This is a genomic window from Planococcus chinensis, assembly GCF_042681545.1.
In the GTDB taxonomy this organism is placed as follows: Bacteria; Bacillota; Bacilli; order Bacillales_A; family Planococcaceae; genus Planococcus; species Planococcus chinensis.
This window is the reverse complement of the sequence record NZ_JBHUFW010000004.1, coordinates 860,052-915,409: the sequence shown is the minus strand read 5'-3', so window position 1 is coordinate 915,409 and position 55,358 is coordinate 860,052. Positions and strand designations below refer to the sequence as shown.

Below are 55,358 nucleotides of genomic sequence, written 5' to 3'. Positions count from 1 at the left end.
TTTTCACCTGTTCAGGTGAAGCGTTCGAAGCGACGTCCATATCATGCGGTGTTTTGCCCAGCAGGTAATCCCGGACTGCCCCGCCGACGATATACGCTTCGTAGCCTGCCTTTTCCAGAACCCGTATCACTTTTGCGGCATTTTTCATTCGATCGCCCCTTTTTCAAGCAGACGGCTATAGATGCCGAGATATTCTCCCAAAATAGCTGTTGAATGGAACCTTTGTTGGACCGTGGCGAGTGCCCCTTGCACCAGCCGTGCGTGCTCTTCCGGGTCTGTGAGCAGCTGGAGCGCTTGGGCGGCTGCCCCTTCCGTATCGCCCAGTTCCACTAGGTAGCCATTGACGCCGTTGTCGATGAGTTCCGGCATACCGCCTACCGCTGTCCCTATGCACGGAACGCCGCAAGCCATCGCTTCAAGCAGCACCAGCCCAAAAGATTCCTTTTCAGACATCAGCAATTTGAGGTCGCTGATATTGTACAGTTCCGATAAATTGTCGCGTTTCCCAAGGAATAAAACATCTTCTTCGATACCCAATTTGTTCACCAGCTGGACAATCCGCCCCATTTCCGGGCCGTCGCCGACCAATAGGAGTTTGGCGTCTACCTTGCCGTGCACTTTATGGAACGTTTCCACGATGTCTTCGACGCGCTTGACATTCCGGAAATTCGATACATGGATCAGGATTTTCTCGTTTTCGCCGATGCCCAGTTCCTGTTTCAAGCGGCCAGCATCTTTTACATGGTATTCCCTTTCATCGACAAAATTATAAACCGTTTCTATTCTTTTGTCCGCTCCGACGAGTTCATACGTCTGGTCGCGCAATGAATTGGAAACAGCCGTCACAACGTCCGATCCTTCGATGCCGTAGCGGATCGCTTCCCGGAGCGACGAATCAGCCCCCAACACCGTGATATCGGTGCCGTGCAGCGTTGTAACAATGCCGATGTCGGACTTGGCCATATCTCGCCCGAGAATCGCACAAACCGCATGCGGAATCGCATAATGGACATGCAGGAGGTCCAGTTTTTCATTCTTGATGACTTCCGCAATTTTTGTCGCCAACGCAATGTCATAAGGCGGATACTGAAAAACGGAATAGGTGTTGACGTCCACTTGATGGCTGAATATATTCGCGTACATCCGGTTCAGTCTGAACGGTGTACTCGAGGTGATAAAATGCACTTCATGCCCTTGTTCCGCTAGCATTTTGCCGAGTTCTGTCGCGATGATGCCCGAGCCGCCGACTGTCGGATAGCATGTGATGCCGATTTTCATTTTTCGCAAAGCTGCCACTCCTATTCTCTCCGTTCGCGGATCAACCGCCAATTTACAAAACCTTCTTCAAGGCCCTTCAATAAAACCTCAGCTGTGCCCATATTCGTTGCAAGCGGCACGTTATAGACGTCGCACAGCCGCATCAAAGCCGAAACGTCAGGTTCATGTGGCTGTGCAGTCAAAGGGTCGCGGAAGAAGATGATCATGTCCATCTCGTCCTGTGCAATCATTGCGCCGATCTGCTGGTCGCCGCCCAGTGGGCCGGAACGGAAGCGCATGACATCCAAGTCCGTTTCATCCATGATGCGCTGGCCGGTGGTCCCGGTCGCGTACAAGGTATGCTGGGCCAAAATCGGCTGATAGGCCGTCACAAATTGGATCAGGTCGTCTTTCTTTTTATCATGAGCGATTAATGCTAACTTCATGCCATCGTCCCCTTCAGTCTATGATATGCTCCAGCCCATAAATCAGTCTTTCCGTTTCCATGACCGTTTTTACGGAAAGCACTACACCGCTCATGAAAGATCCGCGGTTGAACGAATCGTGCCGGATGGTCAGCAGCTGCCCTTCGCCACCGAGCAGCACTTGTTGGTGGGCGACCAGGCCTGGCAGTCGGACGCTGTGGATCCGCATGCCTTCATAATTCGCGCCACGCGCCCCTTCGAGCGTTTCTTTTTCATGGACATGCCCTTGTTCATGGGTCGGGCGGTGCCCGGCAATGAGATGGGCGGTCTTCATCGCCGTGCCTGAAGGCGCATCCAATTTCTGATCATGGTGCATTTCAATGATTTCGATATCGGGCAGGTACTTGGCTGCCTGTTCTGCAAACTTCATCATCAAGACGGCCCCTACCGCAAAATTCGGGGCAATGATGCAGCCGACTTTCGTCTCTTCCGCAAGTCCCGCCAATTCCTTTAATTCATCATCCGAAAATCCGGTCGTCCCGACGACCGGGCGAATATTCAATTGAAGGGCCTGCTTCGTATGTTTATAGACCGCTTCTGGCGAAGTCAGATCGACCAGTACATGCGGCCCAGTTGCCGTGTGCATCTCTTCCATATCCGTAAAGACTGGAACGTCATACGAATCCGGAAAAACATCCAATTCCGCCAGAGTTGCGCCGATGTCTTTATAGTCCAGCACCGCCACCAATTCCATCTCCTGATTTTTCATGACTGTATGTACCGCTTCTTGCCCCATTTTGCCTCTTGGTCCGGCGATTGCTACGCGTATTGTCATTATTCCTCTTCCTTTCTTGTCCAGCGGTCCTTGTCCCGCGTGTTGAATTTGTCCATGACCCGGTCGTGGGCTTTCTGCAGGTCGATATCGAGCGAATTCGCCATGCAGATCAAGACAAACAGCACGTCTCCCATCTCATCGGCAATTGCGCCTTCGCTTTCAGACGCTTTCTTCTTCTTCGGGCCGAATTCATGCATCACTTCCCGGGACAGTTCTCCCAGCTCTTCGGTCAGCCTCGCCATCAGCTCCATCGGCGTAAAATAACCTTCCTTGAATTGGCCGATATATGCATCGACCTCCTTTTGAAGGTCGTTCATTGTCTTTTTGCCGTCCATGCCATCACACTCCTCATTTCATCGTAAAGAAAACAGGGGATGTTGTCAAAATCATTATTATAACCGATAATACAGAAGTTGAGTTTACGCAAGGGAGAGAATCATATATGAAAGAACTGCGTTTGAAAAACATCATTTTCATCCTGCTGGGATCGGCCATCTACAGCTTCGGCTTTGTCCACTTCAATATCCAGAACGAACTCGGAGAAGGCGGATTTGCCGGCATCACGCTGATCCTTTATTTCCTCTTTGAATGGGATCCTGCACTTATGAACCTTTTATTGAATATTCCGCTGTTCTTCATCGGCTGGAAGCTGCTCGGCAAAAAAGTGTTCCTGTATACAATCATCGGGACCGTTGCCGTGTCGGTATTCCTCAAGATCTTCCTGGTGTATGAAATCCAAATTGACCTTCACGAAGATTTGTTCCTCGCAACCCTGTTTGCCGGTGTGTTTGTCGGCATCGGGCTTGGAATCATCTTCCGCTACGGCGGGACGACCGGCGGAGTAGATATTATCGCCCGCCTGGTGCAGAAATACAGCGGCTGGAGCATGGGCAAGACGATGTTCTTGTTCGATGCTGCTGTCATTGGCCTTTCGCGGCTGACGTTCTTGGACAACCGGACCATGATGTATACACTGGTCGCCGTTTTTGTCGGAGCCCGGGTCATCGACTTTGTCCAGGAAGGCGCTTATTCCGGTAGAGGGGCGCTGATCATTTCCGACTCGCAGGAAGAGATCGCCAGCCGGATTGCTGTTGAAATGGACCGTGGCATCACGATTCTCCGTGGCTACGGCCATTTTACGAAAGAAGAGCGCGAAGTGCTTTATTGTGTAGTCGCAAAAAATGAAATCGTCCGCTTGAAGAACATCATCAACAGCGTCGATCCGCATGCATTCGTTTCCTTGATGGAAGTCCATGACGTCATGGGCGAAGGCTTCACGCTCGACGAACAAAAGCAGCCCATCGGGTGAAATGAAAGAAACCGTTCCGGAAAATCCGGAACGGTTTCTTTTTGTTTTATGAACGGTTCATGCCTGTGTAGATCAATAGAAGGCGTGCGAGTTCAAGCACTGCGACAGCAGTAGCTGCGACATAGGTCATCGCTGCTGCGCTCAATACTTTTTTCGCATGGCGCTCCTCTTCATTGCGGATGATGTTGTTTGCCAGCAGCTGGTCCATCGCGCGGCTGGATGCGTTAAACTCCACCGGCAGCGTTATAAGCTGGAAAAGGACGCCTGCAGCAAGCAGGATAATGCCGATCAGCAAAGCGCCGCTCCAAGCGGAGAACAGCCCGATCATGATGAAGATCCAGGACATGTTCGAAGAGATGTTGACGATCGGAACCAAACGATGGCGCAGCCGCAGGAATGAATAAGCTTCCGCATCCTGGATGGCGTGGCCGACTTCGTGTGCGGCGACCGCCGTCCCGGCTACTGACGCTTCATGGAAGTTATGGCTGCTTAGCGCAACGATTTTGGTCATCGGGTTGTAATGGTCGCTCAGCATGCCGCGGCTTTCGACGACTTTGACGTCATGCAGCCCATTCTGGTCCAGAATGATCCGTGCTACCTGGGCGCCGGTATGGCCGGAAGTCGAGCGGATCTTGGAGTATTTGCTATAGGTTCTTTTCAATTTAAATTGCGCCCACATAGGGATGATCAGCAAAAGGATGAAATAGATCAAAAAATCCATCTGTACAACACACCTTTCTCATATGCTTCTATCTCTATTTTACGGGCAAAGGTCAGCTATGGTCAACTAAAACGCCCCTGCGGCCGGTTGAGTTCGGCGACGAACAAAGCGAATGCGATGCAGCCGATCGACAGCCAGAACGTGAAGTAGCCGATTTGGCTGCTGTACATTTCAAGGCTCCGGTAAATCGGCATTTGCCCGAAGACGTAATCAATGACATCGTTATGCAAAGTCCAGACGGCAGTCAGTGCGACCGAGACCCAGCCGAACCGGTAATGGTCGATATAGAGCACGGCCTGAAGTGCCATTGCGAAATGGGAACCGACGAGCATCCAGCCGATCCAGCCGATCGAGCCGGTTTCCCAGAGGGTCAACAGGTTCATCACTACAGCCCACAACCCGTATTTGATCAACGTGACAAAAGCCAGTGCTTCGATGATCCGGCTGCGCTTGCCGATCAGCCAAAGCCCGAGGACGATGGTGAAAAACAGGCTGGCTGTCGGGCTGTCCGGCACGAAAATCAGGAACTTCGGTTCGGTGATTTCCAGCTGCCAACCATACCATATATATCCATAGATCGTCCCGGCCAGATTGACCAGGAACAGAAGAACGAGAAATGGGCGGAACATGAGCCAGGCGGATAATTTATAGACTGTCGAAAGCATGTGCCTCTTCCTTTCGGGTAGCAAAAAAGAGCCGGTTTCCCGGCTCTTTTGTTGGTTTATTCGGATAAGCCATCGATGAATTCAGTCATGACCTTAAGGTCTTCTTCTGAACCGTCCCAAGATGGAGGCATAACTTGCTGACCATCCCGCTCGATGCCGTTTACAGCGATTTCAGCGATTTCTTCTGCGGTAAATTCAGTAGCAGTCAATGCTGGACCGACTGCACCTTCCAAGTTGTCGCCGTGGCAGCTGATACATGCTGATCCAGTATAGATTTCATAGCCTGGGTCGGCCGTATCAATTTCAACTTCCTCGACGATCTGCCCCTGCGCTTCAGCAGCTTCCCAGTCATGGTTCACAACTGATTCCCATGTCAAGAAGATGATTGCAGCAGTTGCAAGAAGCATGAATCCTGTCGGCAGCGGCCGTTTAGACGGGCGGCGTTCAGGGCCCGGATCCAAGAATGGAGCCAGCGCCAAAGCAGTGAATGCCAAACCTGGCATGATGATGGCGCCCACAATATTGAATGGACCAGAAGCAAATTCATATTTTAACAATTGGTATAAGAACAAGAAATACCAGTCTGGCAATGGAATATAGCCCGTGTCTGTCGGATCCGCCTGGCCTTCAAGAGGCGATGGATGCGCGACAGTAAGGAGCAGGTACCCAATCAAGAAGACAGCACCGATCATCCATTCTTTCAAAAGGAAGTTCGGCCAGAAAGCTTCTGTTTTGCCAGGATATTCGGAGTAATCTTTCGGGATATTCGGCTTACGATGCTGCAAGCCTGGTACACGTGAATCCCCGACGAATTTCATCCCTTTTCCGCGATGCATAATGTCCCCTCCTTAAAAAAATCCATTTGGCCGCTCTTCTTATAGCGGGCCGGAAATACCTTGTCTTCTGATCATGATGAAATGCGCGCCGAGCAACCCAAGCAAAGCAGCGGGCAAGAAGAATACATGAATCGCGAAGAAGCGGGTAAGCGTCTGTGCACCCAGGATAGCAGAATCCCCGGCAAGCAAGACTTTGATTGCGCCGCCGATGACCGGAACTGAAGCTGCAATCTCAATACCAACTTTTGTTGCAAACAATGCTTTCATATCCCATGGAAGCAGGTAGCCTGTGAAGCTTAGGCCGAGGATGACGCCGAATAGCATAACGCCGACGATCCAGTTCAATTCACGAGGTTTCTTATAAGAACCTGTAAAGAATACACGTAGAGTATGAAGGAAAATCATTACAACTACTAGAGAAGAACCCCAGTGGTGCATCCCACGCACAATCTCTCCAAAAGCGACTTCGTTTTGAAGATAGTAGACCGACTGCCAAGCATTTTCAATATCCGGCACATAGTACATTGTCAAGAACATACCTGATAGGATCTGGATTACTGTAATGAAGAACGTGAGTCCTCCGAAACAATAAACGAATGCCGAGAAGTGGTGTGCGGGGTTTACGTGCTCCGGTACTTCATGGTCTGCGATATCGCGCCAGATAGGCGTGATGTCCAAACGCTCATCAACCCAATCATATAACTTGTTTAGCACTGGTGTCGTACCCCCTAACTATTAAACTAATGTGTTCGGTTTTACTGCGCCGATAGCTAAGAAGCCATCACGTTCTTCCACTGTAAATTCATCGAGTGGTCCAAGCGGCGGAGTTCCGGGAACGTTCTGGCCGTTCTTCTCATAGCGCCCTGCGTGGCATGGGCAGAAGAATTGGTTCGGGTGTTCCGGATCGGCTGCCCAGTTGACTGTGCATCCTAAATGTTTGCAGACTGGCGATAGGGCAATGATTTTGTCCCCTTCTTTATACACCCAAGCAGAATTTGTCACTTCTGATGTATACCATGCATCCACTTGCTCGTAAGCAAAGTCGACGCGCACTGGCTCTTCTGACAAATCAGCGACCTTTTGGTCGGTCAAAATGAAATCCCCACCAGCTTTTTCCTGCAATAGCGGGTCAACCGCAAAGCGAACCATTGGCATCAGCATGCCTGCTGCCATGAATCCGCCTACACCTGTTAATGTGTAGCCTAAAAATTGACGTCGTGATACACGATTGTTGCTCATCCTTTTCCCCCCTCTAACATTCAAGGTCAGTCCAATGGACATACTCATTTCAAATATAATTACTAGGACAACCTAATGATATATCAATCAAATGTTTAGGTCAATATCGCAATGAATCGATTGGTTCCTTTTGTGAACATTTCATGAAGGCTGTGACCATTCGCTGATAAAAAGCGGCAAGACCTGCCGCAGCTGGTCTTCCATCACCGAAAGCTTGAATGACTGGTCCATGTTTTCGGTCGGAATCGCCGGCAGCCATAAAACATTATTCAATTCCGGCAGCGTCCGCCATTCCGCATCAGTCGTCATATAAAACACATGCTTGAAGCCGGTCTTCCCCATTTCCTCTTTCAGCTCAGCCGCCACCCGGCTCCGGTCAGCGCCTTTAGGATAGGAAACGGGCGGGAACAACAGAATGCGCCCCTTGAATTGCTTTTCCAACAGGTTGGTCAGCGACTGCAGATAATCAGAGCCGCTCGCACTCGGCTTCATGCCGTTTGCCGAGAGGTCAAGCTGGACAAGCGGGATTACCGCCGTGTCCACGTATTCCTGCTGTTGCAAATATTGGTCGATATCTTTTCCGGTAAAATGCATAAACGTCAATCACTCTCCGATTCCTTTAGGGTCTTGATCGATTGAAGCAATGCCGAAAGCTCGAAAAACTTCTCACGGTCGTTTGCATCAAGCGCTTCGTCGATCTGCTTAAGTACCGATTCTTCCTGGAAAGCTGAAAGGCTCGCTTCGAGCATGCCTTCTGCAATTTTCCGGTCTTCTTCCGTTATGGAAGCATTTTTCGGCATATAAGGGTTCTCTTCCAGCACCAATAAGTAAAGCGGCGATGGCGGGCGGTTCGGGAAGTTCAGCTGCACGTACAGGTCTTCGTCCGGATTCAGGCGCAGATCATGGAACGATTTTTCCGCGTCGGCTGTCATAAGATTGCCTTTATAGAAGCGGAACGGAATTTCCTTCGACTCCGTAGACGACATGACCATGGCCCGGGGGCAATAATGCGCTTCTTCCACAAAATGCGTCTTTTCAAGTAGGTCCTCATTGCTGAGCATATAATTGAGAATCCAGATGCACTCCCGCCGTTTCATTTTATGGGACTGCAAGAACCAGCGTACGAACTGCTTTTTTTCTCCTACAGAAACTGAAGCGGTCATCGGAATTCCTCCTTTTACTCGAATGATTGCTGCCAATCAAACCACTCCGGATTTTCCGGCTCTAAAGCTTGAAGCTCTTTAATGATTTCGAGGGCTTCCCCGCGTTTCCCTTCCTCGATCAGGAATCGCGCATACTTTTCAAGAAAATTCGGGTCGTCCCGGAAAGCCGGATGAGCTTTGCCAAAATATTCCCCGGCTTTTGCGAATTGCTCCGTCCGTTCATAGGCTTCCGCAATCATCGGATAAAGTCCTGCCCAATCATCTCCGCTTTCAATGACGCTCTCCGCCAGTTCAAGCGTATATTCATCCAGCTCTTCCGCGTGGAAATAGGAAACCAATGTGTAGATCGCCTCCATATACTCTGGATCTAGCGCTATGGCCTGGCGCAGGTTCTCTACGCCTTCCTGGGCTTTGCCGAGCTTCAATGCGAGCTTCCCGGCGAACAGGTAAAGCTCTTTGTCGTATTCATCCCGCTCAATCCCTTTAAGGATTGCATGATAGGCACCTTCATAGTCTTCCGCCATGTTCAGGCTCTGCGCCCGCAGCAGATAAGCAGAAAAATAATCCGGATCCAATCCGATCAGTTCATCCAGCCGCCTTACAGCCATTTCATATTGCCTTGTCTGGAAAGCGGCAAACGCTGCGCCGAAAAGCACATCCGGTTTTTGCGTCTCTTTCAGCGCTTCTTCGTAAAAAGGCAGCGCCTCTTCATAAGCCGCTCCGGCACTGTAAACTTCCGCGAGCCGCTCCGATAAATCGACGCCTTCAAGCTGGGTGCCTTCCCGCTTCAAATCCTGATAAATCTTTGCAGATTCGAGGTAACGGCCGGAGTCGAGCAGCAATTCGGCTTTCGCCTGCTGCAGCAAAGGTTCCTCCGGAAGAAGCTCGATCGCTTCGTTCAATCGGCTCTCCGCCGCTTCGATCAACCCCTGCAATTGAAACAGGTCGGCGAGCGTCACCAATACCTGCGGATAAAGTTCATCATCTTTGGAGATTTCCATCAAGGCATTCAGCGCCTCGTCTTCCCTGTCCACTTCGATCAGAAGATTTGCGCGGTCGACGGTCAATTGGGATTCTTCCGGGAAAACGAACTGAAGATGTTCGAGGACTTTGATCGCTTCTTCGACGTAGCCGATTTCGGCCAGCCATTCGGAAAGGTCATACTGCTCCTCCGGGTCGCCGCTCAGCAGATACGCTTCGATCGACTCGTTAACCGAACGCGGATCCCCTTGTTCGACTGCATGTTGAATGTCTTTGATACTTGCCATCCTATCACCTATTCTTTTGAATTTCCTAGTTCCATCCTACACGAAAGTGTGTTCGAATCATAATAAAAAACTCCCCTTTCGGAGAGTTCTTAGATCAACGAATTCATCTCTTCGACAAAATTCGGAAATGACACGGAAATGCAGTCGGGATCATCGATGGTGACCGGCCCGTCTGCAATCAAAGCCGCTACAGCAGCCATCATGCCAAGCCGGTGATCGCCATAGGTCATCATATCGGCGCCTCTTAGCGGCGTCGGCCCGTTGATGATCATGCCGTCTTCCGTAGCTGTGATATCCGCACCCATTTTCGATAGTTCTGCAACTACTGCGGCAATGCGGTCCGTCTCTTTTACCCGCAGCTCTTCCGCGTCTTTGATGACCGTCTGCCCTTTTGCCTGAGTCGCGACCAGCGCAATCAAAGGAATTTCATCAATCAGGCGGGGAATCAGGCTTCCTCCGATTTCGGTGGCTGTCAGGCTCGAAGAACGGATGACAAGGTCCGCCGGCATTTCGCCTGTTTCTTCCCGCAAATCGATGCCGACATCTGCACCCATCGCTTTGACGACATCCAATATGCCGGTCCTTGTCGGGTTGCATCCGACATTCGCCAGCTTCACTTCGCTGCCCTTCGTGATCAAAGCCGCACCGATCATGAACGCTGCCGAAGAAATATCACCGGGTACGCTGACATGGGCTGCAGCCAGCTGTTGGCCCCCTTGAAGTTCAATGGTGCCGTCATGCCGTTTGATTGATGCTCCAAAATGCTCCAGCATGATTTCGGTATGGTCGCGCGTCGGAACCGGCTCCTTGATGACCGTTGTCCCTTCCGCTTTCAATGCGGCAAGGAGAATCGCCGATTTCACCTGTGCACTTGCGACAGGGAGCGTATAGTCGATAGCTTGGAGCCGGGTCCCTTGGACCGCTAGCGGCGTAAACTGGCCGTCCTGCCGTCCGCGGATGTCCGCACCCATCAACCGCAGGGGATTGATAATGCGTTTCATCGGGCGTTTGGCGATGGAAGCATCTCCTGCCATCACAGAGTGGAATCCGGTTCCTGCCAGAAGGCCAAGCATGAGACGGGTCGTTGTCCCCGAGTTGCCTGTATCCAGCACTTCTGAAGGTTCTTGCCACTGGGCTTCGCCGCCGCTGACAATGGTCACTTTGTCGCCGTCAAGGTTGATTTCGACGCCAAGTTTGCGGAAACAGCTGATTGTGCTCAGACAATCATCGCCGAGAAGGAATCCTTCGACCGTTGTCGTGCCTTTGGCCACGGAACCAAACATGATTGCCCGGTGGGAAATCGATTTGTCGCCAGGCACTTGAATCGTGCCTTTTAATGAGGGGTTCGAGTATGTCAATGTCAACGTCATCATAGGGCCTCTCTTTCATGAAATATACGTGTCATAAGCTGTTCTGCTGCGGATGCAAGCCCTTGCCCGCTCGCGGTCTTCAGGCGTCTGGAAACTGATCACCAAAATACCGAAGACATCTTCACGGGTCTCCAGAATGCGCAAATTGACGATGGAAATGCTTTCCTCGGCCAAATAGCCGGTCACTTCTGAAATGATGCCCGGCACGTCCGGAATGTCCACATAGAGATCATAGACGCTGAACATGGCACCGTGGCCGGCAATCGGCAACTCATCGCGGACCGATTTAGCATCCTGGAAATATTTTTCGATCGGCTCCGGTTCATTGGCGATAAGCAGTGTACGCAGCTTTTCCATCTCTTCCATCCAATTCGATAATTGCCGCACAATCTTGTCGTTGTTCTGGGTGGTGATGTCGCGCCACATTTCGGGATTTGACGAAGCAATCCGCGTGATATCGCGGAAACCGCCTGCCGCCAACTGGCGGGCAAAGGGCTGCTCTTCTTCTTTTGCCAATTGGTGGACAAGGGAAGCTGCAATAAGATGCGGGAAATGGCTTACAATGGCGGTCATGTGGTCATGATCGTCCGCAGCCAGCACTTCGACTTTCGCTTTTGTCACCGAAAGGAGGTCTTTCAAAAAAGCGACTTGGCTGTCCGCCACTCCTTCTGCAGGCGTCAAAATATAGAAGGCATTTTCAAACAGCATCTCTTTCGCCGCTTCCACGCCGCTCTTGTGGGAGCCGGCCATCGGATGTCCGCCGATAAAGGCGTGGTCCAACCCTTTGGCAGCATCCATGATCAGCGCTTTGGTGCTTCCGGTGTCAGTCAGAATGACATCTTCCTTCAAGTTCCAAAAACGGCTTTGTTCCATCAATTTCAAGGTAGCGCCGACCGGTGTAGCAAAAACGATGACATCTGCATCGGCAGCAGCTTGTTCAAGCGAAGGTGGAGAGCTGTGGGTGATGCCCATTTTATATGCTTTTCTCGCTGTCAGCGGATCGGCATCATAGCCCGCGACCATCACTTGCGGATGGCGCTGCAGGGCTTTGGCCAAGGATCCGCCGATCAATCCGAGCCCGATGATCAAGACGTTCGTTTTCATAGCGAGGACGCCTCTTTGCTGCCTTGAAGGTCTGGGCGCAGCTTAACCGCTTCATTCAAATAGATGTGCTTGATTTCCTGTTGGGAGATTGCCGTATTGACATGCATCATGATGCGGATGCACAGCGGCATGCTGCCGGGCACGTCCATCTCATGCGTGCACATGACCGGCACGTAAGTCCATTGGTCAATCGTCCGTACCGCTTTTGCGGGAAATGCAGAAGAAATGTCCGTCGTTGTTGAAACGATGACCGATGCAACATCTTCAGGTTCAATCCGGTTCTCTTTTGCCATCTCCAGCACCAAACGCCGAGTTTCTGCAAGAATCTCTTCCGGCTTGTCTGCCTTGACCGTAACGGCCCCTCTTACTCCACGTATCATACTAACACCTCTCTTATTTTTAAACGGAATTCCTCATAAACGATTCTTGCCCGCTCTTCTTCAACCATGTCAAAATTCGGAACGCCCGTCTCCTGAAGCAGCACAAAGTTAAGTGTGCCGCCAGAAGATTTCTTGTCTTTCTTCATGAAGCCGAGAACCTGTTCAAACGGAATCTCTTCCAAGTGATGGAGTGGATAGCCGTTGGACTGGCACCAGGACAAGAAGTCCTCGAATTTCGGATGGCCGGACAGCAGCAGTGCATAACCCATACCCAGTGCGACCGCTTCCCCGTGGGTAATTTTCCCGTAGCCGAGATGGGCTTCGATAGCATGGGCAAGCGTGTGGCCGAAGTTGAGGTATTTGCGGACGCCGCCTTCAAATTCATCTTCTTCGACGATCGCGGCCTTGACGGCAATCCCCTTCTCCAAATGGCCCATCAGTTGTTCATCATCCATTTCAGCAAAAGAACGAATGGCCAAAATTTCTTCCAGCCATTGTTCATTAGAGATAAATGCGTGTTTGGCCACTTCCGCCATGCCGGAACGGATTTCATGCGCTGGCAGCGTGTGCAGAAAGTCGAGATCATAAATGACCGCTTCCGGCTGATAGAACGTGCCGATCATGTTTTTTCCGAGTGGATGATTGATGGCCGTTTTCCCGCCGACAGCGCTGTCATGCGCCAGGATTGTTGTCGGAACCTGAATAAAAGGGATCCCCCTCATGAATGTCGACGCGACAAAACCGGCGACATCCCCAGTTGCTCCGCCGCCAAAAGCAAGAAGCAGGCTCTTCCGGGAACAGCCTTGCTCAAGGAGGAAACTATGGCACGACATGAACACTTCGGCCGATTTTGCGGCTTCGCCGGCAGGCACTGTGAAGACACTGGCTTCGTGGGGCTTGAGGCTCGACAGCAGGCGGCGGAGATGGAGCGATGCCACCGTTTCATCCGCAATGACTGCGATCCGGTCCGCAGCATTCAGTAGCTCCTGGTATTCGGCAGAAAATACATCCACCGCCCCGGGTCCGATATGGACGCTATACGGTTTTCCAGCTTCTACCCGAAGTGCTTTCATGTTTAAAACTCCTTTGTGTAATTCAAGTAGTTCTGCAGATTCTCTTTCAGGCGCGGCATCTGGTCGGCATCAAACTGATCCAGCAATGCGTTTGCCGCTTCCCACGCCACCACATGTTCTGCAACGATGGACGCTGCCGGCACCGCACAGCTGTCGGAACGTTCAATGCTTGCCTGGAAAGGCTCTTTCGTATCGATATCAACGCTTTGGAGCGGCTTGTACAACGTCGGAATCGGTTTCATGACCCCACGGACAATGATTGGCATCCCTGTTGTCATGCCGCCTTCAAAGCCGCCAAGGTTATTCGTACGGCGGGTATAGCCATCGGTTTCATTCCATAGGATTTCGTCATGGACTTCGCTGCCCGGGCGTCTTGCCATTTCAAAGCCCAGCCCGAATTCGACGCCTTTGAACGCGTTGATGCTCATCATGGCGGCAGCCATCTTCGCATCCAGTTTCCGGTCGTAATGGACATAGCTGCCGATTCCGGCCGGCATCCCTTCAACGATCACTTCCACCGTGCCGCCGATCGAATCGCCATTCTTCTTGGTCTGGTCGATCAAATCGGTCATCTGGCCGGTGACGGATGGATCCGCACAATAAACGGCATCCGCTTCCACAAGCTCCCGGATTTCAGCCGCCGTCTTGCCTTGATAGCTTGCCGGATTCACTTTGATGCCGCCGATTTCCGTCACATGCGAGACGATTTCGACGCCCAGCTGCGACAGCAATTGCTTTGCGACAGCGCCGACAGCGACGCGGACTGTCGTTTCACGCGCTGATGACCGTTCCAGGACATTGCGCAGATCCCGGTGGCCATATTTCATGCCGCCGTTCAAATCAGCGTGTCCCGGGCGCGGGCGCGTCAATTGGCGCTTCACTTCGTCTTCATCTTCAATGGGTTCGATGCCCATAATATTTGTCCAATGTTTCCAATCGTCATTTTTCACTACCAAAGTCACCGGGGAGCCCAGTGTTTTGCCATGCCGGACGCCGGAGACAATTTCCACCGTATCCTTTTCAATCTGCATTCTTCTGCCGCGGCCATGGCCGCCCTGGCGGCGCTTCAATTCCTTGTTGATCATTTCTGCCGTCAAGGGCAATTGGGCCGGAAGCCCCTCAATGATGGCGGTCAATTGTGGACCGTGTGATTCTCCTGCTGTTAAATATCGCATGACACTTTCTCCCTTCAACGCGCTAAAGTATTTAAATAACACTATAACATATAGCATTTCAACAATTCTATCTTAAAATCAGTGAAATTCAAACACGATTTTGAATATTGTTTGAAAATACCATTATTTCAATATAGGTTGTGCTAGGAAAGAATGATGTTGCCGCGTAAAATTGGGCAAATAAAAAAAGGCAGCCGCAGCCGCCTTTTGTTCGGGATTAGTTTACCCAGTTGTTGATTGTTTTTTCGTAAGATACCAATTCTTCTTCTTTGAAGAAAAGACCGATTTCGCGTTCAGCGCTTTCAGCCGAATCCGAACCGTGGATCATGTTTTTGCCGACAGTGACTGCGAAGTCGCCGCGGATTGTTCCTGGAGCTGCATCTTTAGGGTTTGTAGCGCCCATCATTTGACGTGCAGTCAAAATAACGTTTTCGCCTTCCCAAACCATTGCGAATACAGGGCCTGAAGTGATGAAGTCAACCAATTCACCGAAGAATGGGCGTTCTTTGTGCTCGCCGTAATGCTCTTCAGCCAATTCAGTCGGGATCTGCATCAATTTAGCGCCTACCAAGTGATACCCTTTTTTCTCAAAACGTGCTACGATTTCGCCGATTACGTTGCGTTGAACGCCGTCAGGTTTAACCATCAAGAAAGTTTTTTCCATTATAAACACTCCTCTATTAAAAGCTCGGGCTTTTTGCCCACCCTAAAAAATACTATCAGTTTGGGGCTATTTGTCAACTGCCGTTTTAAAACTTTCTCTTTCCAATGAAAAATGCGATATTGCGCATCGTCTTCCGCGCCGGCCCTTTCGGCAGCTCATTCAGTTCCTTCAGCGCTTTGCTGAGGTACCGTTCGGAAATCGCTTTCGCCTCATTGATCGCCGGGCTATTGCGGATCGTTTGAACGATGCGAAGGCGCTCTTCATCCGTCAAATCTTTATTGAGGTTCGTTTGCAGCAGCCGGTATATTTCCGGATTGCTGCGGGCACAAAGAATCGGCAGCGTGATATTGCCTTGCAGGAAATCGCTTCCTGCCGGCTTGCCCAGCTCCTCATCCGAAGAAGTGAAGTCCAGGATGTCATCGATGATCTGGAATGACATGCCGATATAATAGCCGAACTTCCGCAAATGGCGGACGGTTTTTTCATCGGCGCCCGAAACCATCGCGCCCAGCTCGCAGCTCGAAGAAATCAGCAGCGCCGTCTTCCGTTTGATGCGCCGCAAATAATCGCGCAAGTTCTGGTCCAGCTTGTATTTATCCTCAATCTGGATGATCTCGCCACGGCAGACTTCAATCATCGTCTTCGACAGCACATGGTGGAGCCTTGGTGAATCGATGTCGGTGATATACTCCAATGCGCGCGCTAGGATGAAATCCCCGGTATACATCGCTACGCTATTGTTCCATTCCGCCTTGACGGTCGGTTTTCCCCGCCTGATTTCGGAATCGTCGATCACGTCATCATGCACGAGCGATGCCATATGGATAAGTTCCAGCGGCACTGCCACTTGCTTCATCACATCCACATTGTAATTGCCGAACTTGCCAGCCAGCAAAACAAAAACAGGTCGGATCCGTTTCCCTCCGGCCTGCAATAAATGAAGAGATGCATCGTTTAATAGAGGAGATTCCGAATCCACTGCCTGTTCCAATTCTTGTTCAATCAAATCCAACTCCGGTTTAATGTCGGAATAGAGCAATTTCAACTTCATCTTTTCCACAAAAATACCCTTCTCCCGCTTGTTTACTTTTTAATCCCCATGTGAAGTGCCGCCGCACCGCCAGTGTAGGGTTTGTATTTCACTTTTTCAAAGCCGACTTTCACAAATAGGCGAGCCAGCGCTTTCATGTCAGGGAAGCTCTTCGCAGACTCCTGTAGCCACGAGTACTCCTGGTAGCTTTTTGCAAACAGTTTTCCGAATACCGGCATGATAAACCGGAAATAGAAGCGGAAAAACGGCTTGAACAACAGATTGTTAGGCTGTGATGTTTCCAGGCAGGCAATCATGCCGCCCGGCTTCAAGACGCGGTGCATTTCCGATAACACTTGCTCATAGTCCGGCACATTGCGCAGGCCGAAACCGATTGTTGCAAAGTCAAAAGAATTGTCCGGAAACGGCAAAGCCATTGCATTGCCCTGGATCAATTCCACTTGCGGCATCGATTTCGTTTTTTCCACGCCGACATTCAGCATATTGCGGCTGAAATCCAACCCGACAACGCGGCCTTCCTCGCCGGCAGCTTCTGCCAGTGCGATGGTCCAGTCAGCCGTACCACAGCAGACGTCAATTGCTGACGCGCCGCGCGGGACTTGCATCTTGTCCATCGTATCTTTCCGCCATTTATTGTGCTGCTGGAAACTGATGACCGAATTCATCTGGTCGTAGTTATCCGAAATCTTTTCAAAAACTTCATGGACTCGCTGTTCTTTTGTTTTCTGCATGTCAGTCATCCTTCTCGGGTCAGCTGCTCAGCTTTATGCTGGTGCGGGGTGATTTGATGGAGCATAAAATTCTTCAATTCATAAGTGAGTGCATAATTGTCGGCCGTCCACAAAATATCTTCGTAGAGGCTTGCCAGCTTATCCTTCAGCCAACGCTCGGTGTGGAGCGGGTGGCGCAATGTCTGGTTCAGCATCCGGATGACCAAGCTCTGGCCGCCTCTTTGCAAACATTCCAGTTCGGTGCCGTAGCGGATATAAGTAAGGACCAATCCAGCAAGCGGCATATACTTCTCAAAGCCGTAGAAATGATAGAAAGAGGACAGCAATTCGGTTTCGATCTGATAGATGGATTGTTCAATTTCATCGATTTTATAAATGTTGCCGTCATAGAAGGCTGCTTTTTTCTCGCTGACTTTGATGATTGCCGTCGCTAAACGCTGGATCATGGCAATATTATTTGCACTGGCCAGCATCTGGTAGTAGATGCCGCTGTAAAAATCGCCGGCCAATACGGTCAGCTGCTGTTTTTTGGTCGCCAGGATATCCTGCTTCACCTGGTCGTGGGCATGCAAGGCGGCATAGACGATAGAAACCGTTTTAGCGGATTCTTCGATGTCGTCAGACCACTGGTTCTGATCAAAAAAAGGCAATAGCAAAAAAAACAAGCGTTCCCGTTGAACCGATGGGCCTTCTGTGAATTTCTCGAGCGTCCGCTGTTTGACCGCTCTCAGCACATCAATCTCCACAGAAGTGATTTTCGAATGTATTTGTTGTTCATTCATACTGCTTGCTCCATTCATGGTTTAGCCATACCATACTTCCTACATTATACCACAGGCAAAGCTTCACCTTCATTCAATAAGCCTACTTTTTCGCTTCGCTTTCCATTACTCCGTGAGCGGTATGCAATTCAGCCTTGCCGCGGATTTTCATGGCAGAAGTATGTTCAGTGAACTGGGCAATCATCACTTCGCCTTTATCAAGCTTTTCGGTATGGTGGAATTTCGTGTCGTTTCCCCGTGTCAATCCGATGACATTCACGCCGTCTTCCAGCGCACGGATCACAATATATTCTGTCTGTGCCATTTTTACACCTGCTTCTGTTTTTTTGGTGAACGTTTAATTCATGTTGATGTAAGTCATGATTTCAGCGCGCTTGATATCATCCGTTTCGAAGATGCCGCGGGATACCGCTGTAACGGTTTTCGCGCCGGGCTTTTTAATGCCGCGCATTGTCATGCACATATGTTCAGCTTCCACCATGACGTAGACGCCATGTGGATTCAGCGTTTCCATCAAGGAATCCGCGATGGTCGATGTAATGCGTTCCTGGAGCTGCGGGCGCTTGGAGACGGTTTCTACTGCACGGGCCAGCTTGCTCAAGCCGGTCACGACGCCGTCGCGTGGGATGTAAGCGATATGGGCCTTGCCAAAAAATGGCACTAGGTGATGCTCGCATGTGGAATAGAACGGGATGTCTTTCACAAGGACCAATTCTTCATGGCCCTCATGGAAAACCGTTTTGAAGTATTCTTTTGGATCTTCCTGCAGCCCCGAGAATATCTCAGCGTACATTTTAGCCACACGTTTCGGTGTATCGAGCAAACCTTCGCGCGACGGGTCTTCACCGACCGCTTCGAGGATCATGGTCACCGCCTGTTCGATTTTGTTCAGATCCACTTTATGGGAATTTGTATTTATCACTATGTTTTCCTCCTGTAAAAGACACATCGTTATGGGTGCTGGTCCACAGCAAGGTGGTTTGCATGCACGCGAGTTCTTTCTTTATAAAGCCGCCAGCCCAGCTCGGCTGCCTGCGCTTTTCTCTCATGAATCGTAGCATATGTAAGGTTTGTTGGCAAAATTGTAAACTCAAAAAAAGAATGGCTTTTGTGGGAACGAATCTCACAAAAGCCATCCTATGTACTGCAAAGAGAATTATTTCACTGCGTCTTTAAGTGCTTTACCTGGCTTAAATGCAGGAACTTTGCTTGCAGCAATTTCGATCTCAGCACCTGTCTGCGGGTTGCGGCCTTTGCGGGCTGCGCGTTCGCGTACTTCGAAGTTGCCAAAACCGATCAATTGTACTTTGTCACCTTTAGTTAGAGCTTCTTGAATCGCTTCAAATGCAGCGTCAACTGCTTTCGCAGCATCTTTGCGAGAAAGTTCAGCTGCTTCAGCAACAGAGTTCACTAATTCTGTCTTGTTCATGCTATTCACCTCCTCTCAAAGGGGATGCAATCGTTCAATCCTGTAAAAAGAGTATCATAACGAAAAATGCATAGCAACAACTAATAGGGCGGTTTCCCAATAAAACAAACAAATATTCAATTATTATCCTTAAAAATCGTCTGTTTTGCGGAAAACCGCGTCATATCAGCTATTATTCCGTTATGAAGACAGGTTCGTTGTTCTCATCCACTGTGTACGGAAGCGAGTAAGCAGGGACGACCGGATTGTCCTCATACAGCAGGAACCGGATGTCCTGGCCAGGCTCGATGGTGCCTTCGTATTCCTGCAGAGCGGAATACAGGTCCATTGAATAGTCCACGAAAACCTCTCCTTGCCCATTGACCACCATCGGCAGATTGCGTCCGGTATACGGGCTTACCACAGTCGGTTCTTCATCAAATCCCATGGCTTCGTGATTGAATTTGTAAACGTTGTCTGCAAGAATTTCCGAAATCGGCGCACGACCGCCGTTTGCGCTCTTGCGGACATTCACGCTGCGGATCGCTTCAGCGATTCGGAGATCCACCAGTTTCACAGTCGGATTTTCTTCGACGTCCATCAACACATATTGATAGATGCCGCCCACTTCGAAAGCGTTCGTGGGCATTTCAGCCATATAGGCCGGCATGATTTTCGAAAAATCGACTGGATATTTGATGAACTGATCAACTTCCATATCGCGGGTTTTGATCGGCAACAACCCGCCGCTCGCTCCCCGGTACTGGTTGACCGCATTCTGGACCGCAATGATCTGGTCTTCATACGGCGTTTCATTTTTCGCCCGTTCACTATCGGGGTACATACAGCCGCCTAAAAGCATGACAATCGCGGCTACGATCAATAACATTGCTGTTTTTTTCATTTCCCTCACCTCATGCGCCGCCTGTAGGGCCGCTGAATACCGTGAACACCATGATGAAGAACCCGAGGATCAGCAATATATAGGCAATTAACGCAAATAAGAATTTTAAGATGCCGTTATTCAGTTTATACCGGCTCAGGTAAATCATTCCCATGGAAATGAGCAGGAATCCGATTCCTGCAAAAGACACCCACATTTTATCTAAAGCACTCATGACGAACCGCCTTTCGTTCAGTTTCAGACCATAGTATAGCACAAAAAAAGAAGCGGCACCGGGGCTCCGCCTCTTCTTTTGTGACAATTAAAGCAAGTTGATCAGATCTTCCATCTCGTTCTTCTTCATGCGGCCCATCAAACGGTCGACCGCTTCTTTTGTCGACACATTTTCAAACAGCACCGCATAAAGGGCGTCTGTAATCGGCATCGGAACGCCGTATGCCCGTGATAATTGGTAGGCGGCTTTTGTGGTCCGGATGCCTTCGACGACCATGCCCATTTCTGTGAGCACTTCATCGATCGACTTTCCTTCGCCAAGCATCTTACCGGCCCGCCAATTGCGGGAATGTACACTGGTGCAGGTGACGATAAGGTCCCCGACGCCCGACAGTCCGGAGAAGGTCAGCGGCGTCGCGCCCATTTTCACCCCGAGCCGTGCGATTTCAGCTAACCCGCGCGTCATGAGCGCCGCTTTCGCATTGTCGCCGTATCCCAGGCCATCCGTGATGCCGACAGCAAGCGCGATGATGTTCTTCAGCGCGCCGCCGATCTCGACACCGATGACGTCCGTATTTGTGTAGACGCGGAAGTAATGGTTCATGAACAAGTCCTGGACGCGTTCCGCCGCTTTCGTGTCCTCACAAGCCGCCGTGACGGTCGTCGGATGCTCGAGGACCACTTCTTCCGCGTGGCTCGGTCCGGACAAGACCACGACATCCTCCAGCCATTCTTCCGGTATCTCTTCGCGGATCATTTCGCTGATCCGCTTCAGGGAATCCGGCTCGATCCCTTTGGAAACATGGACAAAAAGGGCTTTTTTGTCCAGATTCTCCCGGATATCTGCACACACTTCCCGGATCGCCTTGGTAGGGACGGCCAAAACGAACACGTCGGCATGGCGGACTGCCAGCGGCAGGTCGCCCGTCGCCTTCAATGCTTCCGGCAATGCGATTTCTTTGAGGTAGCGCTTGTTTGTATGTTGGTGGTTGATTTCATCCGCCTGTTCAGAACGGTGGGTCCATAACAGCAGATCCTGGCCATTCTGGGCCAGGACATAGCTCAACGCCGTGCCCCAGCTCCCGGCTCCAAAAACCGAAACTTTTTCCATCTTCAACGGCCTCCTTTAAAGCAATTACGTACGTGCCCGTGTAATCAGCCGGATCGGCGTGCCTTCAAAATCAAAGCTTTCCCGGATCCGGTTTTGCAGGAACCGCTCATAGCTGAAGTGCATAAGTTCCGGTTCGTTGACGAACACCACAAACGTAGGCGGCTTGACAGCCACTTGCGTTGCATAATACAGGCGCAGCCGGCGCCCTTTGTCTGTCGGTGCCGGGTTCATCGCCACGGCATCTTCGATCACTTCGTTGAGGATGCTTGACTGGATCCGGCGTGAATGGTTGTCGTTCACTTTGTTGACGATTTCAAAAATATCGTTGACGCGCTTGCCGCTGACGGCAGAAACGAAGATGATCGGCGCATAGTCCAAGAACAGGAAATGTTCACGGATATTCCGCGTAAAGACATTCATCGTTTTTTCGTCTTTTTCGATTGCGTCCCATTTGTTGACCACGATGATCACGGCTTTTCCAGCTTCGTGTGCATACCCGGCAATTTTCTTGTCCTGCTCCTGGATGCCTTCTTCTGCATTCAGGACCACCAGAACAACGTCGGAGCGTTCGATGGCGCGAAGGGCGCGCAAGACACTGTATTTTTCAGTCGTCTCGTAGACTTTCCCTTTTTTGCGCATTCCCGCTGTATCGATGATGACGTATGGCTGGCCCTCATAATCGTATTGCGTATCGATGGCGTCGCGGGTAGTTCCGGCGATATCGCTGACAATGACCCGCTCTTCGCCCAAGAATGAATTGACAAGCGAAGATTTGCCGACATTCGGCCGGCCGATCAATGAAAACTTGATGACGTCGTCCGGATATTCCTCTTCTTCGTCTTTCGGGAAATTCTTCGCCACTTCATCAAGAAGGTCGCCAAGCCCAAGACCGTGTGAGCCGGAAATCGGGAATGGTTCGCCGATACCGAGCGTATAGAAATCATAGACCATGTGGCGCATATCCGGGTTGTCGATTTTATTGACTGCCAGAATAACAGGCTTTTTGGTGCGGTAAAGAATTTTCGCGACTTGCTCATCCTGCGAAGTTACGCCGTCCCGGCCGTTGACCAGGAAGATGATGACGTCCGCTTCGTCCATCGCGATTTCGGCTTGCTGGCGGATCTGTTCCAGGAAAGGCTCATCGCTTAAATCGATGCCCCCTGTATCAATAATGTTAAATTCATGCGTCAGCCAATCTGCTGAACTGTAGATACGGTCACGCGTAACACCTGGAATATCTTCCACGATGGATACCCGTTCCCCGACCACGCGATTGAAAATCGTGGACTTCCCTACATTCGGCCGGCCAACAATTGCTACTACCGGTTTTGACATAATAAATTCATCCTTCCACTTCTGATATTCCCATTATACACGAAAAAGGTGATGGCATCTTGTAAATGTCCATCACCCCAAAAGGTGTAATTTTCAGTTTTTCGTGCGGTTAGCAAATGCCTGTGGGTGGTACCCTCGCATTTCAAGGTAATGGTGCAGCTCCCCCGAGATGACTGCCGGACAATTCCGCAGCCCGGCAAGCTCTTTTTCGCCGAGCGCTGTCATCATCATCCGCAGGTCCTCTTCCAGCCAACGGATCTCTTCGATCAGCCGGCCTTCTCCTTCGTCGACCGCCGCTTTCAGGAAAGAGCCGGCCAGCCCTGCGGCATCTGCGCCCAGTACAAAGGATTTAATGATATCCTGTGCACTCTGGATGCCGCCGGAAGCAAGCACAGTCCCAGGAAAGACGCTCCGCGCTTCAACAATCGCTGCCGCGGTCGGCACACCCCATTCATGAAAGAAAGCCAGCTTGCGTGCCCGGCGCTCGTTTTCGATCGCCGCGAAATTCGTGCCGCCGTATCCTCCGACATCCACTGCCGCAATGCCGGTCCCTGCTAATTGAAGGGCGGCCTCACGCGAAATGCCGAAACCCGTTTCCTTCACAATGACAGGCACATCCAGACAATCGGCGATATCGGCAATCCGCTCCAGCGCCCCTTTGAAGTCCCGGTCGCCTTCCGGCATAGTCAGCTCCTGGATGACATTCAAGTGGATCTGTAGCGCATCTGCGCCGATCATCTCTACAGCCTCCTGTGCCTGAACGGCAGTGGCTTCACTGCCCAGATTCCCGATCAAAAAACCGTCCGGGTTCTCTCTGCGTACAATTTCATAGGAAGCCCGCTCGCTCGGGTCTTTCAACGCCGCCATCTGCGAGCCGACTGCCATCGCAATGCCGGTCTCTTTGGCCGCCCGGGCAAGCAGCGCATTCAATTCGAGCGTTCCTGCACCGCCCCCGCCGGTCATGGCATTAATAAAAACAGGTGATTTCAAGTTCAAATCACCTGTCTTAGGCCGGATGCTGGTGTCTGCGAAGCCAATTCCGGGAAGCGCCTGATGGACGAGACGGATATCATCAAACATGGCGCCTCTTCCCTGGCCTGTGGACATCGCAAAACGTATATGGTCCATTTTCCGTTCAGCTCTGGACATTTATTCGGATTTGAACCCTTTTAATTTGTCCCCGATCACGTCGCTGATGGAGAATCCGCTAGATTCTTCCGGCATTTCATAATCGGAATAATCCTGTTCCGCTTCTTTTTCCTGTAGTTCCTTGATGCTGAGCGACAGGCGCTTGTCGGTCTTATTGACATCAAGCACTTTGACCTGTACTTCCTGGCCTTCTGTCAGCACTTCATGAGGTGTTGCGATATGCTTGTGTGCTATTTGGGAAATGTGCACGAGCCCTTCGACGCCTGGCAGCACTTCTACAAATGCACCGTAGCTTACAAGGCGCTTGACCTTCCCGGTATGGACGGAGCCTTTTGGCGCTTTTTCTTCGATTGCATCCCATGGCCCAGGCAATGTATCTTTGATCGACAGCGAGATCCGCTCGGAATCCCGGTCCACTGACAGGACTTTAACCGTGACGTCCTGGCCTTCTTTGACCACGTCCGACACCTTCTCCACATGTTCATGAGACAGTTGGGAAATGTGGACAAGCCCGTCCACGCCGCCGATATCGACAAATGCGCCGAACGACGCAATCCGCTGGACTTTGCCTTTCAGGACATCGCCCGGATGGATGGAATCCATCACTTCTTCCTTCTGCGACTCTTTTTCCAATTCGACGACAGCACGGTGGGAAAGGATCAGGCGGTTGTTCTCCTTCTCCATTTCAACAATTTTGAATGTCATCGTCTTGCCTTTATAATCTTCAAATGATTCAACGAAATAATCTTCCACCAATGAAGCCGGGACAAACCCTCTGACCCCCAGGTCAATTACAAGGCCGCCTTTAACGACGTCCTTCACTTCCGCTTCGATGATTTCGCCTGACTCGAACTTCTTCTCCAAATCATCCCATGCCTGTTCGGCATCCACTTTGCGTTTGGACAACACGAAGTTCTCTTCTTCGACTTTTGTAATGACCAAGTCCAGGGTGTCGCCTTCCTGAACCGAATCCGATGCTTTTTCGATGTGGAGGCTCGACAATTCACTGATCGGAATAACCCCATCAAAAGGCGCACCATCAATTGTAACGGTCACTGCTTTTTCTTCGATCTTAAGAACTGTACCTTTTACCCGGTCTCCCACTTGGAAGTCCCGGTTTTCCATCATGTTCATTTCCTCAGACATCAGTAGCCCTCCTTCACAAACTATCCACTTTCTATTTTATTCGAATTCTCTAATAAAAACAAAAATTAACCCTCATTTTTTACTATATTGATCCAAAAGCGCCTGGATGGATGCCATGATTTGTTCTGTCACTTCATCGGCTGAAGCTTTCCGCTCACGGAAAGGCTCCATCCGAAGCGGCTCCCCGTAAACCACTTTTACTTTCCGGAACATTTTATACGGGCCAATGATAGCGCATGGAACCACGTCGGCATTGCCCCGGAGCGCGAAAAATCCTGCGCCGCTCAAGCCTTTTTTCAAAACTCCGTCGGTCGAACGCGTCCCTTCCGGGAACAAGCCGACGACATCGCCGCCTTTGAGGATTTTCAACGCCATCCGCAGCGCTTCGCGGTCGCTCATGCCCCGCTTGACTGGAAAGGCATTCACCTGCGGCAAAATGGGCCCCAGCACCGGAAGCTTGAAGAGCTCCTCTTTGGCCATGAAATGGACTGTGCGCGGCGCTGTCATCCCGACAACCGGCGGGTCGAGTGCGTGGATATGGTTGGCGCATAGTAGAATGCCGCCTTCTTTCGGGAAATTCTCAGCCCCGATCACTTCGAAACGGTAGAGCGGGCTAAGGGCCCCTTTTACCAGTGCTTTGCCAAATGCATAAAGATTCACGTCACTTCAACCTTTCTTTTGCCAATTGCATGATTTTGTCCGCCGCTTCCTGAATCGACAAATTGGTGGTGTCAAGGAAGATGGCATCATCCGACTGGCGCAGCGGGGAAGATTCCCGTTCACTGTCCATTTTGTCGCGCGTGGCGATTTCCGCCTGCAATTCCGCAAGCGGCGTGTCGATTCCGCGGTTTTTATTGTCATCATAGCGGCGGCGTGCCCGTTCTTCGACCGTTGCGGACATGTACACTTTCAGTGCAGCTTCCGGCAGGACATGGGTGCCGATGTCCCGGCCGTCCATGACGACGCCCCGGCCTTCAGCGAGCTGGCGCTGGAGCTCCACCATGCGCTCGCGTACGAGCGAATGGGCGGCCATTTCCGAAACGGCTTTCGTGACGTGCTGGGTCCGGATTGCTTCCGTCACGTCTTCGTTGTCCAAGAAAACAAGCTGCCCGGCCTCCGTCGGCTGCAGATCGATTTCTGTCCGCAGCAGCAGTTCCCCCGCTTCTTCGTTGCTGGCCATGTTGATGCCCTCATTCAGCGCTTTCAATGTGATCGCCCGATACATCGCACCGGTGTCAATATATGTATACCCTAATTGTTCTGCCACTATTTTTGCAATCGTACTTTTTCCGGCTGCTGCCGGACCGTCGATGGCTATTTGGATTGGATTCGTCAAAAAGTCTCACCTCATAAAGTGTATTGAACTCATTTTACCATAAGGAAAGCGGCGATGCCTACGTCCGCTCTGGGCGGCCGCATAAAAAAAGCCATGCGGGGCAAGGGGTTTTTCGGCACATAAAAAAACAGTCCGGTGCTCATGGGAGCAGCGAACTGTTGTCGTGGTAATGGGAAAGGGATAGTTGATGGGCCTGCTTGACTTTCCGGAGGCCGAACCACCAAAGAAACAGCATGAAAGGGATGACGCTATAGGACCACACCGAATTGCTGTACAATATCGCATTATATGCCAGATGCAGCAGCAGCGAACCGAACAGTGCGACTCCGAGCCACTTGCGGCTGCTTTTGCCTTCCGAAAACTTGGCTCTTCCGAGATAATAGCCCATCACCACTCCGAACAGCGCGTGGCTGGATACCGGAAGAAAAGCTCGGATAAAGGCTGTCTGGAGGCCGAATTCCAGCAGATAAAGAATATTCTCCACTGTCGCGAATCCCAGCGAAACACTGGCGCCATAAAGGATACCGTCGTACGGATCTTCAAAATCGATGTGCCGGTAAACGGCGATGAGCAGCACAAGCCACTTGAAGAATTCCTCCAGCATGCTTGGAAAAAGCACGCTTTTGGTGAACAGGTATTGGAAAACCCGCTCCGCTTCAAATACATACTGGATAAAGAGAATCGGAAACGTCATGACAGCTCCGTAGACAAAGCATTGGAAGAGCAATTTGGAAGGTTCTTCTGCAAATTCATCGCGCAAATAGAAGTAACTGAACAATGCCAAACTCGGAGCAATCGCAACTGTTAGTAGTATGATCATATGATTGCCCCTTCGCTCAGATTCCTTCCATTATACCATGATTTCCCACTTCCAAAAACTCCCGAAAGGGCACGGATTCTTTCTTGCTTCCACCATGCAGCGGCCTATCCCTGTTTTACAAAAGCGTCCGCGCCGACTTCGCTGCGGCGGGAAAGCAGGACCGCCAATTTGAGTCGCGCTTTTTTGGAATCGTAGTCACTGCCAAGCAATACGCCTTTTTGCATCAAATCATGCGCACTTCCAGGATATCCGTAGCTCGGATAAACGCGTCCTTCTTCCGCACTTGTCGCCAAAACTACGGCGATCCCTTTTTGAACCGCACGCTCGATCGCTTCGACCATATGCGGCGAAACTTGTCCGCGGCCTGCCGCTTCAAGCACGATGCCTTTTGTCCGGCCGGCAGCCAGCATATCGATTATGTATCCGTCCTGCCCGGAATGGCATTTGACAATGTCGACCCGCGGCAACTCTTCCGCAACTTCCAGGACTTCGTGGGTGATGGGCTTCTGGTAGACGCTCACGACGTCATTGTCGATGATCCCCAAATAGCCGTGCCCGAATGAATCAAAGCCCTGCAAGTTGCTTGAATGCACTTTTTTGACATAACGGGCGCTGTAGATCCGTTCATTGAAGACCACGACTGTACCGACGCCGGCAAGCGTCCGGTCGACCGAAACGTAAATGGAATTGCGCAAATTGGAATAGACATCCGTCCCCACATCGTCCGGTGAACGCTGCGAGCCTGTCACGACGATTGTGCGGTCGTTCTCAATCGTCAGATCAAGGAAATAGGCCGTTTCTTCAAGCGTGTCTGTGCCGTGCGTTACGACGACCCCGTCCACCGACGGATCCGCGAGTTCGGTCTCGATGGCTTCACGCAGCTTCAGCATTTCATCAAAGCCGATGTGCATGCTGGGCAACTGGAAGACGTCAATTACGTTCACTTCGATCTCTTCCGGCAGCTGGCAAAGCGCAGCAAGCTCCTTCCCGGAAATCGCTCCGGAACGGAGCAGCCCTTTTTCAATTTCCCGGCTGGCAATCGTGCCGCCGGTCGTGATCAAAGAAACTTTTTTATTCATAAGCTAGCACCCTTTCTATGATTTTATTTTACACGATTAAGCCCTTGGAAGGAGCCTTTTCTTGCCATAAAAAAACTGCAGGCGTCCGAAGTGTCCGGAAGCGCTGCAGCCACGTTCATCGATCAGCCATATTTTCTTTGGACGCAATCGCTTCGGCAATCAACCCGCCGTGAAAGCGCCCGTTCTCAATGAAGATTTCATTGGCATTGTTGCCGGCTGCAATAACGCCGGCGATAAAGAGGTTATCTACATTCGTTTCCATCGTCGCTTCATCAAAATGCGGCCGGCCGCTCTCAGGGTCGATCGTGATGCCCATGTCGACCAGAAACTGGTGGTCCGGATGGTAGCCGATCATCGCAAAGACAAAATCGTTCGGAATCGTGCATTTTAAATCGTTCACGGTCATCTCTACTTCCGTTTCGCCGATTTTGTCGACGATGGAATCGAAGAGCATCGTGATTTCCCCTTTCCGGACGAGGCCGTCGAATTCCGGAAGGATCCACGGCTTGATGCTTTTGGAATAGCTGGTGCCATGATAGGAAACTGTAACCCGGCTTCCGGCTTTATGGAGCTCAAGCGCTGCATCGACCGCCGAGTTTTTGCCGCCGATGATCAGCACGTCTTGGTCGAAGAAGGGATGTCCTTCTTTGAAGTAATGCATTACTTTCGGCAGGTCCGCCCCTTCTACGTCCAATCGGTTCGGATTGTCGTAATAGCCTGTTGCTGCAACCACATATTTTGCGGCATACGTCCTTTTGGAGGTTTCCACTTTAAAACCGTCGCCCTTGGTGACTTTCAAAACCTTTTCAAACGGCCGCACATCGATCCCGCTCCGCTTCACCACTTCCCGGTAGTAGACGAGCGCCTGGTTGCGCTTTGCTTTCCGGTCTTCCGTGATGAAAGGGATGTCGCCGATCGACAGCTTCTCGCTGGAACTGAAAAAGGTCTGATGCGTCGGGTAGTGGTAGATGGCATTGACGATATTGCCTTTTTCGATGACTACTGCCCGCATGCCCTTTTTCTGTATATCGATGGCTGCCGCCAGACCGCACGGCCCTCCGCCTATTATCAGTACATCTGTGTTTTCCATAAAACCCTCTCCCAAGTCAGAATCTCTCAGTCAAGCATAGAAGATGCCGGACCGCTGTGGCAATCGTAAAGCTCACGGGCTTTCCGGAGCGATCGTCAAATGGTGGAATTCCGCTTCCGCTCCAAGCCGCAGCGGCAGCTTTGTCGTGCCGTAGCCATTGCTGATCAATTGGATGACACCCCCGGTTTTACAGAGCCGCCCCTTATTATAGATGCCGTAAGGGCCAAAGCGGATCTGCCCCCCGTGGGTATGGCCGGCAAGCTGGAAGTCCACCCGGTGCTTGCTGTTCACCCGTTCAAAAATAAACGGCGTATGGGAAACAAAAATGACGGTGTCGGCCGCTTCGACTTCTGAAAATGCCAGATCGATGCCGTTTTTCCGGTAAGCGAACGGATCGAGTCCGACTAATTTTAAATGTGGTTGGCCGAAAAGCGGAACCGATTCATCCTCCAATACCGTGACTTCATATTTCTTGAAAAGCTGCCGCAATTTCTCTTCCTCAACTTCCCGGTCGTTATTTCCCCAGACGAAATAGACCGGCGCATGCCGGCTGAGGACGTTCAAATTCCATTCCACACGCTCCAGCGGCACACCGCCCTCGACCAAATCGCCTCCGATGACAATGACATCCACAGGAAAGCTGCTTATAGAAGCGGGCAGCTTTCTTCGGTGAATATCAGAAATGAACAGCATGTCAAACGGCTCGAACGGTTTCTCCGCTTTCAGGATGACCGTGTCGCGCTTAAGGTTGTTTTGGAAAGCATTCCGCAACATAAAAAGAAGCAGGCTTGCCGATGCAGCAAGTCCGCCGGTGATCACTTTCTTCATAAATACTTCCCTTCCAATGAATAAAGAGGCATAAGCGAAGCTCTGCTCATGCCTCTTTATAAGTTAGTCCATGTTCAATCTTCCGCGATATCCATCACACGGAACCCGGATTTCTCCAGTTCTTTCAAGAAGCGCTCCAAATTGTCCTTTTTCTTGATCTTCAGGACGATCCGGCGGACCAGTTTATCTGTCTCATCAAACGTGACGAGTGAAATCACTGATTCCTTGTACTTCTCAATTATATCAGCTAATCGTCCGATGCGCCCTTCAGATTCCACCGAAGTGAAAGTGATGCGCGTGCCTTCCTCCCTCATGCCGAAAGCACTTTCCAATTGCGTCATGACGTCATAGCGTGTGACGATTCCGAGAAATTCAGTTCCGTCGACAACGGCGATAATCGGAAAATCGTTCAGTTCCACAATCGCTTTCTCAAAAACATCATCAAGTTTGAGGCTTACATCCTGATTGACGGCTACTTCCTGTACTTTTGTTTCTTTGATAAATTCTTCTTTGCTCTTGCCTGAACGGAAGAACGCCTGGCTGGTATGGTACCACGTAAACATGCCCAGGAATTTGGTGCCGTCGATGACCGGCAATGCATCAATTCCGTGCTTTTCGAGCAATTCGAATCCCTTTTCCACAGTATCGGTCGGTTTTACAGTAAAACATTTTTCTCTTTTAACCATTACACTTTTCACAAACATGCTTTTCACCTCTGCCTTAAACTTTTCCTGCTCTTATAGGTTTCGCCACAAGTGGGCAGAATTCCTTTTTTAAGGCAACACCAATGTCGAGCCGACGCTGATTTCGTTCGAGCTCAAGCCGTTCGCCTGTTTGATCTTTTCAACTCCGGCACTTGCTCCGGCAGCTCCATACGTATTAACGGCAATGCGGTAAAGGGTTTCACCAGGCTGGACCGTATGGGTTTTTGATGGTGTCTGCTTTTCTTCCTGCTCTTTTTTCTTTTCAGCCGCTGCTTGTTCCTGTTTCCGCTTGGCTTCGGCTTGTTCGCGCTCACGCTGAGCCTGCGCTTTGGCAGCAGCTTCTTTTTCAGCTTGCAGCCTCTGAGCCTGCGCTTTTTCTGCAGCTGCCTTTTCAGCCGCCGCTTTTTCTGCGGCTGCTTTCTCTGCGGCCGCTTTTTCTGCCGCCGCTTTTTCAGCTTCAGCTTTTTCTGCAGCCTGCTGTTTTGCCGCTTCTTCGTCTGCATCCGGCGTCTGTTCGTCCGACGCCTCATCATCAGAAGCAACAGGCATTTCCGGGGTTTCAGGAGCCTGAGATTCGAGGCTGACTTCGTTGTTGACGGAACTTGCTGTTAAGGTATCGTCCGGTTCGTAAAAAGCTGCGACATAAATAAGAATGGTAACCGGGATTAAAATAAAAAGGAAAAATAAGGTTGGCAGCAAAATGCTTCTATTCTTTTTTGGTTTTTCTTTGGTCGTTTTACGGTAGGCCCTTCTGGAGGGAGCCGAATTGCTGTTGACGGTTATTTCCTGGCGCCCTTTTTCGATGGCTTCACGATAATCTTGGTTTCCCATAGTCGACTGCTCCTATCCTATCTGATAAATCTATTATGCCTAAAACAGACGTCTTTGTAAACGGATTAACGGAAGATTATGCCAGTGGCAATAGTCCATTCAGACGGGTTTGCCAATTATCAATTGTAGATTTATCGTTCTTTGCTTTGCTGATAATAAACCTCGAATAGTCGATTCCGTCGTTGCTGCAGCAGTTTGCAGGTTTTTTTTGCAGGTCTTGTTCAAAGGCGGACAATAGATACTCCCGAAGGCAGCCCTCAAAATGGATGAACTTTTTTATTTTATCAATCTGCTTGAGTTTGCCTCTTTGCAAGCTTTCGATCTGCTGATGAGTTTCCTCGAGGCTCAATCGAGAAAGCCAGTAAGACCCGACCCGGTAAGCCGTTTCCCGGACAATCCCTTCATCGACCAACCGTCTGGCATCGCCCTTTGCGGCAGCCAGTTCATCGATTTCGCGGCGCGTCGGCAATTCATCCATGACGAGGCTGCCCATGAGCCCTTCATCGCCTTCTGCATAAAGCAATGTTGCCAGCGCAGGTTTGCCGTCACGCCCTGCCCGGCCGATTTCCTGGACGTAGCCTTCAATCGAAGTCGGCAGCTGGAAATGGATGACATGCCGGATGTCCGCAATATGGACGCCCATGCCGAATGCATTTGTCGAACACACCCAGTCGAGTTCCCCGTTCTGGAATTGCTGCTGGACGAAAATGCGGTCCTGGTGCTCCATGCCGCCATGGTAATAAGCTGCCGAAATGCCGAGAGACGCCAGAACATCAGCCAGCTCCTGTGATTTCCGGCGCGTACCGGTGTAAATGATTCCAGGGCCTCCGCTTTGGAGCACGAATTCCTCCAGCCAGTCCTGCTTTTCTTTAGACGTAAGGAAACGTTTGATATCGTATGCGATATTCGGCCGGTCCATTGCGTGCTTATAGACAAACGGCTCCTTTAATTGAAGGTAGCCTTTGATTTCTTCCGTCACTTTCGCCGTAGCGGTAGCAGTTAGGGCAAGGATCTGCGGATGGCCGATAACAGGAAGGATTTCGGCGATCCGCAAATAATCCGGGCGGAAATCAAAGCCCCACTGGGAAATGCAATGCGCTTCGTCGGCGACCAATAGAGAGATCCGGATGCGCTGAAGCTGCTTTTTGACAAACGGCTGCACCAGCATTTCAGGAGAGACAAAAATGAACCGGTAACTGCCGAGCTGGCTCCAGATTTTCTCTTTCTCTTCCGGCTTCAAAAAGGAATTGATGGCGACGACTGATTTCTCGCCCATTTTCTTTAATTGTGCCACTTGGTCCTGCATCAATGACAGGAGCGGCGACACAATCAGCACGCTCCCAGTAAGCAGATGGGCCGGCAATTGGTAGCACATCGATTTGCCCATTCCTGTCGGCAGAAGCGCAATGACATCTTTTCCTTGGAGCACTTGTTCGATGACTTCCCGTTGGCCCGGGCGGAATGTGTCAAACCCGTATGTAGTATAGAGCAATTCTTCTAGTTTCATTTCGGCACCTCCTTGACTGCCAATGCCAGGCGGATCTGAAAATAAGTCGCATCCGGCAGCCGGTCTTTGATTTCGCGGAGCCGTTTGGTTTTTCGTTCGCTGCTGATCTCCATGATTTGCCTGTACAGATTCTCCGGTACGAATGCGGTGTAGTTGAAAAAAGGATCATTCATGGCCAATTCGACAAAATGGTCTTCAATCGTGCTCTTTTTCAAGTTCCGGACGGCAGCTATCTCTTCGAGGGACAGGCCCTGTTCAAACAACTTCTCGGTCCGGCGCGTCGAATCCGTCAAAGCGGATTGCTCAATGACGCCTTCGAGGAGCGGCAGGAGCAAAGGGAATTCTTTGGACTCCAGAACATCGAGCCATGTATGGAGCGCTTCAATGACCGCCAACTGGGCATCCAGAGGATGGATCCCTTGGCCTGCAGCAATCTGCGACCAGGTCAAGCCGCTCAATCCCTTGCCGGACATCCGCTGCATGAGCATCAATTTTTGGCTATCCGGTATCCGTGTACGTTCCAGGCTCACCTCTATTTCCGCCTTGAAGGACCGGACGGTGTCCATTTCCCTGAAGCGGATCGCCTTTAAATAGCGCTTGACCCAGCCTTGCACGTCTTCGGCATTGTGGACTGGGTCGAAATTGAATTCCTGCTGGCTGGTGTAGGACAATGTTTGGACGATCAGCGATAAGCGCCGGAGGAAAACCGCTTCATTGCCCCGGTACTTCCATCCATTGACGCTGACCGGCGGAATTTCCAGTTCGAAGGCAGCATCTGCCAGATCGATCACTTCATCGTTCGGGCGGAGCAGGTTCCGCGTAAATAGGCTCTTAACCACGTCGTCATACATCGCCTTTTCAAGCTTCGGCATGACCGCAAAATATGGATATAATTGGTAATAACCGATATCCTGGATCGTTTGTCCCGATTTCTTCCCTTTGATCAAATGATAAGGTGAAGACAGCGTGCGCTCCAGATTTACCGCTTTCATGATGGAAATTAAAAATTCATCGAATAGCAAGGGGCACCTCCTGACGGTTTTTGGTTGAAAATCCGGACAAACACCTTTAGAATGAATACGATAGTATAACTGAACTTGTTCGGAGATAAAGGAGAGGAATCAATTTATGGCTAAGTATACCATTGTCGATAAGGATACTTGTATCGCATGTGGCGCTTGCGGAGCTGCAGCACCGGATGTTTATGATTACGACGACGAAGGAATTGCGTTTGTTATTCTAGATGATAACATGGGCACTGAGCAAGTTCCAGACGAACTGGAAGAAGATATGGAAGATGCTTTCGAAGGATGTCCGACGGACTCGATCAAAGTCGCGGATGCCCCATTCGATGGCAACCCTCTTAAATACGAAGACTGAAGAACATAAAAAAGCGTTCAGGAATGCGGATCCGCATTCCTGAACGCTTTTTTTATTTATCAATGGGATAGGAAATAGCGCTGCTGTTTTTCAATCCATTTATGCAGGCTCGCAAATAGGAGCAATACCACTGCTGTCAGAGCCAGACCTTTGATCAGATTGAACGGCAGGATTCCCAGAACGATCGTGCCAAAAAGCGCACTCCCTGTTTGGGCAGGCATGTTCAGGAAATAGGTGTACATCGGCAGGAATACCAAATAGTTCAGCAAGCTCATGCCAAGCGCCATCGATACCGTTCCGGCAGCGAGCCCGAACGCCATCCCTTTTTTGTTTGAGAATTTACGATAGATAGCATAGACCGGCAAAATGAACAAGATGCTTGTCGCAAAGTTTGCCATATGGCCAACCGGCACACCGGTCGGGCTGCCAGCAAACAGCCAGTCCAATACGTTTTTGAAAAATGCCACCAGAATTCCGGCCACCGGCCCCATGGTGATTGCAGCGATCAAAGCCGGCACGTCACTGAAATCCACTTTAAGAAATGCAGGCAGCGCCGGGAGCGGAAAGTTGAAAAGCATCAAGATAAACGAAATGCTGCTCAACATCCCAATCGCAATCATCGATTGCAGTTTTTTGTTCTTCATATTCCTCTCTCCTTGTCGTGATTCACCAGAAGAAAAGCTTGGACTATGTGGCCGCATGATAAAACCCTTAAGCGCTAGGCACTTAAGGGAGAAAAGGCACATTTAAAAAGCGTTGCACCGGAAACCGGCGACACACGTCCGCACCTTCACCTTCTCCCATCCAGACTATACTGTCGGCTTTGGAATCTCACCAAATCCTGCGTTTTACGGCTCGCGGGCTTATGAACCTAAGGCTCAATTACCGCCGGTAGGGAATTGCACCCTGCCCCGAAGATGAATCGATATTTTGTTTTACATCCTAATATTAGTAGAAAAAAGCCTGATTGTAAACATGTTTGCTTACAATCAGGCTTTCGAGAAAACTTTTATAAATTTTCCGATGAATGAAACAAGCTGTTACATCGCTTCGGCCGCTTTGGGAAGGAGAAAGACGATTGTTTCTGCATTGCACCTGCATCGCTACGCTAGCTTCGGTGCATGAAAAACCGTCGCTACGCTAGCTTCGAAACAGTAAGGGCATTGCTCCTGCGCAAGCTCGTCGCAAAAGAGGTGCCCAAAAACTTTTGGGCACCTCTTTGGCTTTCGCTAGGAGCCGAGAAAACCACTCGTCTCCTAGTTAAAACCTTCTGCTCCTGCATCGCTTCGCTAGCTTCGTCGCAAATAAAATGGCCCAAACTACCTTTGGGCCATTTTATTGCCCAGCCAGTGGACGCGCCGGCGCTGGAGAGGCTTTCTTTTTAATAGAAACATTCATGTTATGAAGCTGTTTTGCGGAATATCGATTAAGAGACAAGTATTTTATATCTTTCTCAACAAGCTCTTCCAATGCGCCTTGCTTTATTTTGATTTCCATTGGGCTTCGTTCGGCGCCACCGGTTCAGGCAGCGGCTCGGACAAGTCGAAGCCCGCCCATTGATCCTGCTTGGTATTGTCTACCTGCACCCTTTTCCCGAAAGATTTAGCCGTCAGCGCGAGGCTGTCAAGCAGCCGATCAGCAGCCGGGCCGTCAAGCGACTCCAAGTCGAATTCGGTTGTGAATTGGACCGTCACCAGTTCGTCCGCTTCCGTAACTGTGATCTCGGAGTCTTCCGGAATCGTTCCCACGTGGAGGTCCGACGGCGAAGATTGCAACGCTTCGATTGCCTCTTTTGCTGAAGCTTGCGGCATGCCGTACGCCGGAACGAGGTAGGTTTCACCCGCTTCCGTCGTGTGGGCGTAATAAGCCAGATTGCCTTCTTGCGCATCGATCGGCTCAAGCGGTCCGACCTGGCTGAATTCCACAGGTGTTCCGTCTTCATTCTCGACAACAATCGTTTTTGCATCTCTGAACGTCTCTTTCAGGGAAGCGATATACACCTCGATGCTGGCAGATGCCTGGTCATATTGATGATCGCTCGGCAGGACATGCTTCACGGTATCGCCTTCCATGCTGAGCGTGCCAAGATAAGGATGGTAGTCAGTGAATCCGATCGATTGCTCATTGATTTCACTTGCATATTTATTATAGAGATCGACCGAAGTCGGCGTTGTGTCCGGGAAATCTTCGGCAATTTGCTGGTCCGGTATCAGGAATGTCACCGGGATGACCAGCGCATTTTCAGTCAGCCCGATAGAAAACGGAGTGAAGCCTTCCTCGTCGCCAGCATACACCGCAGTGCGTGCAGATTCCTGATTGTTGATCGTGAATGCATTTTCAGAAGATTCCTCTGAACCGCCTTCCGATTCTTCTGCCGGCGCTTCCCCGCCTGCATCGGTTGCAGCCGTGCTTTCTGCATCCGAGCCTTCTGCCGCTTCGTCGCTGCTTGTGCTGAACAACGCGCTGTCCCTGCTGTTCTGGTCCAAAATGGACGCAACCAGGAAACTGATCGTGATAAAGGCCAACGCAGCCACCAGATATGGCAGCCAGCGTTTCGGCTGCGACTGGAGCGGCGCCTTCTTTTCGAGCCGGCGCTGGACTTCTTCTTTTGTCCTGTGGTCCTTGATCGTGGGGAAATCCCGCAACAAATTTTCGATGTGCTCATCATCCCATTTGTTATTCGGCATTCGCTTCTCCCCCTTCCTGAGCGGATAATTTTTCGCGCAATGACTTGATCGCCCGGTGCTGGGTCGTTTTGACCTTTCCTTCGGTCCAGCCCAGCACATCGGCGGTTTCGGCGATGGACAAATCCTGGAAGAAGCGCATAATGATGACCATTTTCTGATCGCCTGTGCACTCATCCAGCATTCGGTACAACTGCACTTTATCTTCATTCAACGAGGCGACTTCATCGGGAATCCGCTCTTTGGAAGCCAATTGCTGGGTTTCCCAATCAAAATGCTCGAAATTATGCTTTTTCCGTACCGCCGCTTTCCGGAAATGGTCGATCGCCACGTTTTTGGCAATAGAAAAAAGCCAGGTCTTTTCCGAGCTTTTCCCTTCGAACCGGTCATATGCACGGAACACACGGATGTAAACTTCGTGCATCAAGTCTTCAGCCAAATGGCGGTTTTTGACGAGATAAATCAGGAACTGGAATACATCCTGATGGTATTCGTCGTACAGGCGGTGGAAAACGGAGTCCTTCATGTACTCCCCCCGTTCTTAGATTAGTCGTATCCAGTCTCAAAAAGTTACATTTTTAATAACGGCAGCAAAAAGATGAACGACGTGCCTTCGCCGACTTTGCTTTCGGCATAAATCTTACCGCCGTGCGCATTAATGATGCTGCTGGCGATCGCTAGGCCAAGGCCGGTTCCGCCTTTGCCAAGCGTACGCGCTTTATCCGCTTTGTAGAAGCGTTCAAATACATACTGCAAGTCTTCTTCCGGGATGCCAACTCCGGTATCGTTGATGGAGATTCTGGCATAGCCTTGCTCCATCGAAACCTTGACCACCACTTGGCCGCCCTCGAGGGTATGGCGGATGGCATTGTCGATCAGGTTAGTCATGACTTGTTCGATCCGGTCCTCGTCGAGTTCCGCTGCAGCCCAGTCGTCCAATTCCGTCTGGAATGAAAGTTCGATGCCTTTCTCTTTTGCGATTGGCAGGAACTTCAGTGTCATCCGTTCGATCACGCCGTTAAGCTGAACCGGTTCTTTGTAAAGGCGCATATGGCCCGATTCCATTCTGGCCAGATTCAGCAGATCAGTCACCAGGCGCCCCATGCGCTGGGATTCTTCATAAATGATTTTCGTCATTTCGCGCCGCTCTTCCTCTGAAGCCCCAACGTCGTCCAGAAGCGCTTCGCTATAGCCTTGGAGCATAGCGATCGGCGTCCGGAGTTCGTGCGAAACATTGGCTATGAAATCTTCGCGCAGTTTCTCGAGCTTGTGCTGTTCTGTCATGTTATGGAGGACAGCCACTGCCCCGCGGATTGAATCTCCGCTGTAGAGCGGGCTGAACGAGATGGCGTAATAGGCGCCTTCCATTTCCAGCTCTTCTTCGATTTCTTCTTCGAAATCGAGGACGTGCTCCAGCATGTGGATCATTTCCGAAGGCAGGGGCTCCCCGCTTTCCATGCCCCTTTTCAACAGCCATTGCTCCAGCAATTTTTCTGCAGGAGGATTGCTTAAAAGGATGGTCCGGTCCTGATTGAATGTAATGACCGCATCCGCCATCGACGTCAGGATGCTCGACAGCTGCTCTTTGTCCTGGTTGATCACTTCGACATGGTGCTTCAGCTGCTGGCCCATCTGGTTGAATGCGACGGCCAGCTGCCCGATTTCGTCGCTTGAAGTCGCTGCCACTTTGGTGTCGAATTTCCCTTTTGCCAATTCAAACGCACCTTCCCGCATTTTCCGCAGCGGCAAGGTAATGCGCGTCGACAGGAAAAAGGCAAAAAATGTCGTCAGCAAGAAAGCGATAAATGCCGAGAGAAAAACGATGTTCGTCGTCCGCTCAGCGGTCTGGTCCATCACTTCCAGCGACTGATAGATGAACACGGTACCGTGGACCTGTTCGCCCGTCTGGAGCGGACTTGCCAGGACGATATACGGCTCCATGCGGTCTTCTTCCGTCAATGAAGGCAGAAGCATTTCCTTCATGACCGTTTCATCGGTTTCAAACACTTTCTGGAACGCTTTTTCGTTGAGGATTTTTTCTCTCAGCGCATTGCCATTGAGGCCATCGTGAATATAATAGGAAGCTTCTTTAGGAACTTCCGCTATTACGGCATTCGTCTGTGGCCCGAGGATATCCTCCATGATAGCCAACGAATTTTCAAGTTCTGCATGGTCATTGAAGATGCGGGCGATGGTAGCCGCTTCCCGGTTCAGCGTTTCTTCGACCGCTTCACTGTGGTAATTGCCCAAAAATTCCAAAAGCAGCACTGTCACAATGAACAGGACAAAGGAAACGAGAAGCAATATGGTGATCCATAGCTTCCCGACTACACTTCGTAAAAAATTATTCATTTCCTACCTCGAATTTATAGCCGACGCCCCACACCGTGACAATCATTTTTGCAGCGCTTTCCGAAACGCGGTTCAATTTTTCGCGCAGCCGCTTTACGTGGGTGTCGACTGTGCGCAGATCACCGAAAAAGTCGTAATGCCAGACTTCTTTCAGCAGATGTTCGCGGTCAAAAACTTTGTCCGGCGATTTCGCCAGGAAATACAGCAATTCGTATTCTTTTGGCGTCAGGTTGACTTCTACATTATCCGCTGTGACGCGGTGGGCATCATGGTCGATCGTCAGGTGCGGAAAAACGACCAGGTCTTTGGAAACCGTCGATTTGGCGACCGGCGAATAGGCCGATGACCGGCGCAGGATCGCTTTGACGCGCAGCACGACTTCACGCGGGCTGAACGGTTTGACGATGTAATCATCCGCTCCGGATTCAAACCCTTGGACACGGTTGGCTTCTTCGCCTTTTGCGGTCAGCATGATGATTGGCGTCATCTTGGTTTCGCGCAGTTCCGTCGCCACTTCGATGCCGTCTTTTTCCGGCATCATCAAATCGAGCAGGATACAGTGGTAATCTTTTTCTATTGCCATCTCCAGCGCCTGGGTGCCGTTTTCAGCTTCTTCCACCAGGTAGCCTTCGCGTTCTAAATACATTTTCAGTAATCTGCGGATTCTTTCCTCATCGTCCACAACTAGGACTGTGATTTCCTCTGACATCTTAATCCCTCCAACTTTTTCTCTCGGTTTCATTGTACCGTCTACCTACTTAAAAATAAATAAAAAGCCTTTTGCTCTAGCTGAAAAGGCTTAGGCTTTTTCCACCGGCCGGCAGCTTTTCCGGAACCATCGGAAACTGGCATCCCTTGCCTTATAAAGCAAAAGCCCTTTCCGTTTCCGGAAAAGGCTTTTGGAGCTTAAGCGTATGAATGCAGCCCTGCAATAATCAAGTTGACTGCTACCAGGTTGAACATGATGATCGCGAAGCCGACCACGCCGAGCCACGCGGATTTCTCCCCTTGCCAGCCTTTTCCAAGGCGCAGATGCAGGTAGGCGGCGTAGAAAAGCCATGTGACCAATGCCCATACTTCTTTCGGGTCCCAGCCCCAGAAGCGGGACCAGGCAATCTGTGCCCAGATCATGGCAAAAATCAACGCTCCCAGTGAAAACAGCGGGAAGCCGATGATGACGGCCCGGTAGCCGATTTCATCCATGAGCTGCAAATTGACGTTTTTGACAAAAGGCTTGAAAATTGCGGCAATCCTTTTGCGCGCCACCAAACGGATCAGCCAGTAAAGCACCGTCCCCACAATGAAGGACCATGCGACCGTCGTCAGTTTGCTGGCGTTGACCACTGCCGGCGTCTCCGCCAGCGGCGTCATAGTGCCTTCGGTCAATTGAGTGTATTCATTCATGCCGAAAATCGGCGGCATTTTATACGTGATTGAGGCTTCAGCGCCGTCTTTATCCACGTAACTGAATTCGGCTTCATAGCCGGTCGCTGTGAAATAAGTGCTGGCGATGACAAAGCCCATCACCACAACAAGCGAGTACATGATGGCTTCAAGCCAGAAGCGCTGCTTCGACTTTTTCGCCATATCCACTTCTTTCAGCAGAAAGACCAACCCGGCAGCTGCGCTGATGGCGAGTATCCCTTCAGCAATTACTACGGTGCTGACATGGATCGCCAGCCAGTTTGATTGGAGCGCCGGTATGAGCGGGCTCACTTCGCTCGGGAACATGCTGGCGAACGCAATGATCAGCAATGCGATCGGCAGGACGATCATGCCCACCACTGGCGTTTTATACAATGCATAAATGATGATGAATCCGCCGACAAGCGTCATGCCGAATGCCGTCGTGAATTCGAACATATTGCTAAGCGGTGCATGTCCGGTTGCGCCCCAGCGGGTAAAGAAATACCCGAGGTTTGCCAGGAAGCCGAGAACTGTGATCGCAAATGCGATTTTCCCCCACCGGCCTTCCGATTTGAACGAACCGGATTTATTGCCTTTTACCGCTCCTCCGAAAACGAATGTCGCAATCAGGTAGGCGATAAAGGCCACATATAATAAATTCGCGCTAATGTCAGCTAAACTCATGACGTCAGTTCACCTTCCTTTTTCTCCAGTTTTTCCATTGCTTCCTGTTGGTCCCGATAGGCAGGAAGCGCCGCATATTCGGTTACCTGATCCAGGTCTTTCTTCAAGCCGAACCAGTTCTTATTGGTATGTCCGGCGAGCATGATGCCGCCGTCCGCTTTTTGCTGGATCCAGAAGCGGCGATGGTTGAAGTACATCCCTTGTGCGACCCCGATCATGAATATCAGGCCGCCCAAGCCCAAGATCGGCAATGTGCGGTCCTTGCGGATGGTCAAACCGGAAACATCACGCGTTTCCGCGCTTTGGAAGGCCAGTTTGTACTGGTTATCCCCAAACGGCTCCACTGTGTTCTGGATGGTGATGAAGCTGGTTTCCCCTTCCGGCGTCTCTGGGGTGGTCATTTCCACCAAGAGGCCGGGATTGTTCGGAAGCGGCGTAGCCGTCTGCGGTTCGCCGTTTTCGAATCCGGAGAAATCCGGATAATAACCCAGCAATTTGACTTTGCTGCCATTTTCCATTTCATACTCTTTATCCGGGTTGACCAGATCGACTGTCAAATCGCCGAACGTTTCTTCCGTTTCCTTGTTCAACAAGGAAAACGTCATCGATTTCAATTCGTTCTGTTTGAAATCCATCTGATAAACCGCATAGCCGTCGAATTTCAACGGTTCATTGACGCGGATCGGATACTCTTTCACTTTTTCCATATCTGTTGCCCCAGGCAGGCTGTTTTCCGGCTTTTTATAGAGGACGATGTCCGTCTGGTAGTTTTTCGCGACCGACCCTACGCGGTCCAGTGCTTCACCAAACTTCGCCTCTTCGTCTTCGCCTGTGTAATTTTCGACGACAAACCCTTTATTTTCAAGGGAGTAGCCGGGAGCTTCCGGAATCGCACGGGTTTCCCCTTCGCGCAGCCAGAGCGTTTCATCGACATAGAATCCCGGCATCATGCGAAGCATGACCCCGAACAGGAAGATAATCAATCCGATATGGTTGACGTAAGGGCCCCAACGGGAAAAGCGGCCCTTCTCTGCAAGAAGCCCATTTTTGTCGGTCGTGACGTTGTACTTCAATTCTTTTAATTTTTCTTCAGCCAACTTCATGGTGTCCGCTGAACCGGACCCTTCCGCAAAGATGCGCTGTTTGTTCATGAAACTGGCATGCCGAAGCACGCGCTGGTTTTTCAATGAACGGTAAAGCGGCACAAAGCGGTCCAAACTTGCGACAATGAGCGAAATCGCGAGCATGCCGACAAGGATGATGAACCACACGGATCCGTACAGGTCATGGAAGCCAAGGAAATGATAGACTTTCCCGATGCTGCCGTAGACATCCGAATAATAAGCTTCGATCGTTTCAGGTGTTCTGACCGGCACATCGACGTATTCTTCCTGCGGCAGAATGGTGCCGATGGCTGCTGCTACGAGAAGCACGACGATAATGCTGACGCCGACTTTCACGCTGGAGAAGAAATTCCAGATCTTGTCGACGATCGATTTGTTATAGGTTTGCGACCTTCTTGCCGTTCCCTCGTAACGCATATCGACGAGTTTGCTGTTTTGTTCTTTTTCAGTCAAAGACCGCCCGCACGATTCACAAAGAACAGTTCCGGGCGGATTCATATGGCCGCACTTGCATTGCATTTTCTCCATCCGAAAAAACTCCTTATTCAGGTTTGATTGATTCCATATAGCCTTGGATGTCTTGTTCTGTCATCTCGCCCGTAATGATGCGTTCGATATCGCCTTCCGGGTTAACGAGAACCGTGGTCGGCAGCGGACGGATGTTATAGGCGGTCATGACGTCTTTGGTCTTATCGATGACGACAGGGAACGTGAGGCCGTACTGGTCGGCGAAACTCTTCACTTCGAAATCCGATTGGGCAATATTAACGGCAAGCACTTGCACGCCTTTGTCCTTGTAATCGGCATACTGGCTGGCCATTGCCGGCATCTCTTCCTTGCACGGCTCACACCAAGTGCCCCAGAAATTCAGGAAAACGCCTTGCCCTTTATAATCGGACAATTTGTGCTGGTTCCCTTCCAAATCGGTGAGCGAGAAGTTCGGCGCCTCATCGCCCGGCTCCAGAATCATCACGTCTTTAGCCGTGACGCTATTGTAGATGGTGTAACCGATCGCCGCGATCAGCACCAATAAAATGGCCGAGCGCATGATCAGACGGTTTTGTTTTTTCTTGTTTTTTTTCTCATTCAATGTACTTCCTCCTTCGAGGTCTGGATGCAAATCCAATTATAGCAAAGTTTCCGAGGCGAAAAAAAACCACATTTGAAGGGTTTGTGAACGTTAAACCCGCTTCCCGGTTTCAGCCATGACGCGGAGAAGCTTGACTTCATGCGCTGATAATTCCCGTGATTCGCCGGCATTCAGCCCCTTTAAAGTTAAGAAAGCGAACTGCTCGCGGCTCAGTTTCTGCACTGGAAACCCAATGGCATCGAACATTCTGCGCACTTGCCGGTTGCGGCCTTCGTGGATGGTGATCTGGACGATTGCTTTGCCGGTTTTCTTATCGCCCGACAGCAGCTTCACTTTTGCCGGCGCGGTCATGCCGTCTTCCAGTTTGATGCCGCGTTCCAGCTTTTTAAGATCTTCTTTTGTCGGAATTCCTTTCAAGCGGGCCACATAGGTCTTATCGATTTCAAATTTCGGATGCGTCAGCAAATTGGCGAATTCGCCGTCATTGGTCATGATCAACAAGCCCGACGTATCATAATCCAGACGGCCGACCGGGTAGATCCGTTTTTCAATATCGCTGAAGAAATCCGTCACCACTTTGCGGTTTTTATCGTCCGTAACGGCCGAAATGACGCCGCGCGGCTTGTAAAGGAGATAATAGACTTTCTGTTCTTTCTCCAATTGGACCCCTTCGACTTCAATCGTATCGTTCTGGGTTACTTTCGTGCCCAGTTCCTTGACCACTTTCCCGTTGACTCTGACTTTCCCATCCAATATTAATTGCTCCGACTTGCGTCGGGATGCTACACCTGCATGCGCAAGCATTTTCTGTAATCTCTCCATAAGTTCACCTCATTGATAGTTTTGCTGAAAAACAGCAGTACCGCCAAATAGGCAGCTGCTGCCTTCCATAGAAAAGCGGAAGCGCGATTGCTGTAAACATTCTTGTATCCGTTCGTCTCTCTCGGAATTATGTCACATTTTCGCTAAAAGAGAAAGAAGACTGTTTGGCTTCCACAGTCTTCTTCCACAGGCTTTTTAGACTTCAACTTCCTCTTTGAATGCTTCCTGGAATTTTGTCATGAACAAATCCGTCTCTTCCTCATCTGCCGCATCTTCTTCCGGCAACGGCGGAAGCTCGTCCAGATCCTTCAAACCGAAATAGTCCAGAAATTCCATCGTTGTGCCGTAAAGGATGGCGCGCCCGGCGCCTTCCGCCCGGCCGGTTTCCTGGATCAACCCTTTAGCCGCAAGGGTATGGAGCGGCTTTTCGCTCTTCACCCCGCGCAGGTCTTCAACTTCAAGGCGCGTGATCGGCTGCTTGTATGCAACAATCGCCAGCACTTCCAGGGAGGCTTGCGAAAGGGCCTGGGGGGTCGGATTCTCCACCAGCTTCTGGATCGTCTCCGCCATTTCCGGCTTGGTCACCAGCTGATAAACCCCTGCCAATTCCTTCAGCATAATGCCGGTTTCCGGGCTTGAATATTTCTGTGTCAAACTATCGACACTTGCTGATATCTCGTGTGCTTCCGCTTCCGTTAAAAATTGGAGCTGGCTCATTGTCAGCCCGTCATCTCCTGCAACAAACAATAACGCTTCTATTTTACTCGAAAGAGTCGTCATCATAATCCCACGTCTCCTTTTTCAGTTCCACCATCAGTTCGGTGAAATTTTTCTCCTGCTCCACTCCGATCACTTGGCGCTTCATCAGCTCCAGGACCGACAGGAACGACACCACTAGTACGGTCCGGTCGTTCGAAGGAAACAGCTCCGTGAATTTTGTGCGCCCCTTATTGGCCTTTAGCCGGCCGACAATGGACGTCATCTGGTCTTTGATCGAAACTTCCTGCCTCGCCACCCGGGCAGCAAGCGGCGCCTTCAGCTGTTTGCGGCGCAGCATCTTCTGGAACGCGCCGAGCATGTCGTAGGCATTGACCTCCAGGTCGATGTTTTCCGGAGGGGCAGCCGTCTGCAGATCGGTCAAATCCATCGGGGCCTTTGTGTAGATCGCCGAGCGGTTCGATTCCATTTCCTTCAACGCAAGAGAAGCATCCTTGAATTTGCGGTATTCCACAAGCCGCGATACGAGCTCCTCACGCGGGTCCTGTTCGTCGAATTCGAAGGAGATGTCGTCCATATCGCCTTCGTGGACCGGCAGCAGCATTTTGCTCTTGATCGCCAGGAGCGTTGCCGCCATGACGAGGTACTCGCTCGCTTCGTTCAGTTCCAGCACTTGCAGTGCGCGGATATGTTCCATATACTGTGTAGTGATTTGAGAAACCGGTATATCGTAAATATCAATTTCCAAACGGTGTATTAAGTGCAATAATAAATCTAGCGGGCCTTCGAAAGCCTCTACTTTCACTTCGTATGACATGATTCGCCACCTGACTGTATATTTGACTCGCAATCCAAAAAGAAACCATTCACTTTATTATAGTAGAAAGGGGTTCAAAATGCACCCACTCCAACACAAGCTCTTTATCCAATACATTATTCATTTCAATATAGAGAAAGATTATTTTGAATGCCATGAAGTCGGCGAGGAGTACTGGAAGGCGCTCGCACCGAAAGACAAGATGCACCCTTTGACCGGCTGGATCCAAGTGGCTGTCGGCATGTACCACTGGAGAAGGAGCAATTATCCGGGGGCACTCCGCTCGTTCATCCGTTCCAAGGCAAAACTGTCGGATGCCGGCATTTGGGTGGAGGGCTTCGACCGCTCGGAACTCATCGAACAGATATCCGGCGCCATCCTGGCTGTGACCGAACGCAAACCTTTCGAGCCGTTTCAGCTGCCGGTCATTTCCAAGGAACTGCAGGAAAGCGTTGCGGCCTATATGCTTGAGCACCCGTCAAAAGAGCAGGACCCGCATTTCATCATGCACAAGCACCGGCTGCGCGACCGCTCTTCGATCATCAATCTGCGCGAACAGCGGAAAAAGCGCAATTTGGAACTCTAATAAAAAGCCTGCTTCGAAAGTTGCAAAAACAGCGCCCCTTTTTTCAGGGACGCTGTTTTCTTTTGGCTGCTGCCAACGCAACATCATTATATTTATATAACATAAAAAAGAGTGCCGGGTTTCGGCACTCTTCCATAAGTTTTTGCAGAATCAAATTTGCGCTTTTTTCTCTAGGCACTTCTGTATAAACGCCGCTGTTTCATCTGTTGTGCGCATTTCTTTGTCCTGCATAATCTGCTGGATCTTCTCTATCATCGCCTGACCGACGCCTTCCCCGCGATGGGAAGGGTTGACCGACACATGATGGAGCGTGAAGAAGTCGTCGCCGACTTCCACTCCGAGGAGCCCGACAAAATCATCGTCTGTTTTCCAAAGGAACAATTGCCAATCAGGATTTTCTTCGTAAATATGCATCGTCTGCTGCAATTTTTTCAGCTCTCGCTCTTTAGGCATGAACGAAAGAAGCCCCATTGCGATTTTCTCAAAAGATTTCTTATATCTGAATAACATATTCAATCCCTCATTTTCGTCTTTAAGCGGCTTTTTCCATCCTACTATAGATCGGGAAATAACTCAAGTTTGCCGGAGCCGCCCCTACATGACGTTTTCGGCGAGAAAGAGCCAGTAGACGACGCCCCATCCGATGGCCATTAGCAGCAGGATGATCAGCAGCGTAACGTTGACGCGGTTCATCAGCTTTTCACCTGTTTCCGGTAAGACATGTCCTGTCCGATGAGATCTTCAAGCGTTTCACGCTTCACCACCAGCTGATGCCCGCCGTCCTCCACAAACACGACAGCCGGGCGCGCCAGGCGGTTGTAATTGCTCGCCATGGAATAGCCATAGGCGCCGGTGCAGAAGACGCTCAGGATATCCCCGGCTTCCAATGGCGGCAGTTCGGCATCTTCGATGAGTTTATCGCCGGATTCGCAGCATTTGCCGGCAATCGTATAATGCTCGGTCAAAGCTGCCTCCGCTTTGTTGGCGACCAGTGAACTGTATTTCGCCCCGTAAAGCGCCGGACGGATATTATCCGACATCCCGCCGTCTACAGCCGCGTATTTGCGCGTCCCTGGCACTTCCTTCATCGATCCGACGGTATAAAGCGTCGTGCCGGCGTCGCCGACAAGCGAACGGCCCGGTTCAATCCAGATTTCCGGCAGCGGGAACACGGCTGCTGCCGCGGTTTCCTTGACCGTTTCAATCATCCCTTTGACATACACGGACGGTTCAAGCGGTTCGTCTTCTGCGGTATAGCGGATGCCGAAGCCGCCGCCAAGATTCAGGACCGGACACAGATAGCCGGTTTCTCCGTGCCATGCCGACATTTTCCCGATCAGCTTTTCCGCGGCCATGCGGAATGCCGCCGTATCAAAAATCTGGGAGCCGATATGGCAATGCAGCCCCAATAGCTTCAGATACTTGTGCTCATGCGTCTGCCCGAAAGCGTCGTCTGCTTGCCCATTGTTCAAGTCAAAGCCGAATTTCGAATCTTCCTGGCCGGTGGTGATATAGTCATGGGTATGCGCTTCTATGCCCGGTGTTACGCGCAGCAGGATATTCATCGGTTGTTTCCGGTCTTTGGAAATTTTCTTCAACTGGCCGATTTCATGAAAATTGTCGACCACGATACAGCCGATCCCTTCTTCGAACGCCATCTCCAGTTCTTCCAAGCTTTTATTGTTGCCGTGGAAATGGATCTTTTCTTTCGGGAAGCCCGCTTTCAATGCTGTATACAATTCTCCCCCCGAAACGACATCGAGCGACAGGTTTTCTTCTGCTGCAACCTGATAGATGGCAATGCTTGAAAACGCTTTGCTTGCATAAGCGACCTGATAGCCGATGCCGGCTTCTTCGAACGTTTTCTGGAAAGCCTGTGCCCGTTCACGGAACAAGGCGATATCGTAAACAAAAAGCGGCGTGCCGTAGGTTTTAGCCAATTCAACCGCATCCGTTCCGCCGATTTCAAGATGCCCTTGCGCGTTGATCTTCTGAGTGCCGTATAAATGCATGATTTCCCTCCTATGGATGACGAACGGTCCATTACGGATATAAAAAAACTTGCTGAGAATAAACCCAGCAAGCCATTTTAATCGGTGATCAGCGCTGAAATCAGCGGTGTCTTTTCAACCGGTTCGCTTGTATATTCTATACTATTATATATCATATTTATGCAATCTGCGAGTTCTTCAGTATTGGCATAAATTGTGGCAAGCTTTTCGCCTTCCGCTACATAATCGCCGACTTTCTTGTTCAGCACGAGGCCGACAGCCAAGTCGATTTCCGATTCCTTCGTCGCTCTTCCGGCTCCGAGCACCATCGCAGCTGTCCCGATTTCATCTGCCTCCATAAAGGAAATGTAACCGGCCTGCTTCGACGGAATCTCTTTTACGAACTTCGCCTGCGGCAGCAAACCGACGTCGTCAACGATTGCGGGATTGCCTCCCTGCGCTGCGATGAACTGCTTCATCACTTCGAGCGCTTTGCCGTTGGCAATGACTTCTTCGAGCATCGCGCGGGCTTCCTCAAGGGTTTCCGCTTTGCCCCCGACAACCACCATCTGGCTGCCGAGCACGAGGCACAGCTCTGTCAGGTCTTCAGGTCCTTTTCCTTGTAGGGTTTCGATGGCTTCTTTCACTTCCAAGGCATTTCCGATTGCAAAGCCGAGCGGCTGGCTCATGTCAGAAATAATCGCCATTGTCTTGCGTCCCGTTGCATTTCCGATGCCGACCATTGCATGGGCCAACTCTCGTGCATCTTCTTCTGTCTTCATGAATGCGCCTTCCCCGATTTTCACGTCGAGGACGATGGCATTCGCACCGGCTGCAATTTTCTTGCTCATGATCGAACTGGCAATCAACGGAATGCTGTTGACGGTTGCCGTCACATCACGCAGTGCATAGAGCTTCTTGTCGGCAGGCGTCAAATTGCCGCTTTGGCCGATCACCGCAAGTTTGATGTCATTCACTTGCTTGATAAAATCCTCTGTCGATAATTCCACGTGGAAGCCTTCAATCGCTTCGAGCTTATCGATTGTCCCGCCCGTATGGCCGAGCCCGCGTCCGCTCATTTTCGCTACCGGCACGCCGCACGCTGCAACAAGCGGCCCAAGGACGAGCGTGGTCGTATCGCCGACGCCTCCTGTCGAGTGCTTGTCCACTTTGATGCCGTCGATTGCAGACAAATCGATCTGGTCTCCAGAGTTCGCCATCGCCATCGTCAAATCAGCGCGTTCACGCTCCGTCATGTTCTGAAAATAAACCGCCATCAAAAATGCACTCATCTGATAATCGGCAATTTCCCCTTTTGTATAGCCGGCGACGATAAACTGGATTTCTTCAGTCGTCAATTCCAGGCCGTCACGCTTTTTCTCGATCAAGTCGACCATTCTCATGGCAAATACCCACCTTTTTCAATCTGATTTGATCTATCCATTTGCTGTATTGAGGTTGCTGCGTTTCAGCGATCCGCGCCATCCAATTTCGACAGGAAGCTCGTGCCGAATTGCGGCATCGGTGCGGAAAAGTTATCCGCGATCGTTGCGCCGATGTCGGCGAAAGTTTTGCCAAGCGCAAGTTCTTTGCCGCTGTCAAAACGCGGTGAATATGCCAGCAGCGGCACGAATTCGCGGGTGTGGTCCGTGCCCGGGAATGTCGGATCGTTGCCGTGGTCGGCTGTAATGATCAATAAATCATCCGCATTCATCCCTTCGAGCACTTCCGGCAATCTGCGGTCGAACGCTTCTAGCGCTTCCGCATAGCCCTTCGGATCACGTCTATGGCCGAACAGGGCATCAAAATCGACGAGGTTCAAAAAGCTCATGCCCGTAAAGGATTGCCCGGCAACTTGTGCTAATTTGTCCATTCCATCCATATTGTCTTTCGTGCGCAGCGCTTTTGTCACGCCTTCGCCGTTGAAAATATCATTGATCTTGCCGATGGCGATCACATCTTTGCCGATGTCCTTCAATTCGTTCATGACCGTGCGGCCAAATGGCTTCAAGGCATAGTCATGGCGATTCGATGTCCGCTTGAAAGCCCCTTTTTCGCCCAAGAACGGACGAGCAATGATGCGGCCCACCAAAAATTCAGGGGCCAATGTCAGTTCACGTGCGATTTCGCAGATCCGGTAAAGCTCTTCGAGCGGGATGATTTCTTCGTGCGCTGCAATTTGCAGAACCGGATCGGCAGAAGTATAGACGATGATTGCGCCGGTTTCCATATGCTCTGCACCCAGTTCATCCAGAATCTCGGTGCCGCTCGCCGGTTTGTTGCCGATGACTTTGCGGCCGGTCTTTTCTTCCAGCTGCTCGATCAATTCCGCCGGGAAGCCGTCCGGGTAGACCTTGAACGGCGTATCGATGTTGAGGCCCATGATTTCCCAGTGCCCAGTCATCGTATCTTTGCCGACAGAAGCTTCTTGCAATTTGCCGAAATGTGCCAGAGGCTGTTCCGCTGGCGTAAGCCCTTTCACGGGAACGATGTTGGCCAGACCGAGCTTCTCCATGTTCGGCATCGAGAGTCCGCCAACTGCTTCCGCAATGTGCCCAAGTGTATCGGATCCTTTGTCGCCATACGCTTCAGCGTCCGGTGCTTCTCCGATTCCCACAGAATCTAGCACTACGAGGTGAATTCGTTCAAAAGGTTTATTCGTCATTTGTTTTCCTCCTTATTTACGATTCTATATTACCACAAACTGCACTCTTGTCAGAAGTCAGACCTATTTTTCGAGATTTATTTTCTATCCATGTTCCCGGCCATCGGACAGCGTTGCTTTGGAGCATGGCACCGCTGTCTGGCAAGGGCATAACCGTCCGTTTGCGCCGCTTTTGCTACGCCCGCGGATGGAACTGGCTATAGACGTCTTTCAATCGGGTCTTGCTGACGTGCGTGTAGATTTGGGTCGTGGATATATCCGCGTGCCCGAGCATTTCCTGGACTGCCCGGAGGTCCGCCCCATTCTCAATCAAATGCGTAGCGAATGAATGGCGCAAGGTATGCGGTGTCAATTCCTTCTGGATTCCGGCTTTTTGGGCATGCTGCTTGAGCAATTTCCAGCAGCCTTGCCGCGTCAGCCGCTTACCCCGCTGGTTGATGAACAGGGAATCGGTTGCAGCCCCTTCTTTCACCAGCTGGCCCCTGGCTGTCTCCAGGTAGCTGCGGCATGCCTCGAGGGCCGATTTGCCAAGCGGGATAATGCGTTCTTTGCCGCCTTTGCCGAAACAGCGGACAAAGCCCATCGTCAAATTGATGTCTTCTATATCCAGATTGATGCATTCACTGACGCGCATGCCGCTTGCATAGAGCAATTCCAGCATCGCCCGGTCCCGTATGCCGTTCGCTTTATCGCGGGCCGGCGCTTCGATGAGCGCATCCACTTCTTCGATCGACAGGATATTCGGCAATTTCTTTTCCATTTGGGGCATTTCGAGGTGCACCGTCGGGTCATTGTCGACCACCCGTTCCCGGATCAAGAATTGATGGAACGAGCGGATCGATGAAATGTGCCGTGCAACGGTACGCGAAGTCTTCGTCGTTTCCTTCAAATGGCGCAAGTGATTCAAAATATGTACACGCTCCACTTTCCGCAAGGAATCAAGCTGTTCAACTTCCTTTAAATACTGCAAATAACTTTTAAGGTCCCGTTCGTATGAAACGAGCGTGTTTTCGGCTAACTGCCGCTCCACCCGAAGAAAATGCAGGTAATCATCCAGTGCATCTTTAGCGTATTTCACCGTAAATCCCTCCCTTTGCATAAATAGAAAAAGAAGGACTGCCTTTCTGGGGCGTCCTCCTTTTTCTCACTGGTCATTCCGTTTGGTCTTGTGAGCCGCGATCATGGCAGCGCCAGCAGATGCCATGAAAAGTAAGACGGTGGTCTTTTATTTGGAAATTCCATCGCTTTTCAACAACGGCTTCCACATCTTCAAGCAGATCTTCCTGTATTTCATCTACCGCGCCACATTCTATGCACACAAGATGGTGGTGGAAATGCGCCGCGCCTTCTTGGCGCAAATCATAGCGGGACACTCCATCACCGAAATTTATTTTATCGACAATTTTCAATTCAGTCAGCAATTCCAATGTCCGATACACCGTTGCCAGCCCGATTTCCGGTGCAATGTCTTTCACCAACAGGTAGACGTCTTCCGCACTTAAATGGTCTTCTTCGTGGTCTAACAGGACCCGGACAGTCGCTTCACGCTGTGGCGTCAATTTATAGCTCGCAGCATGCAATTGTTTTTTTATACGGTCTATCCTAGTTTCCATGCGACGCCCTCCCTAAACTGCCTTCATTATATCAAAAGACCGTTCTCATTTACAAGAAATATAACCGTTCTTTGATTAGAATGATTATAATTTAGGGTACGTGCTATTCTCATTTAACAATTTCTGTTTTGCCCAAAGCACAGCAAACGCCGTTTTTGCATCGTAAATTCGGTTGTCTTTCATCATGTCTTCCGCTTCATCGATTGTCACTTCCATCAGTTCGACGAATTCATCTTCATCAAGGACAGCGCCGGATTCCGATTTTTTCAATCCGATCGCGGCATAAACATGAATCACTTCGTCCGCAAATCCCGGAGACGTCGAGAACGACTGGATCAGCTCGAGCTTGTCCGCCGTATAGCCGGTTTCTTCTTCAAGTTCACGCATTGCCGTATAAGCCGGGTCTTCCCCTTTCTCGATCTTGCCGGCAGGGATTTCGATGATGGACCGCTCCAGCGCTTTGCGGTATTGCTCGACCAGAATCAATTTGTTTTCAGCGGTAAGGGCCACAAGCGCGACCGCTCCCGGATGCTCGACCAGCTCACGTTTCGATGAGTGGCCATTTGGCAATAAAACCTCATCCACTTTCAGATTGATGATCTTCCCTTCATAGATACGCTCCGAACGCGTGGTTTTTTCTTCGAATTTGCTCATGTGGATCCTCTTTTCATTTGTGGTTTCTCTACCGCAAAGTATACCATAAGAGAAACGACAAACTAAACGAGGTGGCAGTGTGAAGAAGAATATTCTAGGAAACAGTGGAATCGAAGTAAGCGAAATCGGCTTGGGCTGCATGTCCTTGCCGTTGGATCTCCAGGAATCGAAGGCAATCATCAAAGAAGCGCTCCATCACGGCATCAATTATTTTGATACAGCTGACCTGTACAACAAAGGGAAAAACGAGGAATTGGTCGGCGAACTTTTGAAGAATTACCGAAAAGATATCATCCTCGCGACGAAGGTCGGCAACCAATGGAGCAGCGGATCCGACGAAGTCCGCTGGAATGCATCAAGAGCTTACATCCGGGATCAGGTCCATAACAGCCTGCTGCGCCTTCAAACGGATTACATCGATCTGTACCAGCTGCACGGCGGCATGGCGAGCGACGATACCGAAGAGACGATCGATGCATTTGAATCGCTGAAAAAAGAAGGGCTCATCCGGGCTTATGGCATTTCTTCGATCCGCCCGAATGTCATCCGGCGCTTTCTGGCAAAAAGCGATGTTGCCAGCATCATGATGCAATACAGCCTGTTGGACCGCCGTCCGGAAGAATACCTTGAAGAAATCGGCGCCGGCGGCCGTTCTGTTGTCACACGGGGCACCTTGGCAAAAGGGCTCTTAACAAACGACGGGCTGAAGCGTGCCGAAGGAGCAGATGGGTATCTGGCGTACGGAGAAGCAGAATTAAAAGAAACCCTCCGGAACCTGATGGACATCAACAGCAACCTCCACGCGCTTGCACTCCACAGTGTGCTTGGGCAGCCGGCTGTCGCTTCCGTCCTCGCCGGCGCCAGCTCCGCTGATCAGCTTGCTGCTACGGTGTCGGCCTATGAGACCCCGATAACCGTCGAAGAAATTGCACAGGCGAAGCAAGCGACAAAGCAAAATTTTTACGAGCAGCACCGCGATTAAGTGCATGACCGCAGATTCTGTTCTTTTCGAATGCTGTTTAAGTGGAAGCTTTATGCAACTGACCATAGCTTTTAAAACAAAGGAAAAGTGGCTGTCCAAAAGGCTGCTGTCCATTGCGGCGGACGCTTTGCGACGAAGTGCGCAGCACTGCAACGGTTTTTCATGTCCCGAAGCTAGCGCAGCGATGCAGGGACAGGAGCAAAATGTTTGCACTCGCCGCCTCCATTTCCATCAGCCGTTATAGAATAAGGAAAAGGTCAGAGGAGAAAAGCATTGCTTTT

The 55,358-nt window shown here is 50.7% G+C and carries 64 protein-coding genes and 1 riboswitch (1 of these 65 only partly in view); of the genes, 4 read left to right on the top strand and 60 right to left on the bottom strand.

Features of this window, described 5'->3' with window-relative positions; genetic code table 11:
- The 5 genes in view from ACFSDB_RS06870 to ACFSDB_RS06850 are tightly spaced (at most 13 nt apart) and all read right to left on the bottom strand, a layout consistent with a single transcriptional unit that may run on beyond the window.
- Positions 1-148, bottom strand: the 5' end (the start) of a protein-coding gene (locus ACFSDB_RS06870) for a CCA tRNA nucleotidyltransferase (RefSeq protein ID WP_204892320.1). The gene continues 986 nt to the left of window position 1, outside the view; only the first 148 of its 1,134 coding nucleotides appear in the window; its start codon is at positions 146-148; the stop codon falls past the left edge of the window.
- Positions 145-1,287, bottom strand: a complete 1,143-nt coding sequence (gene bshA, locus ACFSDB_RS06865; RefSeq protein WP_204892321.1) for an N-acetyl-alpha-D-glucosaminyl L-malate synthase BshA — start codon at positions 1,285-1,287, stop codon at positions 145-147. Before bshA ends, ACFSDB_RS06870 begins: the two co-directional genes overlap by 4 nt.
- Before the next feature lie 11 nt (positions 1,288-1,298).
- Entirely contained in the window at positions 1,299-1,703 is a 405-nt protein-coding gene (mgsA, locus tag ACFSDB_RS06860; protein WP_204892322.1) for a methylglyoxal synthase, read from the bottom strand.
- Between the two features lie 13 nt (positions 1,704-1,716).
- A complete protein-coding gene (gene dapB / locus ACFSDB_RS06855; RefSeq protein ID WP_204892323.1) occupies positions 1,717-2,517 on the bottom strand; it encodes a 4-hydroxy-tetrahydrodipicolinate reductase in 801 nt (266 codons plus the stop codon).
- Positions 2,517-2,852 carry a nucleotide pyrophosphohydrolase gene (locus ACFSDB_RS06850; protein WP_204892324.1) on the bottom strand — a complete coding sequence of 112 codons (336 nt, stop codon included), beginning with the start codon at positions 2,850-2,852 and terminating at the stop codon, positions 2,517-2,519. Before ACFSDB_RS06850 ends, dapB begins: the two co-directional genes overlap by 1 nt.
- 107 nt (positions 2,853-2,959) lie before the next feature.
- Between ACFSDB_RS06850 and ACFSDB_RS06845 the strand changes: the two genes are divergently transcribed.
- A complete protein-coding gene (locus tag ACFSDB_RS06845) occupies positions 2,960-3,826 on the top strand; it encodes a YitT family protein (RefSeq protein WP_204892325.1) in 867 nt (288 codons plus the stop codon).
- 46 nt (positions 3,827-3,872) lie between these two features.
- Here ACFSDB_RS06845 and ACFSDB_RS06840 read toward each other — a convergent pair whose 3' ends face one another.
- The 36 genes from ACFSDB_RS06840 to ACFSDB_RS06665 all read right to left on the bottom strand — a co-directional run bounded on the left by ACFSDB_RS06840 (position 3,873) and on the right by ACFSDB_RS06665 (position 34,531).
- Positions 3,873-4,547 (bottom strand): zinc metallopeptidase, encoded by a 675-nt coding sequence (locus ACFSDB_RS06840; protein WP_204892326.1) that lies wholly within the window; start codon positions 4,545-4,547, stop codon positions 3,873-3,875.
- A 62-nt stretch (positions 4,548-4,609) separates the two neighbouring features.
- Positions 4,610-5,212, bottom strand: coding sequence for a lipoprotein heptaprenylglyceryl N-acetyltransferase LhaT (gene lhaT / locus ACFSDB_RS06835; protein ID WP_204892327.1), 603 nt, complete (start codon positions 5,210-5,212; stop codon positions 4,610-4,612).
- Positions 5,213-5,268: 56 nt separating this feature from the next.
- A complete protein-coding gene (locus ACFSDB_RS06830; protein WP_204892328.1) occupies positions 5,269-6,048 on the bottom strand; it encodes a menaquinol-cytochrome c reductase cytochrome b/c subunit in 780 nt (259 codons plus the stop codon).
- A gap of 39 nt (positions 6,049-6,087) precedes the next feature.
- Positions 6,088-6,762: a menaquinol-cytochrome c reductase cytochrome b subunit gene (qcrB, locus tag ACFSDB_RS06825; RefSeq protein ID WP_204892329.1), complete on the bottom strand. Its 675-nt coding sequence runs from the start codon at positions 6,760-6,762 to the stop codon at positions 6,088-6,090.
- Between the two features lie 21 nt (positions 6,763-6,783).
- Positions 6,784-7,287 carry a QcrA and Rieske domain-containing protein gene (locus ACFSDB_RS06820; RefSeq protein ID WP_204892330.1) on the bottom strand — a complete coding sequence of 168 codons (504 nt, stop codon included), beginning with the start codon at positions 7,285-7,287 and terminating at the stop codon, positions 6,784-6,786.
- A 141-nt stretch (positions 7,288-7,428) separates the two neighbouring features.
- Positions 7,429-7,881: a YpiF family protein gene (locus tag ACFSDB_RS06815; RefSeq protein ID WP_204892460.1), complete on the bottom strand. Its 453-nt coding sequence runs from the start codon at positions 7,879-7,881 to the stop codon at positions 7,429-7,431.
- A 5-nt stretch (positions 7,882-7,886) separates the two neighbouring features.
- A complete protein-coding gene (locus tag ACFSDB_RS06810) occupies positions 7,887-8,450 on the bottom strand; it encodes a ReoY family proteolytic degradation factor (RefSeq protein WP_204892331.1) in 564 nt (187 codons plus the stop codon).
- 14 nt (positions 8,451-8,464) lie between these two features.
- Complete coding sequence (locus ACFSDB_RS06805) at positions 8,465-9,718, bottom strand: tetratricopeptide repeat protein (protein WP_204892332.1); 1,254 nt, start codon at positions 9,716-9,718, stop codon at positions 8,465-8,467.
- Positions 9,719-9,807: 89 nt separating this feature from the next.
- Positions 9,808-11,088, bottom strand: coding sequence for a 3-phosphoshikimate 1-carboxyvinyltransferase (gene aroA, locus ACFSDB_RS06800; RefSeq protein WP_204892333.1), 1,281 nt, complete (start codon positions 11,086-11,088; stop codon positions 9,808-9,810).
- A 15-nt stretch (positions 11,089-11,103) separates the two neighbouring features.
- On the bottom strand, positions 11,104-12,192 hold the full coding sequence (locus ACFSDB_RS06795; RefSeq protein WP_204892334.1) for a prephenate dehydrogenase: 1,089 nt from the start codon (positions 12,190-12,192) through the stop codon (positions 11,104-11,106).
- Positions 12,189-12,572, bottom strand: a complete 384-nt coding sequence (gene aroH / locus ACFSDB_RS06790; RefSeq protein ID WP_204892335.1) for a chorismate mutase — start codon at positions 12,570-12,572, stop codon at positions 12,189-12,191. Before aroH ends, ACFSDB_RS06795 begins: the two co-directional genes overlap by 4 nt.
- Complete coding sequence (aroB, locus tag ACFSDB_RS06785; RefSeq protein ID WP_204892336.1) at positions 12,569-13,645, bottom strand: 3-dehydroquinate synthase; 1,077 nt, start codon at positions 13,643-13,645, stop codon at positions 12,569-12,571. Before aroB ends, aroH begins: the two co-directional genes overlap by 4 nt.
- A gap of 2 nt (positions 13,646-13,647) precedes the next feature.
- The gene (gene aroC / locus ACFSDB_RS06780; RefSeq protein ID WP_204892337.1) at positions 13,648-14,820 is read right to left on the bottom strand and encodes a chorismate synthase; all 1,173 of its coding nucleotides are present in this window, start codon (positions 14,818-14,820) and stop codon (positions 13,648-13,650) included.
- 217 nt (positions 14,821-15,037) lie between these two features.
- Entirely contained in the window at positions 15,038-15,484 is a 447-nt protein-coding gene (gene ndk / locus ACFSDB_RS06775; RefSeq protein WP_036801903.1) for a nucleoside-diphosphate kinase, read from the bottom strand.
- Between the two features lie 85 nt (positions 15,485-15,569).
- Positions 15,570-16,535, bottom strand: coding sequence for a heptaprenyl diphosphate synthase component II (gene hepT / locus ACFSDB_RS06770; protein WP_377339628.1), 966 nt, complete (start codon positions 16,533-16,535; stop codon positions 15,570-15,572).
- Between the two features lie 32 nt (positions 16,536-16,567).
- The gene (locus tag ACFSDB_RS06765; RefSeq protein WP_204892339.1) at positions 16,568-17,266 is read right to left on the bottom strand and encodes a demethylmenaquinone methyltransferase; all 699 of its coding nucleotides are present in this window, start codon (positions 17,264-17,266) and stop codon (positions 16,568-16,570) included.
- A gap of 5 nt (positions 17,267-17,271) precedes the next feature.
- Positions 17,272-18,048 (bottom strand): heptaprenyl diphosphate synthase component 1, encoded by a 777-nt coding sequence (locus ACFSDB_RS06760; protein ID WP_204892340.1) that lies wholly within the window; start codon positions 18,046-18,048, stop codon positions 17,272-17,274.
- A gap of 82 nt (positions 18,049-18,130) precedes the next feature.
- Positions 18,131-18,352 carry a trp RNA-binding attenuation protein MtrB gene (mtrB, locus tag ACFSDB_RS06755; protein WP_204892341.1) on the bottom strand — a complete coding sequence of 74 codons (222 nt, stop codon included), beginning with the start codon at positions 18,350-18,352 and terminating at the stop codon, positions 18,131-18,133.
- A 33-nt stretch (positions 18,353-18,385) separates the two neighbouring features.
- Positions 18,386-18,997: a GTP cyclohydrolase I FolE gene (gene folE / locus ACFSDB_RS06750; protein WP_204892342.1), complete on the bottom strand. Its 612-nt coding sequence runs from the start codon at positions 18,995-18,997 to the stop codon at positions 18,386-18,388.
- A 207-nt stretch (positions 18,998-19,204) separates the two neighbouring features.
- Positions 19,205-19,477: an HU family DNA-binding protein gene (locus ACFSDB_RS06745; protein ID WP_135500796.1), complete on the bottom strand. Its 273-nt coding sequence runs from the start codon at positions 19,475-19,477 to the stop codon at positions 19,205-19,207.
- Positions 19,478-19,649: 172 nt separating this feature from the next.
- Positions 19,650-20,360, bottom strand: coding sequence for a hypothetical protein (locus ACFSDB_RS06740; protein WP_204892343.1), 711 nt, complete (start codon positions 20,358-20,360; stop codon positions 19,650-19,652).
- A 10-nt stretch (positions 20,361-20,370) separates the two neighbouring features.
- Positions 20,371-20,574, bottom strand: coding sequence for a DUF2768 domain-containing protein (locus tag ACFSDB_RS06735; protein WP_204892344.1), 204 nt, complete (start codon positions 20,572-20,574; stop codon positions 20,371-20,373).
- Between the two features lie 87 nt (positions 20,575-20,661).
- Positions 20,662-21,684, bottom strand: coding sequence for an NAD(P)H-dependent glycerol-3-phosphate dehydrogenase (locus tag ACFSDB_RS06730; protein WP_204892345.1), 1,023 nt, complete (start codon positions 21,682-21,684; stop codon positions 20,662-20,664).
- Positions 21,685-21,708: 24 nt separating this feature from the next.
- A complete protein-coding gene (der, locus tag ACFSDB_RS06725; RefSeq protein WP_204892346.1) occupies positions 21,709-23,019 on the bottom strand; it encodes a ribosome biogenesis GTPase Der in 1,311 nt (436 codons plus the stop codon).
- 93 nt (positions 23,020-23,112) lie between these two features.
- Positions 23,113-24,168: a type 2 isopentenyl-diphosphate Delta-isomerase gene (gene fni / locus ACFSDB_RS06720; RefSeq protein WP_204892347.1), complete on the bottom strand. Its 1,056-nt coding sequence runs from the start codon at positions 24,166-24,168 to the stop codon at positions 23,113-23,115.
- Complete coding sequence (rpsA, locus tag ACFSDB_RS06715) at positions 24,169-25,314, bottom strand: 30S ribosomal protein S1 (RefSeq protein WP_204892348.1); 1,146 nt, start codon at positions 25,312-25,314, stop codon at positions 24,169-24,171.
- A gap of 72 nt (positions 25,315-25,386) precedes the next feature.
- The gene (locus ACFSDB_RS06710) at positions 25,387-25,974 is read right to left on the bottom strand and encodes a lysophospholipid acyltransferase family protein (RefSeq protein WP_204892349.1); all 588 of its coding nucleotides are present in this window, start codon (positions 25,972-25,974) and stop codon (positions 25,387-25,389) included.
- A 1-nt stretch (position 25,975) separates the two neighbouring features.
- Complete coding sequence (gene cmk, locus ACFSDB_RS06705) at positions 25,976-26,650, bottom strand: (d)CMP kinase (RefSeq protein WP_204892350.1); 675 nt, start codon at positions 26,648-26,650, stop codon at positions 25,976-25,978.
- Positions 26,651-26,789: 139 nt separating this feature from the next.
- The gene (gene prsW, locus ACFSDB_RS06700; RefSeq protein WP_204892351.1) at positions 26,790-27,470 is read right to left on the bottom strand and encodes a glutamic-type intramembrane protease PrsW; all 681 of its coding nucleotides are present in this window, start codon (positions 27,468-27,470) and stop codon (positions 26,790-26,792) included.
- A 104-nt stretch (positions 27,471-27,574) separates the two neighbouring features.
- Positions 27,575-28,549, bottom strand: a complete 975-nt coding sequence (locus ACFSDB_RS06695) for an asparaginase (protein WP_204892352.1) — start codon at positions 28,547-28,549, stop codon at positions 27,575-27,577.
- A 115-nt stretch (positions 28,550-28,664) separates the two neighbouring features.
- Positions 28,665-29,639, bottom strand: a complete 975-nt coding sequence (locus ACFSDB_RS06690; protein ID WP_204892353.1) for a YpdA family putative bacillithiol disulfide reductase — start codon at positions 29,637-29,639, stop codon at positions 28,665-28,667.
- Between the two features lie 72 nt (positions 29,640-29,711).
- The gene (locus ACFSDB_RS06685; RefSeq protein WP_204892354.1) at positions 29,712-30,467 is read right to left on the bottom strand and encodes a metallophosphoesterase; all 756 of its coding nucleotides are present in this window, start codon (positions 30,465-30,467) and stop codon (positions 29,712-29,714) included.
- 74 nt (positions 30,468-30,541) lie between these two features.
- Complete coding sequence (locus ACFSDB_RS06680) at positions 30,542-31,171, bottom strand: CBS domain-containing protein (RefSeq protein ID WP_204892355.1); 630 nt, start codon at positions 31,169-31,171, stop codon at positions 30,542-30,544.
- 69 nt (positions 31,172-31,240) lie between these two features.
- Positions 31,241-32,002, bottom strand: a complete 762-nt coding sequence (locus ACFSDB_RS06675; protein ID WP_204892356.1) for a LysM peptidoglycan-binding domain-containing protein — start codon at positions 32,000-32,002, stop codon at positions 31,241-31,243.
- A 76-nt stretch (positions 32,003-32,078) separates the two neighbouring features.
- Positions 32,079-33,509 (bottom strand): RecQ family ATP-dependent DNA helicase, encoded by a 1,431-nt coding sequence (locus tag ACFSDB_RS06670; RefSeq protein WP_204892357.1) that lies wholly within the window; start codon positions 33,507-33,509, stop codon positions 32,079-32,081.
- Positions 33,506-34,531 carry a YpbB family protein gene (locus ACFSDB_RS06665; protein WP_204892358.1) on the bottom strand — a complete coding sequence of 342 codons (1,026 nt, stop codon included), beginning with the start codon at positions 34,529-34,531 and terminating at the stop codon, positions 33,506-33,508. The genes ACFSDB_RS06670 and ACFSDB_RS06665 overlap by 4 nt, the downstream gene beginning before the upstream one ends.
- 106 nt (positions 34,532-34,637) lie before the next feature.
- On the opposite strand from ACFSDB_RS06665, the gene ACFSDB_RS06660 reads away from it, so the two are divergent.
- Positions 34,638-34,889 carry a ferredoxin gene (locus ACFSDB_RS06660; RefSeq protein ID WP_204892359.1) on the top strand — a complete coding sequence of 84 codons (252 nt, stop codon included), beginning with the start codon at positions 34,638-34,640 and terminating at the stop codon, positions 34,887-34,889.
- A gap of 59 nt (positions 34,890-34,948) precedes the next feature.
- Here the strand turns inward: ACFSDB_RS06660 and ACFSDB_RS06655 are convergent, their stop codons facing one another.
- From ACFSDB_RS06655 to ACFSDB_RS06600, 12 genes are all read right to left on the bottom strand, one after another.
- A complete protein-coding gene (locus ACFSDB_RS06655; protein WP_204892360.1) occupies positions 34,949-35,533 on the bottom strand; it encodes an ECF transporter S component in 585 nt (194 codons plus the stop codon).
- A gap of 144 nt (positions 35,534-35,677) precedes the next feature.
- Positions 35,678-35,812, bottom strand: a riboswitch (FMN riboswitch).
- A gap of 412 nt (positions 35,813-36,224) precedes the next feature.
- On the bottom strand, positions 36,225-36,386 hold the full coding sequence (locus ACFSDB_RS06650) for a hypothetical protein (RefSeq protein WP_204892361.1): 162 nt from the start codon (positions 36,384-36,386) through the stop codon (positions 36,225-36,227).
- Positions 36,371-37,576 carry a GerMN domain-containing protein gene (locus ACFSDB_RS06645; RefSeq protein ID WP_204892362.1) on the bottom strand — a complete coding sequence of 402 codons (1,206 nt, stop codon included), beginning with the start codon at positions 37,574-37,576 and terminating at the stop codon, positions 36,371-36,373. Before ACFSDB_RS06645 ends, ACFSDB_RS06650 begins: the two co-directional genes overlap by 16 nt.
- Positions 37,566-38,099, bottom strand: a complete 534-nt coding sequence (sigX, locus tag ACFSDB_RS06640) for an RNA polymerase sigma factor SigX (protein WP_204892363.1) — start codon at positions 38,097-38,099, stop codon at positions 37,566-37,568. Before sigX ends, ACFSDB_RS06645 begins: the two co-directional genes overlap by 11 nt.
- A gap of 44 nt (positions 38,100-38,143) precedes the next feature.
- Positions 38,144-39,925, bottom strand: a complete 1,782-nt coding sequence (locus tag ACFSDB_RS06635; RefSeq protein ID WP_204892364.1) for an ATP-binding protein — start codon at positions 39,923-39,925, stop codon at positions 38,144-38,146.
- Positions 39,918-40,634, bottom strand: coding sequence for a response regulator transcription factor (locus tag ACFSDB_RS06630; RefSeq protein ID WP_204892365.1), 717 nt, complete (start codon positions 40,632-40,634; stop codon positions 39,918-39,920). Before ACFSDB_RS06630 ends, ACFSDB_RS06635 begins: the two co-directional genes overlap by 8 nt.
- 197 nt (positions 40,635-40,831) lie before the next feature.
- The gene (gene ccsB, locus ACFSDB_RS06625) at positions 40,832-42,016 is read right to left on the bottom strand and encodes a c-type cytochrome biogenesis protein CcsB (protein WP_204892366.1); all 1,185 of its coding nucleotides are present in this window, start codon (positions 42,014-42,016) and stop codon (positions 40,832-40,834) included.
- Positions 42,013-43,668, bottom strand: a complete 1,656-nt coding sequence (gene resB, locus ACFSDB_RS06620; protein ID WP_204892367.1) for a cytochrome c biogenesis protein ResB — start codon at positions 43,666-43,668, stop codon at positions 42,013-42,015. The genes ccsB and resB overlap by 4 nt, the downstream gene beginning before the upstream one ends.
- A gap of 13 nt (positions 43,669-43,681) precedes the next feature.
- Positions 43,682-44,230 (bottom strand): thiol-disulfide oxidoreductase ResA, encoded by a 549-nt coding sequence (resA, locus tag ACFSDB_RS06615; protein ID WP_377339478.1) that lies wholly within the window; start codon positions 44,228-44,230, stop codon positions 43,682-43,684.
- Between the two features lie 90 nt (positions 44,231-44,320).
- Positions 44,321-45,052, bottom strand: coding sequence for a pseudouridine synthase (locus tag ACFSDB_RS06610; protein ID WP_204892368.1), 732 nt, complete (start codon positions 45,050-45,052; stop codon positions 44,321-44,323).
- 195 nt (positions 45,053-45,247) lie between these two features.
- Entirely contained in the window at positions 45,248-45,835 is a 588-nt protein-coding gene (gene scpB, locus ACFSDB_RS06605) for an SMC-Scp complex subunit ScpB (RefSeq protein WP_204892369.1), read from the bottom strand.
- Complete coding sequence (locus ACFSDB_RS06600) at positions 45,813-46,586, bottom strand: segregation/condensation protein A (protein ID WP_204892370.1); 774 nt, start codon at positions 46,584-46,586, stop codon at positions 45,813-45,815. Before ACFSDB_RS06600 ends, scpB begins: the two co-directional genes overlap by 23 nt.
- Positions 46,587-46,665: 79 nt before the next feature.
- Here ACFSDB_RS06600 and ACFSDB_RS06595 point away from each other — a divergent pair, with 79 nt between their 5' ends.
- Entirely contained in the window at positions 46,666-47,172 is a 507-nt protein-coding gene (locus tag ACFSDB_RS06595; protein ID WP_204892371.1) for a DUF309 domain-containing protein, read from the top strand.
- 150 nt (positions 47,173-47,322) lie between these two features.
- On the opposite strand, the gene ACFSDB_RS06590 is transcribed toward ACFSDB_RS06595, so the two are convergent.
- From ACFSDB_RS06590 to ACFSDB_RS06560, 7 genes are all read right to left on the bottom strand, one after another.
- Positions 47,323-47,682, bottom strand: coding sequence for a GNAT family N-acetyltransferase (locus ACFSDB_RS06590; protein ID WP_204892372.1), 360 nt, complete (start codon positions 47,680-47,682; stop codon positions 47,323-47,325).
- A 182-nt stretch (positions 47,683-47,864) separates the two neighbouring features.
- The gene (lysA, locus tag ACFSDB_RS06585) at positions 47,865-49,184 is read right to left on the bottom strand and encodes a diaminopimelate decarboxylase (RefSeq protein WP_204892373.1); all 1,320 of its coding nucleotides are present in this window, start codon (positions 49,182-49,184) and stop codon (positions 47,865-47,867) included.
- A 77-nt stretch (positions 49,185-49,261) separates the two neighbouring features.
- Positions 49,262-50,566, bottom strand: coding sequence for a pyrimidine-nucleoside phosphorylase (locus ACFSDB_RS06580; RefSeq protein ID WP_204892374.1), 1,305 nt, complete (start codon positions 50,564-50,566; stop codon positions 49,262-49,264).
- Positions 50,567-50,631: 65 nt separating this feature from the next.
- Positions 50,632-51,828, bottom strand: coding sequence for a phosphopentomutase (gene deoB, locus ACFSDB_RS06575; protein WP_204892375.1), 1,197 nt, complete (start codon positions 51,826-51,828; stop codon positions 50,632-50,634).
- A gap of 175 nt (positions 51,829-52,003) precedes the next feature.
- Positions 52,004-52,906 (bottom strand): site-specific tyrosine recombinase XerD, encoded by a 903-nt coding sequence (xerD, locus tag ACFSDB_RS06570; protein ID WP_204892376.1) that lies wholly within the window; start codon positions 52,904-52,906, stop codon positions 52,004-52,006.
- A 73-nt stretch (positions 52,907-52,979) separates the two neighbouring features.
- Entirely contained in the window at positions 52,980-53,441 is a 462-nt protein-coding gene (fur, locus tag ACFSDB_RS06565) for a ferric iron uptake transcriptional regulator (protein ID WP_204892377.1), read from the bottom strand.
- A gap of 84 nt (positions 53,442-53,525) precedes the next feature.
- Complete coding sequence (locus ACFSDB_RS06560; RefSeq protein ID WP_204892378.1) at positions 53,526-54,095, bottom strand: NUDIX hydrolase; 570 nt, start codon at positions 54,093-54,095, stop codon at positions 53,526-53,528.
- 79 nt (positions 54,096-54,174) lie between these two features.
- Here ACFSDB_RS06560 and ACFSDB_RS06555 point away from each other — a divergent pair, with 79 nt between their 5' ends.
- Positions 54,175-55,077, top strand: a complete 903-nt coding sequence (locus ACFSDB_RS06555; RefSeq protein ID WP_204892379.1) for an aldo/keto reductase — start codon at positions 54,175-54,177, stop codon at positions 55,075-55,077.
- The last annotated feature ends 281 nt before the right edge of the window (positions 55,078-55,358 follow it).

Bases quoted from the DNA above. Each gene is read 5' to 3' on its own strand.
- sigX (WP_204892363.1), bottom strand. From the start codon at position 38,099: ATGAAGGACTCCGTTTTCCACCGCCTGTACGACGAATACCATCAGGAT.
- ACFSDB_RS06580 (WP_204892374.1), bottom strand. From the start codon at position 50,566: ATGAGAATGGTCGACTTGATCGAGAAAAAGCGTGACGGCCTGGAATTG.
- folE (WP_204892342.1), bottom strand. From the start codon at position 18,997: ATGTGTCTTTTACAGGAGGAAAACATAGTGATAAATACAAATTCCCAT.
- ACFSDB_RS06845 (WP_204892325.1), top strand. From the start codon at position 2,960: ATGAAAGAACTGCGTTTGAAAAACATCATTTTCATCCTGCTGGGATCG.
- dapB (WP_204892323.1), bottom strand. From the start codon at position 2,517: ATGACAATACGCGTAGCAATCGCCGGACCAAGAGGCAAAATGGGGCAA.
- aroH (WP_204892335.1), bottom strand. From the start codon at position 12,572: ATGATACGTGGAGTAAGAGGGGCCGTTACGGTCAAGGCAGACAAGCCG.
- deoB (WP_204892375.1), bottom strand. From the start codon at position 51,828: ATGACGAATAAACCTTTTGAACGAATTCACCTCGTAGTGCTAGATTCT.
- scpB (WP_204892369.1), bottom strand. From the start codon at position 45,835: ATGATGACGACTCTTTCGAGTAAAATAGAAGCGTTATTGTTTGTTGCA.
- fni (WP_204892347.1), bottom strand. From the start codon at position 24,168: ATGTCCAGAGCTGAACGGAAAATGGACCATATACGTTTTGCGATGTCC.
- ACFSDB_RS06680 (WP_204892355.1), bottom strand. From the start codon at position 31,171: ATGTTTGTGAAAAGTGTAATGGTTAAAAGAGAAAAATGTTTTACTGTA.
- fur (WP_204892377.1), bottom strand. From the start codon at position 53,441: ATGGAAACTAGGATAGACCGTATAAAAAAACAATTGCATGCTGCGAGC.
- ACFSDB_RS06760 (WP_204892340.1), bottom strand. From the start codon at position 18,048: ATGAATGAACAACAAATACATTCGAAAATCACTTCTGTGGAGATTGAT.
- ACFSDB_RS06830 (WP_204892328.1), bottom strand. From the start codon at position 6,048: ATGCATCGCGGAAAAGGGATGAAATTCGTCGGGGATTCACGTGTACCA.
- aroB (WP_204892336.1), bottom strand. From the start codon at position 13,645: ATGAAAGCACTTCGGGTAGAAGCTGGAAAACCGTATAGCGTCCATATC.
- rpsA (WP_204892348.1), bottom strand. From the start codon at position 25,314: ATGTCTGAGGAAATGAACATGATGGAAAACCGGGACTTCCAAGTGGGA.
- ACFSDB_RS06815 (WP_204892460.1), bottom strand. From the start codon at position 7,881: ATGCATTTTACCGGAAAAGATATCGACCAATATTTGCAACAGCAGGAA.
- aroA (WP_204892333.1), bottom strand. From the start codon at position 11,088: ATGACGTTGACATTGACATACTCGAACCCCTCATTAAAAGGCACGATT.
- ACFSDB_RS06795 (WP_204892334.1), bottom strand. From the start codon at position 12,192: ATGAAAACGAACGTCTTGATCATCGGGCTCGGATTGATCGGCGGATCC.
- lhaT (WP_204892327.1), bottom strand. From the start codon at position 5,212: ATGCTTTCGACAGTCTATAAATTATCCGCCTGGCTCATGTTCCGCCCA.
- ACFSDB_RS06635 (WP_204892364.1), bottom strand. From the start codon at position 39,925: ATGAATAATTTTTTACGAAGTGTAGTCGGGAAGCTATGGATCACCATA.
- ACFSDB_RS06685 (WP_204892354.1), bottom strand. From the start codon at position 30,467: ATGAAGAAAGTGATCACCGGCGGACTTGCTGCATCGGCAAGCCTGCTT.
- ccsB (WP_204892366.1), bottom strand. From the start codon at position 42,016: ATGAGTTTAGCTGACATTAGCGCGAATTTATTATATGTGGCCTTTATC.
- ACFSDB_RS06740 (WP_204892343.1), bottom strand. From the start codon at position 20,360: ATGAAAAAAACAGCAATGTTATTGATCGTAGCCGCGATTGTCATGCTT.
- ACFSDB_RS06730 (WP_204892345.1), bottom strand. From the start codon at position 21,684: ATGGAAAAAGTTTCGGTTTTTGGAGCCGGGAGCTGGGGCACGGCGTTG.
- ACFSDB_RS06690 (WP_204892353.1), bottom strand. From the start codon at position 29,639: ATGGAAAACACAGATGTACTGATAATAGGCGGAGGGCCGTGCGGTCTG.
- ACFSDB_RS06805 (WP_204892332.1), bottom strand. From the start codon at position 9,718: ATGGCAAGTATCAAAGACATTCAACATGCAGTCGAACAAGGGGATCCG.
- ACFSDB_RS06850 (WP_204892324.1), bottom strand. From the start codon at position 2,852: ATGGACGGCAAAAAGACAATGAACGACCTTCAAAAGGAGGTCGATGCA.
- ACFSDB_RS06650 (WP_204892361.1), bottom strand. From the start codon at position 36,386: ATGGAAATCAAAATAAAGCAAGGCGCATTGGAAGAGCTTGTTGAGAAA.
- ACFSDB_RS06655 (WP_204892360.1), bottom strand. From the start codon at position 35,533: ATGAAGAACAAAAAACTGCAATCGATGATTGCGATTGGGATGTTGAGC.
- resB (WP_204892367.1), bottom strand. From the start codon at position 43,668: ATGGAGAAAATGCAATGCAAGTGCGGCCATATGAATCCGCCCGGAACT.
- hepT (WP_377339628.1), bottom strand. From the start codon at position 16,535: ATGAAGTTGAAATTGCTCTATTCCGACATTAAACCGGAGTTGGATTTG.
- lysA (WP_204892373.1), bottom strand. From the start codon at position 49,184: ATGCATTTATACGGCACTCAGAAGATCAACGCGCAAGGGCATCTTGAA.
- aroC (WP_204892337.1), bottom strand. From the start codon at position 14,820: ATGCGATATTTAACAGCAGGAGAATCACACGGTCCACAATTGACCGCC.
- prsW (WP_204892351.1), bottom strand. From the start codon at position 27,470: ATGATCATACTACTAACAGTTGCGATTGCTCCGAGTTTGGCATTGTTC.
- ACFSDB_RS06765 (WP_204892339.1), bottom strand. From the start codon at position 17,266: ATGCAGAAAACAAAAGAACAGCGAGTCCATGAAGTTTTTGAAAAGATT.
- ACFSDB_RS06630 (WP_204892365.1), bottom strand. From the start codon at position 40,634: ATGTCAGAGGAAATCACAGTCCTAGTTGTGGACGATGAGGAAAGAATC.
- ACFSDB_RS06820 (WP_204892330.1), bottom strand. From the start codon at position 7,287: ATGAGCAACAATCGTGTATCACGACGTCAATTTTTAGGCTACACATTA.
- ACFSDB_RS06590 (WP_204892372.1), bottom strand. From the start codon at position 47,682: ATGTTATTCAGATATAAGAAATCTTTTGAGAAAATCGCAATGGGGCTT.
- mgsA (WP_204892322.1), bottom strand. From the start codon at position 1,703: ATGAAGTTAGCATTAATCGCTCATGATAAAAAGAAAGACGACCTGATC.
- ACFSDB_RS06810 (WP_204892331.1), bottom strand. From the start codon at position 8,450: ATGACCGCTTCAGTTTCTGTAGGAGAAAAAAAGCAGTTCGTACGCTGG.
- ACFSDB_RS06645 (WP_204892362.1), bottom strand. From the start codon at position 37,576: ATGCCGAATAACAAATGGGATGATGAGCACATCGAAAATTTGTTGCGG.
- mtrB (WP_204892341.1), bottom strand. From the start codon at position 18,352: ATGGCACAGACAGAATATATTGTGATCCGTGCGCTGGAAGACGGCGTG.
- ACFSDB_RS06675 (WP_204892356.1), bottom strand. From the start codon at position 32,002: ATGGGAAACCAAGATTATCGTGAAGCCATCGAAAAAGGGCGCCAGGAA.
- ACFSDB_RS06610 (WP_204892368.1), bottom strand. From the start codon at position 45,052: ATGGAGAGATTACAGAAAATGCTTGCGCATGCAGGTGTAGCATCCCGA.
- ndk (WP_036801903.1), bottom strand. From the start codon at position 15,484: ATGGAAAAAACTTTCTTGATGGTTAAACCTGACGGCGTTCAACGCAAC.
- ACFSDB_RS06560 (WP_204892378.1), bottom strand. From the start codon at position 54,095: ATGAGCAAATTCGAAGAAAAAACCACGCGTTCGGAGCGTATCTATGAA.
- ACFSDB_RS06840 (WP_204892326.1), bottom strand. From the start codon at position 4,547: ATGGATTTTTTGATCTATTTCATCCTTTTGCTGATCATCCCTATGTGG.
- ACFSDB_RS06695 (WP_204892352.1), bottom strand. From the start codon at position 28,549: ATGAATAAAAAAGTTTCTTTGATCACGACCGGCGGCACGATTGCCAGC.
- ACFSDB_RS06600 (WP_204892370.1), bottom strand. From the start codon at position 46,586: ATGTCATACGAAGTGAAAGTAGAGGCTTTCGAAGGCCCGCTAGATTTA.
- ACFSDB_RS06745 (WP_135500796.1), bottom strand. From the start codon at position 19,477: ATGAACAAGACAGAATTAGTGAACTCTGTTGCTGAAGCAGCTGAACTT.
- ACFSDB_RS06660 (WP_204892359.1), top strand. From the start codon at position 34,638: ATGGCTAAGTATACCATTGTCGATAAGGATACTTGTATCGCATGTGGC.
- der (WP_204892346.1), bottom strand. From the start codon at position 23,019: ATGTCAAAACCGGTAGTAGCAATTGTTGGCCGGCCGAATGTAGGGAAG.
- ACFSDB_RS06735 (WP_204892344.1), bottom strand. From the start codon at position 20,574: ATGAGTGCTTTAGATAAAATGTGGGTGTCTTTTGCAGGAATCGGATTC.
- ACFSDB_RS06595 (WP_204892371.1), top strand. From the start codon at position 46,666: ATGCACCCACTCCAACACAAGCTCTTTATCCAATACATTATTCATTTC.
- ACFSDB_RS06670 (WP_204892357.1), bottom strand. From the start codon at position 33,509: ATGAAACTAGAAGAATTGCTCTATACTACATACGGGTTTGACACATTC.